Source organism: Planococcus circulans (assembly GCF_020023385.1).
Lineage (GTDB): Bacteria > Bacillota > Bacilli > Bacillales_A > Planococcaceae > Planococcus.
In genome coordinates, this window is the sequence record NZ_JAIQCL010000012.1 from 1 (window position 1) to 57,671 (window position 57,671).

Annotated in this window: 57 protein-coding genes and 1 riboswitch (1 of these 58 running past the window's edge); of the genes, 19 read left to right on the plus strand and 38 right to left on the minus strand. The window is 46.1% G+C overall.

Annotated elements, in window-relative coordinates:
* Positions 1-446: 446 nt before the first annotated feature.
* A complete protein-coding gene (locus K8U60_RS16525) occupies positions 447-1,313 on the minus strand; it encodes a nucleotidyltransferase-like protein (RefSeq protein ID WP_223642721.1) in 867 nt (288 codons plus the stop codon).
* A 267-nt stretch (positions 1,314-1,580) separates the two neighbouring features.
* On the opposite strand from K8U60_RS16525, the gene K8U60_RS16530 reads away from it, so the two are divergent.
* Positions 1,581-1,934 carry a YgzB family protein gene (locus K8U60_RS16530; protein WP_223642723.1) on the plus strand — a complete coding sequence of 118 codons (354 nt, stop codon included), beginning with the start codon at positions 1,581-1,583 and terminating at the stop codon, positions 1,932-1,934.
* Positions 1,935-2,032: 98 nt separating this feature from the next.
* Here K8U60_RS16530 and perR read toward each other — a convergent pair whose 3' ends face one another.
* From perR to bcp, 4 genes are all read right to left on the minus strand, one after another.
* Entirely contained in the window at positions 2,033-2,476 is a 444-nt protein-coding gene (gene perR, locus K8U60_RS16535) for a peroxide-responsive transcriptional repressor PerR (protein ID WP_146559369.1), read from the minus strand.
* A gap of 122 nt (positions 2,477-2,598) precedes the next feature.
* Positions 2,599-3,150: a cob(I)yrinic acid a,c-diamide adenosyltransferase gene (locus K8U60_RS16540; protein ID WP_223642725.1), complete on the minus strand. Its 552-nt coding sequence runs from the start codon at positions 3,148-3,150 to the stop codon at positions 2,599-2,601.
* A gap of 2 nt (positions 3,151-3,152) precedes the next feature.
* A complete protein-coding gene (locus K8U60_RS16545; protein WP_223642727.1) occupies positions 3,153-4,094 on the minus strand; it encodes a D-2-hydroxyacid dehydrogenase in 942 nt (313 codons plus the stop codon).
* Positions 4,095-4,108: 14 nt separating this feature from the next.
* The gene (gene bcp, locus K8U60_RS16550; protein ID WP_223642729.1) at positions 4,109-4,585 is read right to left on the minus strand and encodes a thioredoxin-dependent thiol peroxidase; all 477 of its coding nucleotides are present in this window, start codon (positions 4,583-4,585) and stop codon (positions 4,109-4,111) included.
* Between the two features lie 124 nt (positions 4,586-4,709).
* Between bcp and K8U60_RS16555 the strand changes: the two genes are divergently transcribed.
* Positions 4,710-5,996: a glutamate-1-semialdehyde 2,1-aminomutase gene (locus K8U60_RS16555; RefSeq protein WP_223642738.1), complete on the plus strand. Its 1,287-nt coding sequence runs from the start codon at positions 4,710-4,712 to the stop codon at positions 5,994-5,996.
* A 41-nt stretch (positions 5,997-6,037) separates the two neighbouring features.
* On the plus strand, positions 6,038-7,123 hold the full coding sequence (locus K8U60_RS16560; RefSeq protein WP_223642748.1) for an FUSC family protein: 1,086 nt from the start codon (positions 6,038-6,040) through the stop codon (positions 7,121-7,123).
* 104 nt (positions 7,124-7,227) lie between these two features.
* Here K8U60_RS16560 and nikC read toward each other — a convergent pair whose 3' ends face one another.
* The 9 genes from nikC to mutY form a co-directional block, all read right to left on the minus strand.
* A complete protein-coding gene (gene nikC, locus K8U60_RS16565; protein WP_223642938.1) occupies positions 7,228-8,079 on the minus strand; it encodes a nickel transporter permease in 852 nt (283 codons plus the stop codon).
* Between the two features lie 53 nt (positions 8,080-8,132).
* Positions 8,133-9,137 carry an ABC transporter permease gene (locus K8U60_RS16570; protein WP_223642939.1) on the minus strand — a complete coding sequence of 335 codons (1,005 nt, stop codon included), beginning with the start codon at positions 9,135-9,137 and terminating at the stop codon, positions 8,133-8,135.
* 85 nt (positions 9,138-9,222) lie between these two features.
* The gene (locus K8U60_RS16575; protein ID WP_223642750.1) at positions 9,223-10,845 is read right to left on the minus strand and encodes an ABC transporter substrate-binding protein; all 1,623 of its coding nucleotides are present in this window, start codon (positions 10,843-10,845) and stop codon (positions 9,223-9,225) included.
* Between the two features lie 29 nt (positions 10,846-10,874).
* Positions 10,875-11,858 carry an ABC transporter ATP-binding protein gene (locus K8U60_RS16580; protein WP_223642752.1) on the minus strand — a complete coding sequence of 328 codons (984 nt, stop codon included), beginning with the start codon at positions 11,856-11,858 and terminating at the stop codon, positions 10,875-10,877.
* A complete protein-coding gene (locus K8U60_RS16585) occupies positions 11,833-12,852 on the minus strand; it encodes an ABC transporter ATP-binding protein (RefSeq protein ID WP_223642755.1) in 1,020 nt (339 codons plus the stop codon). The genes K8U60_RS16580 and K8U60_RS16585 overlap by 26 nt, the downstream gene beginning before the upstream one ends.
* A gap of 155 nt (positions 12,853-13,007) precedes the next feature.
* Entirely contained in the window at positions 13,008-14,753 is a 1,746-nt protein-coding gene (locus tag K8U60_RS16590; RefSeq protein WP_317851935.1) for an ABC transporter ATP-binding protein, read from the minus strand.
* A gap of 59 nt (positions 14,754-14,812) precedes the next feature.
* Positions 14,813-15,358 carry a nucleoside tri-diphosphate phosphatase gene (gene ntdP / locus K8U60_RS16595; protein ID WP_191716769.1) on the minus strand — a complete coding sequence of 182 codons (546 nt, stop codon included), beginning with the start codon at positions 15,356-15,358 and terminating at the stop codon, positions 14,813-14,815.
* A 103-nt stretch (positions 15,359-15,461) separates the two neighbouring features.
* Positions 15,462-16,208 (minus strand): enoyl-[acyl-carrier-protein] reductase FabL, encoded by a 747-nt coding sequence (fabL, locus tag K8U60_RS16600; protein WP_223642757.1) that lies wholly within the window; start codon positions 16,206-16,208, stop codon positions 15,462-15,464.
* Positions 16,209-16,210: 2 nt separating this feature from the next.
* Positions 16,211-17,260: an A/G-specific adenine glycosylase gene (mutY, locus tag K8U60_RS16605; protein WP_223642759.1), complete on the minus strand. Its 1,050-nt coding sequence runs from the start codon at positions 17,258-17,260 to the stop codon at positions 16,211-16,213.
* A gap of 149 nt (positions 17,261-17,409) precedes the next feature.
* Here mutY and K8U60_RS16610 point away from each other — a divergent pair, with 149 nt between their 5' ends.
* Positions 17,410-18,390, plus strand: coding sequence for a metal-dependent hydrolase (locus K8U60_RS16610; protein ID WP_223642768.1), 981 nt, complete (start codon positions 17,410-17,412; stop codon positions 18,388-18,390).
* A 329-nt stretch (positions 18,391-18,719) separates the two neighbouring features.
* Here K8U60_RS16610 and K8U60_RS16615 read toward each other — a convergent pair whose 3' ends face one another.
* From K8U60_RS16615 to recX, 3 genes are read right to left on the minus strand one after another with little or no spacing between them, the layout of a single operon-like run.
* Positions 18,720-18,971, minus strand: coding sequence for a YfhJ family protein (locus tag K8U60_RS16615; protein WP_223642770.1), 252 nt, complete (start codon positions 18,969-18,971; stop codon positions 18,720-18,722).
* Between the two features lie 4 nt (positions 18,972-18,975).
* Positions 18,976-19,308, minus strand: coding sequence for a YfhH family protein (locus K8U60_RS16620; protein WP_223642773.1), 333 nt, complete (start codon positions 19,306-19,308; stop codon positions 18,976-18,978).
* On the minus strand, positions 19,301-20,107 hold the full coding sequence (recX, locus tag K8U60_RS16625) for a recombination regulator RecX (protein WP_223642775.1): 807 nt from the start codon (positions 20,105-20,107) through the stop codon (positions 19,301-19,303). The genes K8U60_RS16620 and recX overlap by 8 nt, the downstream gene beginning before the upstream one ends.
* A 103-nt stretch (positions 20,108-20,210) precedes the next feature.
* On the opposite strand from recX, the gene K8U60_RS16630 reads away from it, so the two are divergent.
* Entirely contained in the window at positions 20,211-21,110 is a 900-nt protein-coding gene (locus tag K8U60_RS16630; protein WP_223642777.1) for a TIGR01777 family oxidoreductase, read from the plus strand.
* A 41-nt stretch (positions 21,111-21,151) separates the two neighbouring features.
* Positions 21,152-22,516, plus strand: coding sequence for a 23S rRNA (uracil(1939)-C(5))-methyltransferase RlmD (gene rlmD / locus K8U60_RS16635; RefSeq protein WP_223642785.1), 1,365 nt, complete (start codon positions 21,152-21,154; stop codon positions 22,514-22,516).
* Positions 22,517-22,850: 334 nt separating this feature from the next.
* On the opposite strand, the gene K8U60_RS16640 is transcribed toward rlmD (K8U60_RS16635), so the two are convergent.
* Positions 22,851-24,029: an MFS transporter gene (locus tag K8U60_RS16640; protein ID WP_223642787.1), complete on the minus strand. Its 1,179-nt coding sequence runs from the start codon at positions 24,027-24,029 to the stop codon at positions 22,851-22,853.
* Positions 24,030-24,107: 78 nt separating this feature from the next.
* Here K8U60_RS16640 and K8U60_RS16645 point away from each other — a divergent pair, with 78 nt between their 5' ends.
* The 3 genes from K8U60_RS16645 (at position 24,108) to K8U60_RS16655 (ending at position 27,086) form a co-directional block, all read left to right on the plus strand.
* Complete coding sequence (locus K8U60_RS16645) at positions 24,108-24,488, plus strand: OsmC family protein (protein WP_223642789.1); 381 nt, start codon at positions 24,108-24,110, stop codon at positions 24,486-24,488.
* 334 nt (positions 24,489-24,822) lie between these two features.
* Positions 24,823-25,017, plus strand: coding sequence for an SE1561 family protein (locus tag K8U60_RS16650; RefSeq protein WP_223642791.1), 195 nt, complete (start codon positions 24,823-24,825; stop codon positions 25,015-25,017).
* A 200-nt stretch (positions 25,018-25,217) separates the two neighbouring features.
* On the plus strand, positions 25,218-27,086 hold the full coding sequence (locus tag K8U60_RS16655; protein WP_223642793.1) for a heavy metal translocating P-type ATPase: 1,869 nt from the start codon (positions 25,218-25,220) through the stop codon (positions 27,084-27,086).
* Between the two features lie 89 nt (positions 27,087-27,175).
* Here K8U60_RS16655 and K8U60_RS16660 read toward each other — a convergent pair whose 3' ends face one another.
* Positions 27,176-28,075, minus strand: a complete 900-nt coding sequence (locus tag K8U60_RS16660; RefSeq protein ID WP_223642943.1) for a YihY/virulence factor BrkB family protein — start codon at positions 28,073-28,075, stop codon at positions 27,176-27,178.
* Between the two features lie 13 nt (positions 28,076-28,088).
* Complete coding sequence (locus K8U60_RS16665; protein ID WP_223642795.1) at positions 28,089-28,616, minus strand: YtxH domain-containing protein; 528 nt, start codon at positions 28,614-28,616, stop codon at positions 28,089-28,091.
* A 188-nt stretch (positions 28,617-28,804) separates the two neighbouring features.
* Between K8U60_RS16665 and K8U60_RS16670 the strand changes: the two genes are divergently transcribed.
* Together K8U60_RS16670 and K8U60_RS16675 are read left to right on the plus strand one after the other, a co-directional pair.
* On the plus strand, positions 28,805-30,166 hold the full coding sequence (locus tag K8U60_RS16670) for an alanine/glycine:cation symporter family protein (protein WP_223642797.1): 1,362 nt from the start codon (positions 28,805-28,807) through the stop codon (positions 30,164-30,166).
* Between the two features lie 58 nt (positions 30,167-30,224).
* Positions 30,225-30,446, plus strand: a complete 222-nt coding sequence (locus tag K8U60_RS16675) for a DUF1128 domain-containing protein (protein WP_223642805.1) — start codon at positions 30,225-30,227, stop codon at positions 30,444-30,446.
* Between the two features lie 354 nt (positions 30,447-30,800).
* On the opposite strand, the gene K8U60_RS16680 is transcribed toward K8U60_RS16675, so the two are convergent.
* From K8U60_RS16680 to K8U60_RS16695, 4 genes are all read right to left on the minus strand, one after another.
* Positions 30,801-31,787, minus strand: coding sequence for a class I SAM-dependent methyltransferase (locus K8U60_RS16680; RefSeq protein WP_223642807.1), 987 nt, complete (start codon positions 31,785-31,787; stop codon positions 30,801-30,803).
* Positions 31,784-33,091 carry an FAD-dependent oxidoreductase gene (locus K8U60_RS16685; RefSeq protein ID WP_223642945.1) on the minus strand — a complete coding sequence of 436 codons (1,308 nt, stop codon included), beginning with the start codon at positions 33,089-33,091 and terminating at the stop codon, positions 31,784-31,786. Before K8U60_RS16685 ends, K8U60_RS16680 begins: the two co-directional genes overlap by 4 nt.
* 111 nt (positions 33,092-33,202) lie before the next feature.
* A complete protein-coding gene (locus K8U60_RS16690) occupies positions 33,203-34,114 on the minus strand; it encodes a pseudouridine-5'-phosphate glycosidase (protein ID WP_223642809.1) in 912 nt (303 codons plus the stop codon).
* Positions 34,111-35,205, minus strand: a complete 1,095-nt coding sequence (locus K8U60_RS16695; RefSeq protein WP_223642811.1) for a carbohydrate kinase — start codon at positions 35,203-35,205, stop codon at positions 34,111-34,113. Before K8U60_RS16695 ends, K8U60_RS16690 begins: the two co-directional genes overlap by 4 nt.
* A 149-nt stretch (positions 35,206-35,354) precedes the next feature.
* On the opposite strand from K8U60_RS16695, the gene K8U60_RS16700 reads away from it, so the two are divergent.
* The 4 genes from K8U60_RS16700 to K8U60_RS16715 all read left to right on the plus strand — a co-directional run bounded on the left by K8U60_RS16700 (position 35,355) and on the right by K8U60_RS16715 (position 39,279).
* Entirely contained in the window at positions 35,355-36,587 is a 1,233-nt protein-coding gene (locus K8U60_RS16700) for an aminopeptidase (RefSeq protein WP_223642813.1), read from the plus strand.
* A gap of 85 nt (positions 36,588-36,672) precedes the next feature.
* Entirely contained in the window at positions 36,673-36,813 is a 141-nt protein-coding gene (locus K8U60_RS16705) for a hypothetical protein (RefSeq protein ID WP_223642815.1), read from the plus strand.
* Between the two features lie 177 nt (positions 36,814-36,990).
* Positions 36,991-37,998, plus strand: coding sequence for a rod-share determining protein MreBH (mreBH, locus tag K8U60_RS16710; RefSeq protein ID WP_223642817.1), 1,008 nt, complete (start codon positions 36,991-36,993; stop codon positions 37,996-37,998).
* A gap of 714 nt (positions 37,999-38,712) precedes the next feature.
* Complete coding sequence (locus K8U60_RS16715) at positions 38,713-39,279, plus strand: beta-class carbonic anhydrase (RefSeq protein WP_223642819.1); 567 nt, start codon at positions 38,713-38,715, stop codon at positions 39,277-39,279.
* Positions 39,280-39,286: 7 nt separating this feature from the next.
* Here the strand turns inward: K8U60_RS16715 and K8U60_RS16720 are convergent, their stop codons facing one another.
* The 3 genes from K8U60_RS16720 to K8U60_RS16730 all read right to left on the minus strand — a co-directional run bounded on the left by K8U60_RS16720 (position 39,287) and on the right by K8U60_RS16730 (position 42,206).
* Entirely contained in the window at positions 39,287-39,769 is a 483-nt protein-coding gene (locus K8U60_RS16720; RefSeq protein ID WP_223642821.1) for a DinB family protein, read from the minus strand.
* Between the two features lie 87 nt (positions 39,770-39,856).
* Positions 39,857-40,405 carry a GNAT family N-acetyltransferase gene (locus K8U60_RS16725; protein WP_223642823.1) on the minus strand — a complete coding sequence of 183 codons (549 nt, stop codon included), beginning with the start codon at positions 40,403-40,405 and terminating at the stop codon, positions 39,857-39,859.
* A 1-nt stretch (position 40,406) separates the two neighbouring features.
* On the minus strand, positions 40,407-42,206 hold the full coding sequence (locus tag K8U60_RS16730) for a M3 family oligoendopeptidase (protein WP_223642825.1): 1,800 nt from the start codon (positions 42,204-42,206) through the stop codon (positions 40,407-40,409).
* Positions 42,207-42,399: 193 nt separating this feature from the next.
* Between K8U60_RS16730 and K8U60_RS16735 the strand changes: the two genes are divergently transcribed.
* A complete protein-coding gene (locus K8U60_RS16735; RefSeq protein WP_223642827.1) occupies positions 42,400-43,134 on the plus strand; it encodes a tryptophan-rich sensory protein in 735 nt (244 codons plus the stop codon).
* A gap of 121 nt (positions 43,135-43,255) precedes the next feature.
* On the opposite strand, the gene map is transcribed toward K8U60_RS16735, so the two are convergent.
* Positions 43,256-44,008, minus strand: a complete 753-nt coding sequence (map, locus tag K8U60_RS16740) for a type I methionyl aminopeptidase (protein ID WP_223642829.1) — start codon at positions 44,006-44,008, stop codon at positions 43,256-43,258.
* A gap of 134 nt (positions 44,009-44,142) precedes the next feature.
* Positions 44,143-44,718 (minus strand): energy-coupled thiamine transporter ThiT, encoded by a 576-nt coding sequence (gene thiT / locus K8U60_RS16745; protein WP_223642839.1) that lies wholly within the window; start codon positions 44,716-44,718, stop codon positions 44,143-44,145.
* Between the two features lie 98 nt (positions 44,719-44,816).
* A riboswitch (TPP riboswitch) is annotated at positions 44,817-44,914 on the minus strand.
* A gap of 147 nt (positions 44,915-45,061) precedes the next feature.
* On the opposite strand from thiT, the gene K8U60_RS16750 reads away from it, so the two are divergent.
* Together K8U60_RS16750 and K8U60_RS16755 are read left to right on the plus strand one after the other, a co-directional pair.
* Positions 45,062-46,135, plus strand: a complete 1,074-nt coding sequence (locus K8U60_RS16750; protein WP_223642947.1) for a M20 family metallopeptidase — start codon at positions 45,062-45,064, stop codon at positions 46,133-46,135.
* A 66-nt stretch (positions 46,136-46,201) separates the two neighbouring features.
* Positions 46,202-46,348, plus strand: a complete 147-nt coding sequence (locus K8U60_RS16755) for a hypothetical protein (RefSeq protein ID WP_223642856.1) — start codon at positions 46,202-46,204, stop codon at positions 46,346-46,348.
* Between the two features lie 722 nt (positions 46,349-47,070).
* Here K8U60_RS16755 and K8U60_RS16760 read toward each other — a convergent pair.
* The 4 genes from K8U60_RS16760 to K8U60_RS16775 form a co-directional block, all read right to left on the minus strand.
* Complete coding sequence (locus K8U60_RS16760; protein ID WP_223642858.1) at positions 47,071-47,988, minus strand: SGNH/GDSL hydrolase family protein; 918 nt, start codon at positions 47,986-47,988, stop codon at positions 47,071-47,073.
* 12 nt (positions 47,989-48,000) lie between these two features.
* A complete protein-coding gene (locus K8U60_RS16765) occupies positions 48,001-49,230 on the minus strand; it encodes an aminopeptidase (RefSeq protein WP_223642860.1) in 1,230 nt (409 codons plus the stop codon).
* Positions 49,227-50,387: a DEAD/DEAH box helicase gene (locus tag K8U60_RS16770; protein WP_223642862.1), complete on the minus strand. Its 1,161-nt coding sequence runs from the start codon at positions 50,385-50,387 to the stop codon at positions 49,227-49,229. Before K8U60_RS16770 ends, K8U60_RS16765 begins: the two co-directional genes overlap by 4 nt.
* Positions 50,388-51,237: 850 nt before the next feature.
* Positions 51,238-52,707, minus strand: a complete 1,470-nt coding sequence (locus K8U60_RS16775) for an MDR family MFS transporter (RefSeq protein WP_223642864.1) — start codon at positions 52,705-52,707, stop codon at positions 51,238-51,240.
* A gap of 174 nt (positions 52,708-52,881) precedes the next feature.
* Between K8U60_RS16775 and K8U60_RS16780 the strand changes: the two genes are divergently transcribed.
* Complete coding sequence (locus K8U60_RS16780; protein WP_223642867.1) at positions 52,882-53,742, plus strand: TetR/AcrR family transcriptional regulator; 861 nt, start codon at positions 52,882-52,884, stop codon at positions 53,740-53,742.
* A 34-nt stretch (positions 53,743-53,776) separates the two neighbouring features.
* On the opposite strand, the gene K8U60_RS16785 is transcribed toward K8U60_RS16780, so the two are convergent.
* From K8U60_RS16785 to K8U60_RS16800, 5 genes are all read right to left on the minus strand, one after another.
* Positions 53,777-55,225, minus strand: a complete 1,449-nt coding sequence (locus K8U60_RS16785) for an amidase family protein (protein ID WP_223642869.1) — start codon at positions 55,223-55,225, stop codon at positions 53,777-53,779.
* 44 nt (positions 55,226-55,269) lie between these two features.
* Positions 55,270-55,428: a Fur-regulated basic protein FbpA gene (fbpA, locus tag K8U60_RS16790; RefSeq protein WP_223642871.1), complete on the minus strand. Its 159-nt coding sequence runs from the start codon at positions 55,426-55,428 to the stop codon at positions 55,270-55,272.
* A 148-nt stretch (positions 55,429-55,576) separates the two neighbouring features.
* Positions 55,577-56,941: a 23S rRNA (uracil(1939)-C(5))-methyltransferase RlmD gene (gene rlmD, locus K8U60_RS16795; protein WP_223642873.1), complete on the minus strand. Its 1,365-nt coding sequence runs from the start codon at positions 56,939-56,941 to the stop codon at positions 55,577-55,579.
* Between the two features lie 73 nt (positions 56,942-57,014).
* Positions 57,015-57,125 (minus strand): cytochrome bd oxidase small subunit CydS, encoded by a 111-nt coding sequence (gene cydS / locus K8U60_RS19190; RefSeq protein WP_394122031.1) that lies wholly within the window; start codon positions 57,123-57,125, stop codon positions 57,015-57,017.
* Between the two features lie 14 nt (positions 57,126-57,139).
* Positions 57,140-57,671 carry the 3' portion of a cytochrome d ubiquinol oxidase subunit II gene (locus tag K8U60_RS16800; RefSeq protein WP_223642875.1) on the minus strand. 497 nt of this gene lie beyond the right edge of the window, so only the last 532 of its 1,029 coding nucleotides appear in the window; its start codon lies off the right edge, out of view; it ends in the stop codon at positions 57,140-57,142.

Here is a 57,671-nt window from a genome sequence, read left to right on the forward strand (position 1 = left end):
GACGTTTTGCTGTTCAGTTTTCAAGGTTCAAGTTTGTTTCGCCCTGTAAAAGCAACTTCTCTAATTTAACATCGTTCGTTGGAAGAGTCAAGCTTTTTTATTATTGTAAAAAACTTAATTTCCCTTAGCGACGTGTATTATCATAATACATTCCATTCAAGTATGTCAATGATTAAAGAGAAAAAAGTTAATAAAACTTTAATTCATTGAGTAACTTACTCTTAAATCATTATTCATCCCTTACTTTCTGAACGAATTCCCTAAAAGAAAAGCAGTCACCGAAACTCCGGAGAACCGGATTCCCGATGACCATCCCTAGTTTACGGTAGACTAAGAACTTCCTACTGCAAGACAAGCTTTCTTCATGCTTGAAAGCTAACTACTAATCCCCTCATCAGCGAAGCATGTTTTCCTTACAGAAACAACATGCTACATCCTATACCAAATCAGTTCTTTACATAATAGTATCTGTGGAAGATTCCTTCGCTCTTCGTCGTAACTCCGTTGATAAAAATCAGTTCCTTATCCACGAGGTATTCGATGAACACTTCGAGGTTGGAAGAGTAATTTTTTAATTCTTCCTGCTCATGCAATTCCTGAATCGTCCAGCTTCTTTGTTTCTCCATAACCTCTGTTATATGAAGAGCTCCGTCTTGTGTTCGTGAATGAATGTAGAATTCACTGGCCAGAAACAACAATTCCAACCGTTTGTCGATCGGCTCATCGCTGGAAATCAATTCTTCATATAGCTTATAGATAGCCGGCTCCATTTGTTTCACCTGTGACCAGACAGTGACCTCAGGCGGCAGCCCATTCTCAAGCACTGCAAGTCGTGCCAAATGATGCAACGATTCCACCATATGGTGATACGCATCCATGTAGTTCTTTTCTTCAAAGAATACCTTCCCTTCCATATAACGGCGAATCAGTTTGGCAAACTCCATACCCATTTTGATTTTGCGGCCATAGAATGGATAATCTTTCAGTTCTGTTTTTAACTTCTCCATGAATTCATTGCGATCATAGATCACACGGCCATAGAAGAGCCAATCAACGATCTTCCGGTTTGTGCCAAGCAGGAGCCATTTATGTAATTGCTTTTCGGTAACGATATGCATCGCAGCCTTTTTATCCAAATAGGTGTAATGCTTCGTAAACACCGGAGTCTCGTTTTCCTTGGTGACAATCAATAGAATCGAATCAAAGGTGTCTGTAATTTGGCTGACCTTTTCTCTTTTTTCCACTAGAATCACTCCCAGCGTACTTTCCTGGCTGGCGCGTTCCTGATAAATAGGTCGTAGGATTTGTTCCATCAACTTTCACTCCTTGCTGTCTCTAACCTATTCCATTCTGAAGTTGAACAGAGTTGGCTAGTAATGAACTGCAGCGTTTTTTACATTGTCCCTATGGTCTTATCGGGTCTTCCCGTTCTCTCTGTCTCGTACGTAGCATCCAAACTCATTTGCTTCTGCTTTTCTTTATTTCGACATATTTATTGCGGATTCCTTCATTTGAAAATCGATATCACTTTTTAAGGGCATTTATGATATAGTATGATGGATGCAAGGAGGAAATAAATCATGAAACCTTATAAAAATAAAATCAATCGCATTCGGACGTTTGCGTTAGCGTTGATCTTCATCGGAATCGTCATTATGTACGTCGGCATTTATTTCAGAAATCATCCTGTTGTAATGGTGATTTTCATGCTGCTGGGCGTCGTGGCGATTATTGGTAGTACAGCTGTCTACGCCTGGATCGGATTGCTTTCCATGAAAACCGTTCCGGTCGAATGTCCTAATTGCGGAAAACATACAAAAATGTTGGGCCGTGTTGATATCTGCATGCACTGCAACGAGCCATTGACAATGGACCCTTCTCTTGAAGGAAAAGAGTTTAATCAGGACTACAATAAGAAAAGCTCACAACAATAAAAACATCCAGCGAATGAGAATTTCGCTGGATGTTTTTTTATGCTGTGAAAAAAAGAAGCCTACCGTTTTGCGCAGTAGGCTTCTTCCGTCTTGAACCTTTACTGGGCTTTTGCCGTTTTGCCTGAGCATACTTGGCATGTTCCATAAATTTCAAGGCGATGATAATCCACTTGGAAGCCAGTGACGTGGGAAGCTAAGTGTTCTACTTCATCAAGTCCTGGATAATGGAAATCAACGATTTTTCCACAGTCGTTACAGATAATATGGTAATGGTCATGTGTGACAAAATCGAATCGGCTTGAAGAATCTCCGTAAGTCAATTCTTTTACCAGCCCCGCTTTTCTGAACACCCGTAAATTATTATAAACAGTTGCAACACTCATATTAGGAAACGTTTTTTCAAGCGCGCGATAAATGTCATCCGCTGTTGGGTGCGTTGTTGAATGAATCATATACTCCAAAATCGCGTGGCGCTGGGGTGTGATTCTTACACCTGTTGACTTCAAAGCATCAAGCGCGTCTTTTAGTTGTACTTCAGACATCGCCGTGCACCTCACTTCATAGATATTCTTACATTGTAATCGTTATAAACAGTGTACCTAATCAGAGTGGGGAATGTCAAGAAATCACTATATTACCGCCGTTTGCCACGCGCAATCCATTTTCATTTCTCGTGCAGCCCTTTCTCTCTCCGTCCAAGGCGCTGATTGACTAAACGCGCTGCGACGAATAAAAAGTCTGACAAGCGATTCAAATAAGCCAAAACATTCGGCGGCACGTCTTCACCGATCGACAACGTTGTCCGCTCAGCTCGTCTGACAACGGTACGGGCCACGTGTAGAGCCGCTCCCGAAGGGTGCCCTCCTGGCAAAATGAAGTTTTTGAGTGGCGGGACTTCAACATCGTACTGATCGATCCATTGCTCCAGCTTAAAGACATCTTCTTCCGTCAATTTCCATTTTACTTCTTTGCCTTTCGGAGTAGCCAGTTCAGCTCCTACGTGGAACAAAGTCGTCTGAATTTCGTGGAACGCTTCACAAAGGGCATCTTTTTCTTCAAAAAACTCCGCATTCATATGTCCCACTGCCAGACCGATCAATGAATTCGCTTCGTCGCATGTTCCATAAGCTTCAACCACTGCATCGTTTTTGGCGACCCGCGTCCCGTAGACAAGTGAAGTAGTGCCTTTATCGCCTGTTTTCGTGTAAATCTTCATGCTTAATACCCCTTTTCCATATTAACCAGATTTGCCGGGACAGTTTGATCAGCCAGCCATTTCTTAAGATTGGGAATAAAGACATCTAACGCGCGCTCCACATACTTCCCAGAATGGCTGGATACATGAGGTGACACAATAACATTATTCATTGACCAGTAAGGATGGTCCTTTGGAAGCGGTTCCTCTTCAAAAACATCCAGAACAGCAAAAGCAATTTCTTCGTTTTGCAATGCTTCAAGCAGCACCTCATCCGAAACGAGGTCCCCTCTCCCAAGGTTCATAAAAATCGCGGTCTTTTTCATTGCCTGAAAATGCGCTCTCTTCAATAGATAGTTGGTTTCTTGTGTACTTGGCAAAATTGAAATGACGTAATCTGCATCTGGAAGTTTTTCAAGAATGTTTTCGAAAGAGACCATTTCCTCCATGTAGAGAGCCTGTGTTCCAGAGCGGTTGCAGCCGATTGTTTTGACACCGAAAGCCTGCAGCAATCGGCCGATCTCTGAACCGATGGCGCCTGGTCCCAAAATCAGCGCGGTAGAGTTATGCAGCTCTGATGACCGGGTCCTTCTATTCCACTCCTGATTGCGCTGGTTTTCATAAATTAACGGAAGTGAGCGCTTTAACGATAAAAGATGGGCCAAAGCCGATTCTGCCATCGGTATCTTATGGATGCCTTTAACATTGGATACAGTAATGCCCCGCTCTGCGATGGCTTGATGCGGAAGCTTTTCGATGCCGGCACTGGCAACCATGATCCACTGCACATTTTGAGCAGCTGCAATATCTTCCGCCATGAGATCTTCTCCATATGTGACAATGATGTCAGCAGACGGCAAACGTGTCTTGTCTTTATAAAGGAAATGGAAATCGACTTCCGGGAACTCGGTACTTAACCTCTGCTGTTGATCTTCTTTTGGAATGAATGTAAACAGGATTTCCATGAATGTCTCCTTTCTTACTGATTGCTGATTGTCTTCAAGGTTTCCAGAACGTCCTGGATGTGGTTTGGAACTTTCACTTTGCGCCATTCTTTTACGACTGTCCCAGTTGGATCGATCAGATACGTTGCGCGTTCAATGCCCATGGATTTTTTGCCGTATACATTCTTCTCCACCCAGACACCATAGTCTTCGGATACCTGATGGTTTTCGTCCACCAAAAGCGAAAACGGCAAGCCATGTTTTTCGATGAATTTATTGTGCTGGTCTTCCGAATCAGCGCTGACACCCAAAATCACTGCGTTGAGTGCAGAGAAGTCAGCTTCGGCATCGCGGAAATCACAGGCTTGAGTCGTGCAGCCCGGAGTCATGTCTTTCGGATAGAAATAAAGGACCACATATTTACTGCCGGCAAAATCTTTCAAGGAAACCGTTTCCCCCGCTTCGTTCTTCAATGAAAATTCAGGTGCTTGTGTACCTTCCAATGCAGCCATCTCCATCACTCCTTTTCTTCTCTCTATCGTACCGAACCACAGCTTCAGTTTCAATTTCTTTGGCGTTCAACGGTAAATTTGTCTACAATAAGGAATAGATTAATCAATAGGAGGCATTCATTCAATGGATCATTCAACTTCAGAAAAGCTTCACCAAGAAGCGTTAGAACATATTGTGGGCGGCGTCAACAGTCCATCCAGATCTTTTAAAGCGGTAGGCGGAGGATCTCCAATCGCCATGGAGCGTGGCCAAGGCGCTTACTTTTGGGACGTCGACGGCAATAAATACATAGACTATCTCGCTGCATACGGCCCCATCATCACTGGCCATGCACACCCACACATCACGCAGGCGATTACGCACGCAGCGGAAACCGGCCTTCTTTACGGGACTCCGACCCGCCACGAAATCACATTCGCCAAAATGTTGAAGGAAGCGATGCCGAACATGGACAGAGTCCGTTTCGTCAATAGTGGGACAGAAGCGGTCATGACGACGATCCGTGTTTCGCGCGCTTATACCGGACGTACTAAAATCATGAAGTTTGCGGGTTGCTATCATGGCCATTCCGATTTGGTTCTGGTTGCTGCGGGTTCCGGCCCTGCAACACTCGGTACCCCCGATTCAGCAGGCGTGCCAAAATCCATCGCCGAAGAAGTGATCACCATCCCATTTAATGATCCGCAGGCATTTGCAGAAGCGATGGATCGTTGGGGCGAAGAAATTGCCTGCATCCTGGTCGAACCAATCGTCGGCAATTTTGGAATCGTCGAACCACATGAAGGTTACCTACAGGAAGTTCATCGCATCGCCCGCGAAAAAGGTGCTTTGATTGTCTATGACGAAGTAATTACCGCATTCCGTTTCCATTACGGCGGCGCACAGGATATGCTTGGATTAGTGCCGGACCTTACAGCGCTTGGAAAGATTATCGGCGGAGGATTGCCGATTGGTGCATATGGCGGAAAAAAAGAGATTATGGAAACTGTGGCTCCTTTAGGGCCAGCCTATCAAGCTGGCACGATGGCTGGAAACCCAGCTTCTATACAAGCTGGAATCGCTTGTCTGGAAGTGCTTCGTGAAGATGGTGTTTACGAGAAAATGGATAAATTAGGTGCACAACTTGAAAAAGGGATTTTAGCTGCCGCCAAAGAATTTGGCGTGACCATCACTGTCAATCGCTTAAAAGGTGCTTTAACCATCTATTTTACCGATGTAAAAGTCGAAAACTACGAACAGGCTGAAGCAACTGACGGTGAAATTTTCGGCCGTTTCTTTAAACTGATGCTGGAACAGGGCATTAATCTTGCCCCTTCAAAATATGAAGCATGGTTTTTAACAACTGAGCATACTGAAGAAGATGTGGAAGTTTCTATTCAAGCCGTACGCCAAGCATTTAAACAGTTATAATTAGTATAAAACTATATGTATGGGAAGGAGTCCTTAAGTAAATGAAGTTAGGTGCACGTATATTAAAAACTGGCGTGGCCATTTCTATGGCCTTGTTCCTGGCCAACTTACTGGAATTGCCTTCCCCTGTATTTGCAGGTGTCGCAGCGATTTTCGCTATCCAGCCGTCTATTTATCGATCCTATCTGACCTTGCTTGATCAGATATACGGAAACCTGATTGGTGCAGCCATTGCCATTATTTTTGTTTTGACACTTGGAAGCAACTATTTAACGATCGGTACAGCAGCCATTTTGGCCATTGTGGTGATGCTGAAACTAAAGCTGGAAAATACTGTCCCGTTGACTTTGGTCACCATTATCATCATCATGGATTCCCATTCCGCTGACTTCCTGACCTTTGCTTCCTTGAGAATCAGTACAGTCATGCTTGGGATTTTATCAGCGTTTGCTGTAAACATGATTTTCCTTCCACCCAAATACGAAACGCGTCTGTTCACTTCAATCCATGAGGTCAGCGAAGAAGTGATTCGCTGGATCCGCGTCTCTATTCGTCATGCGTCCGATCATGCATCGGTCAAAGAAGACATCGATAAATTGACGGAAAAGCTGATAAAAGTGGATCAATGGTACTCATTTTACAAAGAAGAGCGCAGCTACACTAAAAAACAACAGTATGTAAAAGCGCGGAAATTGGTGCTATACCGCCAGATGATCGCGACTTCCAAGAAAAGCCTTGAAGTTTTGAAGCGACTGAACCGATTTGAAAACGAGTTGATGGAACTACCGGAACATTTCCACATGATGGTCCAGGAGCGATTGGAAAGTTTGGCCAGCTACCACGAGCAGTTGTATATGAAGTATGTCGGCAAAATGCGGCCGGAACATAGTGAAGGTTCTGGAGCAGATGCCATCATGAAACGCAATGAAGTAATGACAATTTTTGTAAAAGAAATAAATTTAGCTCATGAAGAGAATGAGGATGAATTTTCGGTCTATCATTTAATGCATGTGCTTTCGGCAATCCTTGATTATGAAGAACAACTGGAACATTTGGATTTACTCATCATCGCTTACTTGAATTACCACTCAGAAGAAGTAGACAATGATCTGGAGAATGCCATATAAAAAAACGTGCGGGGCAAATTGCCCTGCACGTTTTTTGACCTTAAGAATTTATAAGTTTTCACCTTTTTATTTAATGTCCAGATTTCAAGGCGTTTTCGCTTTTCCTACGACTTCATCCGCGGATCCAAGGCATCGCGCAAACCATCGCCCATCAGGTTAAACCCGAGAACTGTCAGCATGATGGCAACGCCTGGGAAAATCATGGTCCAAGGTGCATTCGTCAAATACGAACGCGAGTCTGCCAGCATCTTGCCCCATTCCGGAGACGGAGCTTGAGCTCCTAAGCCAAGGAATCCGAGAGCTGCAGCTTCGATGATGGCCGTCGCAATAGCAAGTGTTCCTTGAACAATGACCGGCGCCATGGAATTCGGCAAAATATGCGATACCAGAATCCGGTTATCCTTCATGCCGATTGCTTTAGCCGACATGATATATTCGTCTTCTTTAATGCTTAACACTTTCGAACGGATCAAACGCCCAAAGTTCGGAACGTTGATGATCGCAATGGCAATGAGCGCATTACGTAATGATGGCCCAAGAACCGATACAACCGCAATCGCCAGTAAAATACTCGGGAATGCCAGCATGATATCAAAGATACGCGAGATGATGGTATCCACCCAGCGACCGTAATATCCGGCTAAAATCCCTAAAATACTACCGACTACCACTGATCCGATAACTGCTAAAAAGCCGACCCATAACGAAATGCGGGCACCGTATACAACCCGCGACAGGATATCCCGGCCAAAATCGTCCGTTCCCATCCAATGTGAGGAAGAAGGAGGCATAAGCCGTTGAGACAGATTTTGTTCATTGATGCCCTGCGGTGTAATGAGTGGACCGAAAATCGCCAGCAGAACAAAGAAAATGACGATTCCCATTCCGACTACCGCTACTTTGCTTTTTCGGAAACCGCGCCAAGCCTCTTTCCAGGGACCGGCGACTTTCTGCATTTCCGCTTGATCTTGTTTGATTGCTGTTTCAGCCAATGTACGTCTCCTCCTTCCTAGTCATATTTGATGCGTGGATCGACCAAGCCGTAGAGCAGATCGACAAACAGATTGATCATGACAAAAATAAACGCGACAATCAGAATTCCGGATTGAATGACCGGATAATCACGGAAACCAATCGCTTCATAGATATAACGTCCAATTCCAGGCCAACCGAAAATGGTTTCTGTCAAAATAGCGCCGCCAAGAAGCAGCCCCATCTGGAGACCGATAATCGTCAATACTGGAATGATCGCGTTTTTAAGGGCGTGTTTGTAAACCACCCAAAACATCGACAAGCCTTTAGATCGAGCTGTTCTGACATAATCCGAACGCATGACTTCCAGCATGCTTGAACGTGTCATTCTGGCAATAATCGCCATCGGTATGGTCGCTAGAGCTGTCCCCGGCAGTACCAAGTGCCTCAGAACTGTCGACAGTTGGTTGAAATCGCCTGCAACCAATGTATCGATGACATAGAATCCGGTAATGACATCGACCGGATCCCGGACATTTTCACGTCCGGTTGTCGGGAGGATCCCCAATTCAATCGAGAAAATCCATTGGTTCATTAAGCCCAACCAGAAGATCGGCATTGATACCCCAATCAATGCGATGATCATAGCCAAGTAATCAAACCATGAATTTTGGAACCAGGCTGAAATGATGCCGGCGTTGATTCCGATGACTACTGCAATAATGATTGCAAATAAAGAAAGTTCGATTGTTGCAGCCAGATATGGCCATACTTCATCCACTACTGGAGTTCTCGTACGAAGGGACTCTCCCAGATCTCCTGTCACCAGCCCTTTCAAATAATCAAAGTACTGGATGTACCAGGGATTATCCAACCCCAGATTTGTTCGTAATGCTTTTATCGCTTCTTCGGATGCTTGTTGACCAAGGATGACTTGTGCAGGATCACCGGGAATCGCGCGGATGATCATAAATACGATAAATGTCATACCGAGTAAAACCGGGATTAACTGTAGAAGCCGCCTTCCGATATAGTGAAGCATCTTCTTCACCTCTCCATCTCTTGCAATATGTATAACTGGAAGAAAAAAAGGGAGGAAATCATCCGACTTCCTCCCCATGAATTGCCTACTCTAAATCTACTGAAGCCAATTTGTCAGAACCTGTTGGATGTGCTTTGAAATTGATTACATTATTTCCACCAGCCAAAAGCGGTGTAGAGTGTGCAAGCGGTACCCAAGGAGCATCTTCATGGATGATTTCCTGAGCCTGCATGTACAAGTCGTTTCTTACTTCTTCTTCAACTTCTGATTGTGCTTGGATCAGGATATCGTGCAATTCCTGATTTTCGTAATACGTGTAGTTATTTGTCCCAACATTGTCCTGATCAAGCAAAGCATAAAGGAAGTTATCGGCATCGCCGTTATCGCCTGTCCATCCAAGTAGGAATGCATCGGCTTCTCCGTTTGCAGCTTTTTCAAGATAAGTTGCCCATTCAAATGACACGATTTCAGCAGTTACGCCGACATCAGCCAAGTTCTTTTGAATGGCTTCTGCTACTTTTTGGCCGTCCGGCATATACGGACGTGGAACCGGCATTGCATAAAGTTCCATTTCAAAGCCGTCTTCAAGACCAGCTTCAGCTAGCAACTCTTTCGCACGTTCTGGGTTATAATCATACCCCTCGATGCTGTCGTTATATCCACTGATTACCGGCGGAATCGGGTTTTTCGCTACTTCAGCACGCCCTTCGAAAAACGCATCTACAAGCGCCTGTTTATCAATAGCGTGGTTTACTGCCTGACGTACTTTTGGATCGTCAAATGGTTCACGGGTAACTGTCATACCAAGGTAGCCGACGTTCATAGACGGACGTTCAAACAATTGAAGATTTTCATCTGCTTCGATTGTCGCACCGTCAGAAGGCGTGATGCCGTCTGCCAAGTCAATTTCACCTGATAACAAAGCGTTCAAACGAGCTGAGTTATCTGGAATCGCGCGGAATACCACTTGATCCAATTTTGGCTCGTCTTCCACCCAATAATCATCGAACTTCTCAATTGTAATCGTATCGTTGCGTTTCCATTCAACAAATTTAAATGGTCCTGTTCCAACCGGGTTGTCGCCAAAAGCGTCGCCAGCAGATTCAAATGCAGTTGGTGAGGCAATTGCAAATGGGCTCATAGCCAGGTTTTTAAGGAATGGAGCCTGCGGACGCTTCAATGTGAAGACCACTTCGTAATCGCCTGTCGCTTCAACAGATTCGATAACATGTCCTTCTTCATCGCCATATCCACCGAACATAGAACCATAATAAGGGAATTGCTCTCCGTCACCGGCTGCCCAACGTTCAAAGTTCTTAACGACTGCTTCTGCATTAAAATCAGTATCATCATGGAACTTGACGCCTTCTTCCAATGTGAAGGTATACGTCAAGCCATCTTCAGAAGCTGTCCATTCGGTAGCTAATGCTGATTCAATTTCTGTATCCTGTTCACCAAAGTTTACTAACGTATCAAAAATGTTTTTCGTTACTTTAAAAGATTCACCATCCGTGACTGTAATTGGATCAAGAGAAACCGAGTCGCCTCCGCGCCCAAAGATCAATGTTTTCTCTTCAGTGGATTCCCCTTCGTTTCCACCTTCGCCTTCGCCGCCTTCTGACGCATTATCAGAACTACAGCCATAAAGAGCTGTCGACACTAATAAAAGCAGCAGAAATGCCCACGTTAAAAACTTTTTCTTTCCCAAATTAACCCCTCCGTTTTTTCTATTTATTATCATTGCGGCCTGGACTCTTCGTAAAGATGGCAGGCAACAGAATGACCTTTCTCAACCTCCGCAAAAATCGGTACGGCTTTCGAACATATGTCCATTTTGAAAGGACAGCGTGTATGGAACCTGCAGCCGCTCGGAGGATTCGCCGGGCTTGGAACATCTCCAGTAATAGTGACTTCTTCCCGTACAAATTCCGGGTCCGGCACCGGGACAGCAGCCAATAATGCCTGCGTATACGGATGCAGCGGTTTTTCATACAAATCTTCAGTGTCGGCAAGTTCCGCCATTTGTCCGAGATACATAACTCCCACGCGGTCGCTGATATGGCGAACCACCCCTAAATCATGGGCAATGAAAATATAAGTCAGCTTCAGCTCTTTTTGAAGATCCTGCATCAGATTCAATACCTGTGCCTGAATCGAAACATCAAGCGCTGAGACGGGTTCATCTGCGATAATCAATTTCGGGTTTGTCATCAATGCACGTGCAATGCCGATGCGTTGCCTTTGGCCGCCGCTGAATTGATGTGGATAGCGCTTCGCATGGTAACTGCTCAATCCGACAATCTCCAGAAACTCATGCACTTTCTTTTTACGCTCTTTCGGATCGCCTATATCATGGACATTAAGCGGTTCCATTAAAATCTTTTCGATCGTGTGGCGTGGATTCAATGACGCATATGGATCCTGAAAGACCATCTGAATATCACGGCGCGCTTTTCGCATATCGTTACTCGACAGACTGGTCAATTCCTGGCCGTCAAATGTGACGGTGCCTTCCGTCGGTTCCAGAAGGCGCATCAACATGCGCCCTGTCGTGGATTTTCCACAGCCCGATTCGCCGACGATCCCTAAAGTCTCGCCTTCTTGGACAGTAAACGATACGTCATCCACCGCCTTGACATGATTGCTGACTCTGCCCAAAATTCCGGACTTAATGGGGAAATACTTTTTCAGCCCTTCAACTTTTAATAACGGTTCTGTCATGAGACTGTACCTCCTTCGGATCAAATAGGAAACAGCGGGTTTGATGATTGTCCGCAGTTTGGTACAGTTCCGGGTTTTCCTCTATGCAGCGGCCGAAAGCAAATTCACAACGCTCTGCAAATTTACAGCCGGTTTTGATCGTCCCCGGTTTTGGAACGTTTCCGGGAATCGAGTACAGACGCTCTTTTTTAAAGCGCATATCCGGAACCGATTCCAGCAGCCCCCTTGTATAAGGATGCTGCGGATCATTGAAAATCGTATGGACCGGCCCTTCTTCGACCACTTTTCCTGCATACATGACAACTACACGTTCGCAGGTTTCAGCTACCACACCTAAATCGTGGGTGATCAGCAGAACGGCTGTATTCAAACGCTCGTTAAGATTTTTAATCAGCTTTAAAATCTGGGCCTGGATGGTTACATCCAAGGCTGTCGTAGGTTCGTCGGCAATCAATACTTTGGGATCGCACAACAGTGCCATGGCAATCATGACGCGTTGGCGCATTCCGCCTGACAGTTGATGCGGATACTCCTTCATGAGACCCTCTGGACGTGGTAAGCCCACCAGTTTCATCATTTCGATGGCGCGTTCCTGAATCTGTTTTTTCGACCAATCCCGTTTGTGTATCTTAATTGCTTCGCGAAGCTGATCGCCGATTGTAAAAAGTGGATTCAACGAAGTCATCGGTTCCTGGAAGATCATCGCAATATCGTTGCCTCTGATTCCTCTCATTTCTTTTTCGGATAGCTTGGTTAAATCTTTATCCTGAAATAAAATTTCGCCTCCGGTAATTTTCCCTGGAGGGCTGGGAACCAATCCCATTATAGATAGGGAAGTGACACTTTTACCGCATCCGGATTCACCGACGATGCCCAGTACTTCACCTTCCCGTATGTGAAAATTTACATTATCTACTGCTGGTATCTCTCCATCATCTGTGAAAAAGGATGTTTTCAAACCTTTAACGTCTAAGATGGTTTTGCGTTCATTCATGATGCTCCCCCTTTTGCACAAAAAAATGATTCAGACTATTCTCCTTCTTTTAATTATACGTAATATTATTATTAATGCAATATCTCTTTTTGAATTTGCTGGAAGTTCTGTAACCATAAAAAGAGCCTCCAAAATTTTGGAGGCCCTTACTATAATCAGTTAAAATGTTGTACTTGGAACAAGTTATAATACACACCTTGTTGCTCCATCAATTCATTGTGTGTTCCACTTTCAGCGAGTTTGCCGTGGTCAATGACAAGAATCTGGTCTGCGTGGGTGATGGTGGAAAGGCGATGCGCCACAATGAGAGTCGTGCGATCATGGGCCAGACGTTCCAGTGAATCCTGGATCAGTGCTTCGCTTTCAAGATCAAGAGCAGAAGTCGCTTCGTCCAATATAAGAATCGGCGGATTCTTCAAGAACACCCGCGCAATCGCTACACGCTGTTTTTGTCCTCCCGATAATTTCACTCCGCGTTCCCCGACTTTCGTATCATAGCCTTCCGGTAGTTGAGTAATGAATTCATCAGCATTTGCAGCTTTGGCAGCCGCAATCACTTCCTCATCTGTTGCATCCGGTTTCCCCATCAGGATATTCGCTTTTACAGAATCACTGAAGAGAATCGAATCCTGCAGCACCAAGCCGATCTGGTCACGCAACGTATGGGTCGTCACATCACGCAGGTCGTGATCGTCCATGTAGATGCCACCGCTGGTAACGTCATAAAAACGAGGAATCAGCGAGATGATGGTCGATTTCCCGCCACCGCTCATCCCGACAAAAGCGACAGTCTCTCCAGGTTTCACTGTGAAGTTCAGATCCGTCAACACTTCCGTTCCGCCATCATTGTAATGGAAACCGACATCGCGGAATTCCAGTTTGCCGTCGACAACTTTCAAGTCATGCGCTTTTTCTTTGTCCGTGACATCGTAATCCTCATCAATCAACTCGAACACCCGGTCCATGGATGCCAGTGACTGCACCAAGGTCGTCGAAGAATTGACCAATCGGCGCAGTGGATTGTAAAGGCGTTCGATATAGGCGATAAACGCCACCATCGTACCAAGCGTCAAGTTCCCCTGGATGACCTGGTAACCGGCATACCCGATCACCAGCAGCGGTGCGACATCCGTGATGGTGTTCACTACCGCAAACGCTTTGGCGTTCCATTTGGTATGGTCGATCGCCTTTTCCAGAAATTGATCATTGGTATCGTTGAAAATTTTCTGTTCATGTTTTTCCAACGCAAAACTTTTGATGATGCTCATCCCCTGCACCCGCTCGTGCAGGTAACTCTGGACATTGGCCAAAGCTTGTGAGCGTTCACGCGTCAGGTCGCGCAACCTGCCAAAGAAGTATTTGACGCTGAAGGCGTAGAACGGGAATGCCAGCAACGCGACAATGGTCAATGAAACATCCATTGTCAGCATGATGATGATGGCGATGACTATCGTCGCCAAATCGAGCCAAACGTTCATCAAGCCGATCATCACAAAGTTTTTGGTCTGCTCAACGTCATTAATGATTCGCGAGATGATTTCACCCGCACGTGTATTAGCGTAATAGCGCAAACTTAAACGCTGGAGATGGCCATATAGAAAACCACGGATATCATAAAGGATTTTATTGCTGACATACTGTGCGTAATACTGGCGGTAATATTCAATCGGTGGGCGCAGTAAGAAAAATACGATCGCCGTTCCTCCAAGCCATAAGTACAGCTGCTCCAGCTTTTCTGCATTCGACAATGCATCCGCCCCGATAATATCATCAATGACGATTTTGATCAGCAACGGGATAAAAAGCGGAATCGCGAATTTGAATATCCCGATGACAATCGTCAACGCAATCTGCCAATAATACGGTTTGACAAACTGCATATAGCGTTTCATACTGCTCAAAACTTTCACTCCATTCTATTCAAAACGAAAAACCTGTTGGCTGGCAACAGGTTTTCATTTTAATCACGAATCCGGTTTAGTCTATGAAATTCATAGCGGTTCGTCCATACTTCGATAAAGTCCTGGGCAAACGGTCCTCGGCGCTGTTTAATCCAGCTGATCAATTTTTCCACATTCCGGTGAAGAATCTGATCAATCACTTCCGGATAACCCATTTGCCGCTTATGGTCTTCATATTCGTCTTCATCCAACAGCGTGTAAGACATGTCTGGAAACACTTTTACATCCAAGTCATAATCGATGTATTTCAACGAGCCATTATTATAGACGAATGGAGAACTGACATTGCAATAATAATAAACACCGTCGTCTCGGAGCATACAGATGATGTTGAACCAATGCTCTGCGTGAAAATAACAGATTGACGGTTCGCGCGTCAACCAGGTTCGGCCATCGGATTCTGTCACCAGCGTCCGTTCGTTTGCACCAATTACAATATTATTCGTACCTTTCAGTACAGTTGTTTCCTGCCAGACACGGTGGATTCGGCCGTTGTGTTTATAACTGTGGATTTGGATAGTTTCACCCTCCGCAGGAATCGCCATGTAGCATCCCACCTTCTTGTCTAAGCCTTTGTTTATCTGCTATTTCAGTATTATATCAATCAATTCTGAAAACATACAGCAATAAGGCGGAAGGACCAAAGGATTACATCACGACCGAACGGCCGCCGTCCACGATAATCGTCTGTCCGCGGATCATATCCGAGTCGGAGGAAATCAGGAATAATGCCGCTTTGACCATATCCTCGATTTCAACCATACGACCCGCCGGCGTATTCACACGGGCATCATTCAATAGATCTTCACGATTCGGGAAATGCTTCAACGCCTCCGTATCCAGTGCTCCACCGGATACTGTATTGACGGCAATTCCAAGCGGTGCCAGCTCTACAGCTAGGTAGCGTGTAATCGACTCTACCGCCGCTTTTGAAACTCCTATCGTCGTATAATTTTCTAAATAACGAATCGATCCGAGTGAGCTGATGCCGACGATTTTGCCGCCTTTATCCATCAATTTCGCCGCTTCCTGAGCGCCGAACAACATCGCTTTTGCATTGATGTTCATTGTCCAGTCCCAATGCGATTCTTCCAGTTCCATGATTGGGCGCAGAACGCCGGAAGCTGCGTTGGATACGAAAACATCCAGGCGTCCAAACTCTTCTTTGATGGTCTCAAACATGCCGCGAAGCTTCTCGACATCTCCTACATTTGCACGGACCAATAAGGCTTTTTGCCCTCTTGCTTCAATTTCCTTAACGGTATCGAGTGCAGCGGTTTTGCTGCGCGCGTAATTGACGACGATATCGTATCCTTGATCTGCAAGGGCGATCGCCATCGCTTTTCCGAGGCCTCTGCTGCTGCCTGTCACCAGCGCTACTTTTTGTTCTGCCATGGTTAAACATCTCCTCTTTGCTGTAATGCTGTTTTCATTTTTTGGACCGGTCCTGCGATCGGCAATAAATCCAGCTCTTCTGCCGTCACCCATTTCATATGGGCCGGGGCATCTATATTTTCACTGTCGGCAATAAAGCCATCCACGTTCCATGTTAAATGAGAAAAGACATGTTTGAAAGAAGTAATTTTTTCAACTTTGTCCACAACGCCTTTCAAACTCTCCGACAGCCGCTCTTCTATTTCAAGCGGCAGAATATCCGCTGTAGTTTCCAGCATCGGAAACTGCCACATGTTCGCCAGCAGACCCGTGGCTGGACGCTGTTCCATCAACAGTTTATCTTGATGGCGAAGAGCTATCATTGCATATTGCAGCGATTTCGATTTTTTTGCTTTGGATTTAATTGGCAAATCATGCTGTTTACCTTCATGGAATGCGGCACAATGCTCACGAACTGGGCACAGCAGGCATTTCGGTGAGGTCGGTGTACAAATCAAGGCTCCCAACTCCATCAAGCCCTGATTGAACGAAGAAGGATCTTCATGGCTGATGATTTCAGTCACTGCTTCTTCAAAGATTTTCCGCGTTTTAGGTTTAGCAATGTCTTCTTCAATTAACAGGATCCGTGACAATACACGCATGACATTGCCATCCACTGCATGCTCCGGAACCCCGTAGGCAATACTTAGGATAGCCCCAGCTGTATAAGGGCCAACACCTTTCAATGATGAGATTTCCTTGCGGTTACTCGGGACGATGCCTCCGTAATTTTCAGCCACTTCTTTGACGCCCGCCTGCAGGTTGCGTGCACGGGAGTAATACCCCAATCCTTCCCATTGTTTAAGCAGAATTTGTTCATCGGCTTGTGCCAGGTCATCCAAAGTGGGAAATTTCTCGATAAAGCGTTTATAATAAGGAATGACAGTATCCACACGTGTTTGCTGCAGCATGATTTCTGAAATCCAGATTTGATAAGGGTCTGCTGTCCGTCTCCAGGGCAAATCTCTTTTCTCCGCCGCAAACCAATTGATCAGGTCATTTTGAAAGTGCAATTTCTCTAGTTTAATGGATTTAGCCTCCGTTCAGCTTGATTATTCCAGCCTTTTTTCGGGTATATGAGAAAGTAAGGAATAAGTTTATCTTAACAAAACTTTTTTGTTCCCCATACCAATCAACATTTTTATAGAAAGGGGATGAGGCAATGGATACAGGAACACATATTGTCATGGGCATTGCCCTTGGCGGCCTCGCAATGGCCGATCCGGCTGTCGTCAGCCACCCCGCAACCATGACCGCTGTAGTATCTGGTGTCATTATTGGATCCTTGGCACCGGACGTCGATACTGTTTTGAAGCTTCGTGACAACGCCGTCTATATTCGGCATCACCGGGGCGCTACCCACTCCATTCCTGCAGTGTTGCTTTGGCCTCTATTGATAGCAGGTGCATTATCTCTCATTTTTCCTGAAGCTAATCTGCTCCATTTATGGCTCTGGTCATTCCTGGCCGTTTTTATGCACGTTTTTGTTGATATCTTTAACTCATATGGCACACAAGCGCTCAGGCCGATTTCAAACCGGTGGGTAGCTCTTGGCGTTATCAACACTTTTGACCCCATCATTTTCGGTGCGCATGTGTTGGCCCTGATGCTTTGGGCATTTGGTGCTGATCCCGTTTTGACGATCGGCATCCTCTATATTGCCATGTTTTTCTACTATCTCGCAAGATTTGCAGTGCAGTCGGCTATTAAAAAGGCTGTCCGAAATACAATCCCAGGAGCCACTGAGGTTTTTGTGGCACCAACCATGCGCTTTTTCCACTGGCGCGTAGCTGCTGATACAGATCGACACCATTACGTCGGACGTGCATATGGCCGCACCATTAATATCTATGATAAATTCATGAAAAAAGAGATGCCTGAAAACAATTTGATCCAGGCGGCTATGAAAGATAAAAATATTGCCGCCTTCATTTCCTTCTCTCCACTGTATCGTTGGGAAATCAACGAATACGGAGATGTCTTCGAAGTTCGATTGATCGACTTGCGCTACCGCAGCAATGACTATTACCCATTCGTTGCAGTTGCCCATCTGGATAAGGAGTGCAAAATCATCAACTCTTATACCGGATGGATTTTCAGCGAAGACAAGTTAAGGAAAAAATTAGACTTCAGCCATAACTAGAAAACGCACACCTATGGGTGCGCGTTTTTTTATTGGAGTTAAAGAGAGTGTATGGGCTAAACGGCTGCTTCCGCTTTTCTTCACTGTCTAGACTCCAGCAGCCAGATTCTAGAGTCATAAGCCAACTCAGCTGTCTAGTTCAGTGCCTAGCTCTTCGGGATGTAAGCCGATCTGGCTGTGCGGCTGACGAAATGCCACTTCGCCAGCTCATCTTACACCTGTCAGAGCTGAACAGGCACTTCTACTTTTCATTCTGTGCGGCTGAAAGATGCCGCTTCGCCAGCGCGGCTTATGCCCGTCGAATCTACACGGCTACTTCCGCTTTTCTATTAATCCTTCAGCAAATGTGCATATTTCGGATTGGTGCTGGCAAACTCATGGATCTTGTCGCCATAGCTGTCAATCCATTGGCGCATCACTTTCTCGACTACCGCCGTTCCTTGGTAATCGTATCCCGCTTTTGCATAGGAGGATTCAAAATCAGAAGCCAGCAATTCGATCCACGTACGTGCTTTTTCTTCCGACAGATTTGGATTTTTTTCCAATAGCTCGATTGTCAGTTGCTCAATAATCTCTTTCATCCGTTTACTTCCCTTCCTTCAACGGGCGCAGCATGGAAATCGGCAACGCTTCCGTATGTTTTTCGCCGCCCATCCGGTACCCCCAGGCAAATCGGCCTTTTAAATAATCGATTTGAAAATAGACGTTCGGATCTCCTTCGATGCGGTACACTTCGCCTTTTTTGAAATCGGCGGGATCCAATAGATAAGCTGCAGCCATCATGGCTTTCCGTTCCAGCACCGCAAATTCATTGACGATGCCCAGTTGCTCAGCTTTTCTGGCTTTTTCTTTTAAACGCGCGATTTCTCCGCGAAGCTCATGTTCAGTCATGTCGCTGTAACGTTTTTCTTCAGTCATCTTCAAACTCCTTCTTTTCCAAGTATTCACTGATTACTTCATTTGGAAAACCTTTTTGGTATAGCCCTTGTTTAACTTTTGACTTTAGATCGTAGCCTGTCAGTTTTGAGCTATGTTTACGCCACAATTTATCGCCTTGCTCCGTGATCATCTCTAACCATTGATCGTCATCTTTTTCAAGATCCAGCTCTGCAATCGCCAATTTGATCAGTGAATAATTATAGCCTTTTCTCATCAAAGTATCACTGATCTTCTGATGGATTTGGCTAGGCGTCTTCATCTTCTCCTTATCGGCAATTTTCTCTGCAAGGCCTTTGGCAACTTCAAGTTGTTCTTCTTCAGAATAGGAATCCAAAACATCTTTTTGCATCTGTTTGTCAATTCCTCTCTTTTGCATATCCTGCTGGATTGCACGAGGCCCTTTTTTGCCCGAGTTGATTTGTGTCCGCATCAGCGCCTCTGAAAATTGCTGATCATCCAGAAATTTGTGGGTATACAATTTCTTAATAGCTTCATCTATTACAGCATCGCCGTATTCTTTTTCTTTCAGTTTCTGGCGTACTTCGCCTTCACTTCTCATCCGAAATCCAAGGTAATAAAGAGCTTTGTTATAGGCTTTTCGGACTTCGTCCTCGAAGTTGATTTCTTCGATCGTCCATTGGTCGAGCTCTTTCCCTTTGGTGAGCTGATACCTGATAAGCACCGCTTCATCCACGCTAAAAGCATATTTATCTTCAAAAAAGATATTATACCTTTCAGGGTTTTTCTTCCCCTGTGTGATTTTCGAAATAATCGGCATTTACTGGCACCCCTCTTCTTCTCATATTATACACCTTTCATGCTGACATTGGCATAGCCAGACGCCAAAAAGGGTATGCTAAGAAGAAATGGAGGCGATGAAAATGAAAATTGCAATTACTGGTGGAACTGGATTTGTCGGTGAAGAATTGACGCGTCTTTTGCTCGATAGAGGCGATGAAGTATATATTTTGACGAGAAAACAGAAAAATGCTGCCGATAAGATTACATATGTAAAATGGCTGTCAAAAGATGCCGTTCCTGAAAGGCAGCTGGAAAGCATCGATGCTTTCGTCAATTTAGCTGGAGCTTCCATAAACGATGGACGCTGGAGTGAAGAACAGAAAAAACTGATTTACACAAGCCGTATGGATGCCACCAATGAATTATTGCGGATCATCCACAAACTCGAGAAAAAACCGAAAGTGCTTGTGAACGCCAGCGCGATTGGAATTTACCCGCCATCGGAAACTGTTACTTATACAGAAGCTTCCGCCGATCAAGCCTCTGATTTTCTTGCACAAACGCTACGGGATTGGGAAATCTTAGCCAGCCGCGCCGAAGAAGATGGGTTACGCGTAGCATGTGGCCGTTTCGGAATTGTTCTCGGGAAAGACGAAGGAGCATTGCCGCTGATGGCGTTGCCTTATAAATTGTTTGCCGGAGGCACCGTGGGTTCCGGCAAGCAATGGTTGTCTTGGATCCATGTGAAGGACGTGGCGCGGGCCATCGCTTTTGCACTGGATAACGACCAGTTGAGCGGAACATTTAATGTCACAGCCCCTAATCCTAAGCAGATGAAGGATTTCGGCAAAGAAATTGCACATGCACTCAAGCGTCCTCATTGGATTCCGGTTCCTTCCTTCGCATTGAAGACGGCTTTGGGTGATAAAAGCCAATTGGTTCTTGAAGGTCAGCGAGTCCTTCCGACTGTTCTCGAACAGCATGGATTTCAATTCAAGTATCCCAATTTACGATCGGCACTGGCTGATATCTATAAATAAGGCTATAATGAAGGGATGATTAATTGAAGGACGTGATATCCATGAACGAACAACCCATTATTGAAGAAGGCCAAATGTTTCCATTGACCATTAAGCGGCTCGGCATCAACGGCGAAGGCATTGGCTATTTCAAACGCAATGTGGTATTTGTACCGGGAGCTTTGCCAGGTGAAGAAATCACCGCGCAAGTAACTGTAGTCAAGCGGAATTTTGCCCAGGCCCGCATCGTTAAAATGCGCACAGCTTCTCCACACCGCCAGACGCCGCCCTGCCCGATCTATGAAGCATGCGGCGGCTGCCAATTGCAGCACATGAGCTATGACCAGCAATTGGTCGAAAAGCGTGATCTTGTCGTACAGGCATTGGAACGGTATTTGAAAGGCACCAAAGTCCATGTGGAGAATACCATTGGCATGGAAGACCCTTGGCATTACCGGAACAAGAGCCAGTTTCAGACACGCCTGAAAGGCACAAAAGTCATTGCAGGATTATTTGCGGAAGGTTCCCATCAATTATTGGATATCGAGCAATGCATCGTCCAGCATCCCGACACGACAGTCATCACCAATGCCGTCAAACGGATTCTGGAAGAATTGAAAATGCCGATTTATGATGGCAAGACGATGAAAGGCATTATCCGTACCATCGTTGTCCGCACCGGTGTAAAAACAGGTGAAATTCAATTGGTGCTGGTCACGACACGTTCTAAGATTCCACAAAAGGAATTATTGCTGGAACGTTTGAAAAAAATTGATACTAACCTGGTATCAATCGTCCAGAACATCAACAAAGAAAAAACCTCCCTTATTTTTGGGGATGAAACGGTTACTCTATTCGGCAAAGACACCATCCATGAAGAGCTCGGTGAATTGGCATTCGATTTATCGGCTCGCGCCTTTTTCCAGCTCAACCCGACTCAAACTGTCAAACTATACAATGAAATCAAACGCGCAGCTGAATTGACCGGCCAGGAAAAAGTCGTTGATGCCTATTGCGGCGTCGGCACAATCGGATTGTGGCTGGCGGACGGTGCGAAAGAAATACGTGGCATGGACGTCATCCACGAAAGTGTCGTCAATGCCAAAGCCAACGCTAAAAAACAAGGCATCACTGCAAAATACGTTACGGGTACAGCCGAAAAATGGCTGGAGCTGTGGAGCAACGAGGACTTTGTACCTGATGTACTAACGGTCGATCCACCGCGTACCGGTTTAGACGACTCATTGTTGAAAACCATTTTGAAAGTAAAGCCGAAACGATTCATCTACACATCCTGCAACCCTTCCACCTTGGCAAAGGATTTGCAGCAACTAACGAAAATCTACCGCATCGAATACATTCAACCGGTCGATATGTTTCCGCAAACCGCGCAAGTCGAGTCAGTAACGAAATTGGTATTGAAATAAGAAAAGCGAAAGTGCCCGTGTAGCTCTGCCGGGCATAAGACAGACCGGCGAAGCGGCATATTTTCAGCCGCACAGAATGAAAAGTAGAAGTGCCTGTTCAGCTCTGACAGGTGTAAGATGAGCTGGCGAAGTGGCATCTCGTCAGCCGCACAGCCAGATCGGCTTACATCCCGAAGAGCTAGGCACTGAACTAGACAGCTGGGCTGGCTTATGACCCGAAGAGCTGGCTGCTGGAGTCTGGACAATAAAGAAAAGCGAAAGCAATCCAACAACTTATGCTGAACAATAAAAAACTGGACCAGAGAAATTCTCTGGTCCAGTTTTTTAGATTAAATTATATAGTACGCACCTTTTTTGCATTGCCATTCAAAGCAATGAGCGCTGCAATCAGCATCAAAATCCCTGCGATTAACAACAGGAAGCTGAGGCCACCGGAGTATTCGATAAACAGTCCACCCATGGAAGGCCCTGCAAGGCTTCCGATACTGAAGGCGATACCGCATAGGAGATTGCCGGTTGGCAAAAGATCTTTCGGCATCAAATCGGCCATATAGGAAATGCCCAGCGAAAATGTAGAACCGACAAACATACCGGCCAGCGCAAAAAATCCGACGGTCAGCCAAGCATTGGATTCATAAAAGCTGGCAGCCGCAAACACAGCCGCTCCCCCGATCAATGCCAGCAGCAGAACTTTCCTTCTGCCAATCCGGTCGCTCAGATTCCCCAAAGGCAGTTGTGTCGCAATGGCTCCTACTGAAAATGCTGCCAACATAATCGACACCATGCCCACTTCTATCGACTGTCGCAAAGCATAGACCGGATAGATGGCATTGAGAGAGGCTTCCAAAAAACCGTAGCCGAGGGGCGGCAAAAATGCCACCCACGCAATAATTAGAGCCGCTTTGAAACGTCCGGCTGTTCCTTTCGTTGTGATGGAACTTCCGGATACTTCAGGAAAATCATTCTTCAGCGAGAAAACCAATGACCAGGCCAATAGACAAAGGAGTCCCGATACGATGAATGGCAAAGCTTCAAATATTTCCACCATAGGAACAAAAAGGGGTCCCGCGCCGAAGCCCACACTGAAAGACATGCCGTAAATGGCAATATTGCGCCCCAACCTGTGCTGAGGAGAGGTACTGGTGATCCAGGTTTGCGTCGAAAAATGCAAAGCCTGGTCGCCGACACCGATCAGAATGCGCAGCACAAACCAGAACAGGACCGATTTCCAAAGAGGAAACAGCAGCAAAGACAGAATGACCAGTCCCCCACCCACCAAAATCAAGGGCTTATAGCCGAATTTCCGCAGTTGTGGTTCCATAAATGGTGCAATCAAAAGAGTTCCCACATACAAACCTGTGGCACTCAGGCCATTTAAAGCAGAGGAGACACCATCCTGTTCAAAAATAACTGCAATCAATGGCAGCAGCATGCCTTGTGAAAATCCAGAAATCGAGACGATGGCCACGAGAATCCAAAATCGGCCACGCTCACTTTTTAAAAAACCTTTCATGATGCCTCCCCGAACAAGCACGTTCTTTTGTATTTATTAGGAATTCAGATACAATTCTAACATAGGAGGCGTTTACAGATGAATTATTCAATGAATAAAAATGGCTTCACGGGGCATATGCCTTTTGGAGAGCTTCAAATCTCGAGCAACGAGGAATACGGCTTCCGGCCATATCAATTATTGGTTTCTTCACTTGCAGTCTGCAGTGGAGGCGTCATGAGAAAAGTGCTTGATAAGATGCGGATGCCTGCTGAAGACATTCAGATCGAGGTTAAAGAGCTTGTGCGCAATGAAGAAGAGGCGGACCGGGTTGATAAAGTCCACCTGCACTTTATAGTCACCGGGGATATCAACGAAGAAAAAATGCCTCGAGTTATGGAATTGACCCGTAAAAACTGTTCGATGGTGCAGTCGGTCAAGGATTCCATTGAAATCATCGAAAGCTTCGAAATACGATAAGCATCACAAAAGGCTCATTCCGTATCTGATTTCAGATTGCGGATGAGCCTTTTATGGTTTATATACAGTTAAATTATTTATCATAATCTCATTCTCGTCTCAGATGCCGACGAAATGTGCGAACCCCCTCCTTCGATATTCCTGATGTTGTGGTCTGGTTTCGCTGATTCCCTTCGGCCTCCCCTCTCGTTTAATTAAACTTAATTTAACACAAACTTATCATTAAGTAAATATTCAAAATACATAAAAGAGCAAAATAATTAGTTCTACCTATACATTATTGAAATCTGCGTCAGTTTCCGTTACGATTAACATGCGAAATGAGGTGTATCAATTGGGGAAATCCATTACAAACAAAGAACAGCAAGTTTCTTACATGAAACAGCGCTTGAGCATGTTTTTGGAAGTATTAGATGCTATTGAACCGGAAAACACGGAACTTGAAGATATTGATCGCTTGATTGCGATGGTCGATGATTTAGATGACAAGATGAAACAATTCCAAGGCCGTCCAACTGAAGAACAGTAAACAGTAATCCGTTGCCCCATGTGGCAGCGGATTTTCCTTTTGTCTTCTACTGATAATTGTGCACTCTTTTGCCGGCATAGAATGTGATACTATAAAGAATAATCGGATTTTAAATATTCTATTCTCTTACATTGACTTCATGAAAAGCTTTTATTCACCGCGTCCAGTAAATTTGCTTTCAGGAGAAAGAGGGTACCATCATGGCATTTTTTAAAACTCATATCGAATTGATCGCATCGATTCTTTCAGGAATTTTAATCATCATCGCCTTTACATTTGAACTCCAGAATTACATCACGTACTCAGTCATCACCTATTTGCTGGCCTTCGGGATTGGCGGTTATGCCAAAGCCAAGTACGGTATACTGAAAACCTTGGAGGACGGGCAGCTGAATGTTGAAATTTTAATGATTTTGGCAGCTGTTGGTTCTTCCATCATCGGCTATTGGACAGAAGGAGCCATTCTGATTTTCATCTTTTCCTTAAGCGGAGCGCTGGAAACCTATACCATGAACAAAAGCCGAAAAGAAATCACATCCCTGATGGAAATTCAGCCAGAAGCCGCTTGGTTGATGAAGGAAGGGCAAACGGTCCGTGTCCCTTTGAAAGAACTGGCTCTTGGAGACTTTATTGTTGTCAAACCAGGTGAACGGATACCAGTTGATGGCATTTTGCAGACTGGCCAAACAGCTGTCGATGAATCAGCGATCAGCGGCGAAGCATACCCTGTCTCTAAGTATGAAGAGGACGAGCTGTTCGCTGGAACCGTCAACTTGTCTGGTGCCATCACGATGGAAATGACCAAGCCGAGTTCTGAAACCATGTTTCAGAAAATCATCGACCTGGTTCAATCTGCACAAAGCGAAAAGTCCCCTTCCCAGCAGTTTATCGAACGCTTTGAAGGCCGTTATGTAAAAGTTGTGCTTTTACTATTTGTACTCATGCTGTTCTTGCCGCATTATATTTTCGGCTGGGATTGGAACACGACCTTTTATCGAGCCATGGTCTTGCTGGTTGTGGCTTCACCTTGCGCGCTTGTCGCTTCCATTATGCCCGCCACTCTCGCAGCGATTTCCAATGGTGCTAAAAGCGGCATCATTTTCAAAGGCGGGATGCACCTCGAAAATTTGAGTGTGGTCAGGGCCATCGCTTTTGACAAAACCGGCACCTTGACTCGCGGTCAACCCGAAGTCACAGACTTTGTCATTCGACAAGGAGCGGACCCCCAGATTGTCATGGCCAATATTGCAGGAATCGAATCCCAATCCAATCACCCGCTGGCGAAAGCCATCAGTGATTACGTAATGTCAAAAGGAATCGATCCGCTATCGAATCTGGCAATCGAAGATGTCCCAGGAAATGGCTTGAAAGCAACTATCGGCAATGAAGACTATCTCGTCGGCAAGCCGAAGTTTGTCGGTGAAGAGCTGGCAGAAGCTTTTGAAGATGGCTTATTGGAAAAACTGGCCAATCAGGGGAAAACGGTCACTTTTGTCCGAGACAAAGAAGGTATCCTTGCCGCTATGGCTTTGAAAGACACAGTGAGGGACATCACCAAATCAACGATTGAAGAATTGAAAAAAGCAGGCATCTACTGCATCATGCTGACGGGAGATAACCGGAAAACAGCAGCAGTCATCGCCAAAGAAACCGGAGTCGACGATTACATTGCAGAATGCTTACCGTCCGATAAAGTAGAAGAATTGAAAGTACTGCTGAAAAAGTACAAGTATGTAGCGATGACAGGTGATGGCATAAATGATGCCCCTGCTTTGGCAACGGCAACGACTGGAATTGCGATGGGCGCCGGAACTGATATTGCTTTGGAAACTGCTGATGTCATTTTGATGAAAAATGATTTATCGCGGATTGCCTACTCCATCCGTCTTTCCCGAAAAATGCAGCGCATTGTCAAACAGAATATCTTCTTTTCAGTTTCTGTCATCATCCTGCTGATCATCTCAAACTTTTTTCAGACCATCACTTTGCCGATCGGCGTTATTGGACATGAAGGCAGCACCATTCTGGTCATCTTAAATGGCTTGCGGATGCTCAACCGCAATGTATGAGTGTGGGCCAGGCAGCCGGGAGGAACAAGAAAGTGAAAGATCGTTTAGTAGTTGATTTCAAAACAAAAAAAGGCAGCCTGAGATGCATCTCAAGCTGTCCTTTTCTTAAGTAAATGCCGCCGTTCTTTCATCACTGCGTTGATTTGCCCGCCCACGATCAATAACATGGCTGAGATATAAAGCCACAGCATCAAAATGATAACTCCACCGATACTGCCGTAGGTAGCTGAAAAATTTCCAAAATTGCTGACATAAAGTGAAAACAAGTAAGAAGTCAGCAGCCAGCCGCTTGCTGCAAAGGCGGCGCCTCCCAAAACACTCAGTATACTCATCTTCACATTAGGAGCCAGCCAATAGATGATGGCACAGGCTACAAAAGTGATGATCCCCGGAATGGTAAAACGGATGGAGTTCCATAATGCCAGAAACCCTTCTTCCAATCCAAGAAATGAGAAAATAAGCAAGCCCAGCTGCTCTCCAAAGATGGGCAACGCCAATGCCACGATTAGTATAAAAATCAGCAGCACCGTCATGATAATCGACATTCCCCTCGCTAAAAGAATTGGGCGATCTTCCGCAACTTTATAGGAGAGGTTCAGCGATTTAATCAAAGCATTCATTCCGAGGCTTGCCGACCAGATGGTTGCCAAAATACCAAAAGACAGCAAACCTGTATTTTGATTAGTTAAGATTTCCACAAGTGTGCTTTCAATCAGTGTATATACTTCTGCCGGAACTACTTCTTCCAAGAAACTATAAATTTCATCTTCAGAGATAGCCAAATACGGCAACAAAGTTACCAGGAAAATCAGCAAAGGAAAAATTGATAAGAGGAAAAAAAACGCCAGCTGCGCTCCAAGTCCTGGCACATCGACGTCTTTAATCCTCTGAAGCAATTCTTTTAGAAACCCAGACCCAGTGGTCACATCGAAAGTTACCGAGTGAACCGGAGCCTGATTTGCATCCTCTTGCTGTCCTGCAGTTTTCATGTCGCTAATCGGATTATGACCGATTCCCAAAATTTGAATTGTTTCCGGACTGGTTGCCTGATGTTGATTTAGTATCGGATTGGGGCGACTTGTTATCAGATCCTGATGATTTATTGCTAGATCCTGAAGAAGAATTTGTATCATCCGTCAAAGAAGAAGTCGGAGATGGATTGTCTTCTTTAACTGCCGAAATTACATCGTCTTTTGTTTCTACAACTGCATTTTTCGTATCCATAAACGCTTCTTTTGTTTCAAGCGCCATTTCTTTCACTTGCGGAGACATTTCTTTCAATTCATTTACCTTGCTTCCCACGTAAGAAGCATCTTCCGAAATGCGTGAATACAGATTTTGCGCTCTTTCAGCCTGTTGCTGGAAAGCCTGCACCAATTCATCTCTATTGGAAGCATAGTATTTTGCACTGCTGCTAGCTTTTTTCGATTTGTTCACAACATCGTTTCTCGTATTTTTATCAAGTAGTGAGACAATAATCCCCACTGCTGCTCCTACTAATAAACCTGTCATCAATTTGTTTTGGCTCATCCTAAATTCCTCCCAATATAAATATGTTTTTTCACATCTGTTAGGAATTTTCCCTAATCTTTGAAAACTTAAACACTTATACTGAAACTATTTTTTAAAAATAACTTGACTATATTGAAAAACTTTCGGAATATTATGTTTACAGGAGGTTTTCAGATAGAAATAGAATTTTAAAAGGGGGAGAAATAATGGCACAGTTTGAAGAACTATTGGGCACGATCAGCGGGTTTGTATGGGGACCGCCTTTATTGATTTTATTAGTAGGAACAGGAATTTTCTTAACGGTCCGTCTCGGCGTGCTGCAGCTCCGCTTATTGCCTTACGCTTTAAAATTGGTTTTCACTAAGAACACGGATACGACCTCTAAAGGAGATATCAGCCATTTCCAGGCATTGTCGACCGCCATGGCTGCAACGGTGGGTACCGGTAATATCGTCGGTGTCGCAACAGCTGTCATTTTGGGTGGACCGGGTGCTGTTTTCTGGATGTGGTTTTCTGCCTTTTTCGGTATGGCCACCAAATACGGCGAAGCTGTCCTGGCAGTCAAATACCGTGTAGTCGATGCTAAAGGCCAAATGGCTGGCGGACCCATGTATTATCTTGAGCACGGATTAAAACAAAAATGGCTGGCCGTCTTATTTGCTATCTTCGGCGCTATTGCCGCTTTCGGAATCGGAAACGGTACACAATCGAACTCAGTAGCTTCTGTTGTTCGCGATACATTTAGTGTTCCCACATGGATTACAGGAATCATTCTAACTATCTTTACAGCCTTGGTTCTGCTTGGCGGAATCAAGAGCATAGGGCGCGTGACTTCATTCTTCGTTCCTTTTATGGCATTATTCTACATAATTGCAGGAATAATTATCATGATTTTCAATATGGAACTCATACCCGCTGCTTTTGGTACAATTTTCAGCGCTGCCTTCACGGGTGAAGCGGCAGCCGGTGGTGCAATCGGCGCCGCTATCCGCTATGGTGTAGCTCGAGGCGTCTTCTCCAACGAAGCAGGGCTTGGTTCTGCTCCGATTGCTGCAGCTGCAGCCATCACAGACCTTCCTGGGCGCCAGGCACTGGTTTCCATGACACAGGTGTTTTTCGATACGATCATCATCTGTTCAATTACAGGTGTCACAATTGTTATGTCCGGCCTTTACACCGACAAATCACTCGAAGGTGCTGCATTGACGACTGCTGCCTTTGAACAGTTTCTGGGTGGTGCTGGTCCGATCATCGTCGCGATCGGTTTGATTTTCTTTGCTTCTTCTACGATTATCGGCTGGTCTTATTACGGCGAGAAATGTTTCCAATACCTATTCAAGAATCCGGCATTGCTGGTCGTTTACCGCATCGCTTTCGTGTTGATGGTTTTCGTCGGCGCAACTGTGTCACTTGACGTCGTCTGGACTTTCTCCGATGTCATGAACGGTTTGATGGCATTCCCGAACTTAATCGGACTTCTTGGCTTGTCCGGAGTCATTGTCTACGAAACAAAACGCATCATCGCCAAAATCAAAGAAGAAAAAGAAGCGGAACGAGCTGGCAATTGACATTACATTTGAATAATGAAATGATTAAGCATATCCACCTGAAAGGCAGGAACTTATCATGGACTTATCAAACCCATCTCCAGAAAACGTCAGCTTTATGATCGAAGAAATAAAATCGAAATTGCGCATGGTCAATGTAGATGCAATGAAAGCCGAACATTTCAACGCTTCGCAATACGAAGATTTGCGTGAACTGTACGAAATGGTCGCAACTCGCGACAAGTTCAGTACAAGTGAAATGCAGGCCATTGCTACAGAGCTTGGTTCTTTGCGAAAATAAGAGATTTTAAAATCCCCTGAAGGATCTTCTCCTTCAGGGGATTTTTGTTTTGATGAAAATTCATGCGTTGCTTTGAAAGGTTAATGTCTGTCGGAGCAAAACGGTCGCTTCAGCTTTTCTTTGTCCAGCTTCGGCGACCTGCTCCTCGGATCATAAGCTGCCCTTCCTGTGCGGCAAAAAAACGCCGCTTCGGAAGTTCATCTTATGTCTGTCGGAGCAAAACGGTCGCCTCAACTTTTCTCATTGTCCAGCTTCGGAAGCCAGGTTCTCGGGTCATAAGCCAACCCGGCTATGCGGCTGAAAACATGCCGCTTCGCCGGTCTGTCTTATGCCTGTCGAACCTTAACGGCTTCCTCAGCTTTTCTTTTCATACTGCACAATATACCAGCCGCCTTCTTTTATGACGGTTTGGATGCTGAGCAATTCGAGTCCTGCCTGTTCCCCCCATTGGGCCAATTCTTCGCGTGTCGGCAATCGGTAGAGGTTATCGAACGATGAGAAGAAGCTGTTGAAGACATTGGCGAATGGCGGACTGTCGCTGCCACCGGCAATTGGGGTCACTACTGACAGAAATCCTTCTTTTTTGATCCAGCTGGCCAGTTCGGTGAATAGCTCCTGGCGTTTTTCGAGGTCGATATAGTGGATGACATTGTTCATCATGACCATTCCTTGTTTTTCGGAAGGCTTATATTGCCACAGGTCGGCATTTTCAATTGTAATATTTTCATTTTCTTTAGTGAGGGTTTTTGCAACTTCCGTGACAGAGGGGCTTATTTCAATTCCTGTGAAATGCGTCCTTGGAAAGCGTTCAGCTAATTGTTTGATGTAGCCGCCTTCTCCACAGCCGATATCCAATACGGTTTCAATATCAGTTCCTTTTAGGCGTCTGGACATTTTCGGCAGAGCGAGGACTTCGAGCAATCGGCTCGTTTCAGCTACTGTAGGCGCATGTTTTTCTTCATCAAAGTGAAGGCGTTCCTGCTTGCGCATCATCTCTGGATAATTCAACAATGTCGGAATATGCAATTCCATCATTTCCTTCAACAGGACACCCGAGGAATTATTGCCTTTGGGTTTTGGCAGTTTCCAGGCGTTCCAGGTTTTATAACGGTTTCTTCCCGCTTCTTTCAGATGGCCGATCGATACCCCAACACTCACCCATTGATTCAGCAGGTCTTCATCCAATTGCAGGGCATCCGCCACATCAAATTTTGTGACCGGGCGTTCGAAAGCTTTGAACAAATCCAGTTCATAGCCGACATAGGCATGCCAGCTGTAGAGAAAAGGTTCATTGCGTTTCATGTACATTCTGGCTTTAAACATCTTCATGACATCAATCATTGGAGTCCCTCCGCTTTCCATGGATAATCTTCTTCCGGTGTATAATACTTCAATTCTTTGGTGCCTTTTGTTAAATCTTTCATGCGAACAGGCATGATGCCTCCTTGAATAAATCGGTCGCGGAAGTTTTCTTTCCACATCCCAAGCCCGGAAACGTTCAGCATCTGTTTAAAGTGGAGAATCGGGTCTTCCTCCATGCGCTCGAATGTCCGCTGGCGGATATAACTTACCGGTTTGAACGGAAATGAATAAGCGAGTGCTGCCAGATGGCTGAGCTGGATCACATGGTCTGCCCGTTTGTAGCGGACAGCTTCATACCATTTCAAGTTATCGTTGTCCTTTTTTTCCTGCTCGAACATATCTGCTGTCAGCTCACCCAGGATATCGGCATCCTGGATTGCCATATTCATCCCTTCCCCCGCCATCGGATGAACAGCGTGGCTGGCATCTCCAATGATGGCTTTATTGCCTTTTACATAGGAATCGGCATGGTACATGACTGGAATCATCAATTGAATCTTTTTCCAATCCGTCAACTTCTGCACATAGCCGTCCACTGCAGGAGCCAAATCCGTATATAATTTATGGAAATGGCTGATTGGTTTTTCTTTTAATTGCTTATAGTCTCCTGGAGGAATCAAATAAACACTTCGGACCTGATCGTCCGGCAGCGGGAACAGGCCGAGGAAACGATTGTACGTGGAGATGATTTTGCCGTCCGTGAAATCCTCAGCACGCGGAAACGTGACTGTCAGAAAATGATGGTTATAGGTGGTTTGCTTTACCTGGATTTCCATCGCTTTTCGCGTAACAGAGGAACGTCCTTCTGCGCCGAAGAAAAAAGCTGCTTCCACTTCAAGTTTCTCTGTTCCTTTCTGAAGCAAAGCCGTTTTTTCTCCATAGCCTTTGCAGGCAGTCCCTTTCAAGTAATGGAAATTTTCATATTCGCAAGCTGCTTTTAGAATGACGGACTTCAGTTCTTCGTGGTGCATCATATAAGCCGCATTGTATTTGCCCGGCAGTACGCTGTAATCCATGAACGATTGGTCTTTCACTTGCAGCGAGCTCGAAAGTTCAAGCATATCCAAAACTTTAATTTCATTTGAGCGATCACATACTTTTTTATATAGGCCAAGACCATCAAATATCTGCATACTTTTTGGCTGCAGGAGTTCACCCTTATAGGTAGGTGCTTTGACAGCCATCCGTTCGGCGAGGACCACATCGATTCCACGCTGTACCAATTTCAACGCCAGCGTCAATCCACCGATTCCACCCCCGCCGATGAATACATCAGTTTTCATCTGCTTCATCCCCTTGTTTCTCCTTACCCTACCTTTAGGAGACTGAAAACCCATTAAACCTCCCCAACAAAAAAAAGAAGCCCACGAATGGACTTCTTTCACAATTTATCCTTAAAGTTTGTTATAAGCTGCAGCGAGCTCGGCTCCTATTTTCGCGTTGTGCTTAACGAGTTCGATATTGGCGACCAAGCTTTTTCCTTCTGTCAACTCTTTAACTTTTCCTAATAGGAAAGGAGTAACTTCTTTGCCGGAAATGTCGTTTTCCTTTGCTTCAGCCATCGCCTGTGCAATGATGCCGTTGATGAATGATTCTTCCAGTGCATGCTCTTCAGGAATTGGATTGGCGATGACTGCCCCGCCTTTGATCCCTAAATCCCATTTCGCTTTCAGAACTTGAGCCAGTTCATCTGCCCCGTCGCTGCGGAACGTCAGGTCAAAACCGCTTGAGCGGGTATAGAATGCAGGCATTACATCTGTTTGGTAGCCAATGACCGGAACACCTTTGGTCTCTAGATACTCCAATGTCAGGCCGATATCCAGAATCGACTTTGCCCCAGCGCAAACGACAGCGACTCCAGTGTTCGACAGTTCTTCCAAATCTGCCGAAATGTCCATCGTCGTCTCAGCGCCTCTGTGCACCCCGCCGATGCCGCCTGTAGCGAAAACGCGGATGCCTGCAAGTTCCGCACAGATCATCGTTGCTGCGACGGTTGTCGCGCCGATTTTTTTGGTTGCGATCAATTGGCCGATATCTCTTCTTGATACTTTGGAAACCCCTGGAGTATTGCCGAGCATTTCCAATTCTTCCTCGGACAAGCCGATTTTGATCTTGCCATCCATAATTGCGATGGTTGCAGGAACTGCTCCATTATCGCGAATAATCTGCTCTACCACACGGGCTGTCTCAACATTCTGTGGATATGGCATGCCATGGGAGATAATTGTGGATTCGAGTGCCACAATCGGTTTTTTGTCCTCTAGTGCTTGTTGTACTTCAGTTGAATAGGAAATCATTGATGTCATTGTAATTCCTCCAGTTCTTTTTGTAATAGTATGGCTGTCAGTTCATGGCGGACAGTGGCATTGCTTTCCAGGGTCTTTGCTGCATTGACCATGCCTGAATGGATGACGGATTCAAATTCCTTGCCATCCATGACGCTGTGGACGATGGCACTGGAAAATGCATCTCCTGCTCCTGTCACATCGGCAACATGATCGACTTGCATGGCATGGTAATGGCGGATGCCCTCAGAATTGCCGGCTATCGCTCCATCTTTTCCTCCTGTGATGACCACAGCTTCCGCTCCTTGATCCAAAAGCTGCTGCGCTGCCTTATGCCAGTCATCCATTGATTCGATAGGTATTTGTAGAAACTTGCTTGCTTCGTCGCGGTTCAAGATCAGCCAGCTGATGCCTGCCAAATCTTTGCCCAGCCGATCCATTTTTGGAGCGGATACCGGGATGACAGCGAGCGGAATTTTATTGGCCAGTGCCAACTGCCGAACATATTCCACTGTTTCAAGTGGACAGTTCAAATCGATGACAAGAAAAGCAGCTGACAATAACGTGCTGTCATTTTTAGAGATATGGTCCGGTGTCAGGGAATCGTAGATTTTCATATCAGCCATCGCCAGCAGCATCTCACCATCCGGTTCCAAAATCGCTGTATAGGTTCCTGTCGAAAGCCCGTCCATGGCTTTTGTCAATTCAGTCGACATGAAAGGGCTCGAAGCCGCTTCAATCAAATTCCACTCAGGATCATTGCCGACAATCGACAGCAGCTTGACGGAATGGCCGAGGCGTCCCAAGTTTTCTGCAACGTTCCTTGCAACTCCACCGACACTTCCGGAAACGGAAGCTGGATTTGAGGTCCCCATCTGCGCCGGCCGATCCATGAGAAACTTTCTGTCGACATTGGCACCTCCGATGCTAATAACCGTTTTTTCTTCCGGCAATACGTAAGCCCGCCCCAAAATTTTTCCTTGCCGCATGAGATTCGAGATGAAATTGGCCAATGAAGGCCTGGACATATTCAAGCGTTCCGCCATTTCCTGCTGGGACAAATACGGATTGCGGCGGATCAATTCCAACACTTCCACTTCTTTCTGGTTCATTTCAACACCTCCGTCCAAACATTTGTTTAAATCATAAACTTTTATAATAAAAAATGCAAGTGAAAATATTATTTCGAATATCGTTATAAATGATTGCAGGGTGTGATTGAAAATTGCTACTATAAGAAGTGATGAGAGGAGAGATTTATTTGACATCTTTTAATGAGAAATTAGCCCGCTATGCGGAATTGGCTGTAAAAGTGGGAGTAAATATTCAACCCGGCCAGCAACTTTATATCGCTGCTGCCATTGAGGCGGCACCTTTGGTTCGTTTAATTACGCAAAAGGCTTATGAATCAGGGGCCAAACAAGTCTATGTCGACTGGAATGACGACGCTGTTTCGCGCCTGCGTTTTGAATTAGCTCCGGAAGATTCGTTTTCTGATTATCCTGCATGGAAAGTACAGGAACGTGAACAATTGGCTGAACAAGGCGCCGCTTTCATCAGTGTTGTGTCCCAAAGCCCGGATCTATTGTCGGGAATCGACTCGAAACGCATCGCTGCTTCACAAAAAGCGACGGGACAGGCATTGAGCAAATATCGCCAATACGTCCAATCAGATAAAATCAGCTGGACTGTCATTGCCGCGCCTTCTGAGAAATGGGCAGCTAAAGTCTTTCCGGATGTACCGGCAGACCAACAGATCGATACCTTATGGGATGCTATTTTTAAAGCAGTCCGCGCAGATCTTGATCAGCCGATTGAAGCATGGACGGAGCATGACCGTTTGCTTCACACGAAAGTCGATTACCTGAACGGCAAAAAGTATGCGAAACTGCATTACACGTCACCAAAGACTGACTTGGAAGTCGCTCTTCCTGATGGCCACTTATGGTGTGGAGCCGGATCCATCAATGAAAAAGGCGATCCTTTCATGGCCAATATGCCGACAGAAGAAGTTTTCACTGTCCCACATAAAACGGGTGTCAACGGCTATGTTTCCAGTACAAAACCACTGAGCTATGGCGGAAACATCATCGACGATTTTAAAGTGACATTCGAGAACGGGAAAATCGTTGAAGTGACAGCTGCTCAAGGTGAAGAAGTCCTAAAGCAACTTGTTGCAACAGATGAAGGTTCACATTTCCTGGGCGAAGTGGCATTGGTGCCTCATCAGTCGCCGATTTCCGATTCAAACATTTTATTCTACAATACGCTGTTCGATGAAAATGCTTCAAACCATTTCGCTATCGGAAGCGCTTACGCCTTTTGTATCGAAGGCGGAAAAACCATGTCTCAGGATGAGCTATTGAAAAACGGCTTGAACCAAAGCATCACGCATGTCGACTTCATGGTAGGGTCTTCCGAAATGGACATCGACGGCGTCTTGGAAGACGGCACCCGTGAACCGATTTTCCGCGGCGGCAACTGGGCATTCTAAGTATCGATAATTCGACACTTATTTTTTCCGGCAGAATCATGTATACTAAATATTGATAATTACAGTTTAGAGAGGAGTTATCATTATGTTTTATGGTGTTACTGTCGTACTCGGCTTCATGGCCGTAATTTTCATGTTTTTCTTCACGCTTCTTCATTTCCTTGGAAAAGAGCTTCACACGCACGATGCAGAGCATGTAGATCCAATGCCTGAAAAAAAATACTGAGCGATAAAAAACGGCTTCTTCACTGAAGCCGTTTTTTTCAGCTCCATAAGCCATACCATAATTAATTTTTTTATCCATTTCCCTTGTACTTTAGGTCCCTTCGGCTCTTTCGCTTGACCTTCTATAATGTTAGAATCCAAACTAGTCAGCGTCTTTATTCATAGGAGGAATTCACGTATGTTTTCTGCAATAGATATTGGTATCGATTTAGGAACTGCAAATATATTGGTTTACACGAAATCAAAAGGCATCATTATAAACGAGCCCTCGGTGGTTGCCCTGGATGCGAAAACACGGGCTGTTCTGGCCATCGGCGACGAGGCAAAAGCGATGCTCGGCAAAGCTCCCGATTCCATCCTCGTCATCCGCCCCTTGAAAGATGGCGTCATTGCAGATTTCGATGTTACACGGGACCTGTTGAAAATCATTATGCAAAGAGCCGCAAAACAGCTCGGAAGTGCTTTTCGCAAGCCCAATGTCATGGTTTGTACGCCTTCTGGAGCGACTACGGTTGAACGCCGCGCTATTCACGATGCCGTGAAGCAAAGCGGAGCCAAAACCGTCCACTTGATTGAAGAAACAGTGGCTGCCGCAATTGGAGCCGAACTGCCGATCAGTGAACCGGTCGCAAGCGTTATCGTGGATATCGGCGGCGGCACAACGGAAGTCGGCATCATCTCTTTTGGTGGAGTCGTTTCATCCAACACTGTCAAAGTTGCAGGTGACCGCATGGATGAAGACATTATTCATTACGTCCGGAAACAGTATAATGTCCTGATCGGTGAACGCACCGCTGAAAATATTAAAAAGGAAATTGGCTATGCACCCGTTCCCCACGAAGCCGAAAACATGGAAATCCGGGGCCGCGACATCATGACGGGCTTGCCGAAAACCATCAACTTGAGCTCGCTTGAAACGCAGGAAGCACTGAAAGAATCCTTATCCGCTATTTTGGAATGCATCCGCGCGACTTTGGAAAATTGCCCGGCAGAACTATCCGGCGATATGGTCGACCAGGGTGTCGTCATTTCAGGAGGAGGCGCCTTACTGAAAGGCATGCAGGAATGGCTGTCGAAAGAAATCTCAGTTCCCGTCCACATCGCACCTCAGCCGCTCGAGTCTGTCGCTATCGGAACAGGATTGTCCCTCGGCATGATCAAACAGCTGGAGAAAATGTCGAGGTGATAAGAAAAGCGGAAGCGCCCGTGTAGATTCGACGGGCATAAGACAGACCAGCAGTGAGGCGCTTTTTGCCACGCGGCTGGGTTGGCTTATGACCCGAGAATCTGCGCGCTGGAGCTGGACAACACCGAAAAGAGGAAGCGCCCGTGTAGATTCGACGGGCATAAGACAGACCAGCAGTGTGGCGCTTTTTGCCACGCGGCTGGGTTGGCTTATGACCCTAGAATCTGCGCGCTGGAGCTGGACAATAAGAAAAGCGCAAGCAACCGTTAAGCCCCGACAAGCGCTGGAAGCCTGACCGGTAATGGCGTTCGTTGCCATTGCCGGTTAGGCTGAAGCGACTCGAGGGGCTGGCTGCTGGAGCTGGACAATAAGAAAAGCGCAAGCACCCGTTAAGCCCCGACATGCGCTGTAAGCCTGACCGGTAATGGCGTTCGTTGCCTTGGCCGGTTAGGCTGAAGCGACTCGAGGGGCTGGCTGCTGGAGCTGGACAACACCGAAAAGTGGAAGCGCCCAACCACACAAGAACTGAAATTCCACCAAAGCATCTGGGTCACCATGCCCACCCCTTGTTCTATAAAAGACAAGCGCTTATTATCTAGGAAACGATGTGGGATGACTTTTTTCCTTATTTTCTTTATATGGCCTATTTCAATTCGTATTTTTCAGAAATTTGGATTAAACTTAAAAGGTACTAGTCGATAAGGAGGAAACAACATGGCTTTATTGGATGAAATTTTGGAGTATAACGAAGAGTTTGTGAAAGAAAAGCGGTACGAGGAATTTATGACCACCAAATTCCCTGACAAAAAAGTCGTTATTTTGACATGCATGGATACGCGTCTTTTTGAGATGCTGCCAAAAGCGATGAATTTTAAAAATGGTGATATAAAAATAGTCAAAAGTGCAGGAGCTGTCATCAACCACCCGTTTGGCGGCATTATGCGGAGTTTACTTGTCGCTGTATATGAGTTGAATGCAGACGAAATCTACATTATCGGACACCATGATTGTGGGATGTCCTCCATTAAACCTCATGAAATGCTTGAGAAGATGAAAAAACGCGGTGTAGAAGAGAAGACCATTGAGATGATGGAGTATTCCGGAGTTGATCTCGAAGGCTGGCTACGCGGTTTCGATAATGTTTCGGAAAGCGTTGCACACAGTGTCAATATGGTGCGACACCACCCATTGCTAGACCCTACAGTTCCAGTCCACGGACTGGTGATCGACCCAACTACAGGTAAGCTTGATGTTGTCGTCAATGGAAACGAAAACCGCTGAGAAACTCTCAGCGGTTTTGTTTTTGATAATAGATATAATCGAGCGGTATTCCCTCTTTGCCGAACTGGCGGAGGAAAGATGTGATTTGTCCTCGATGGTAGCTTGCGTGATTGATGACGGTGAACAGCATCTCTTCACGGGACGTTGAAAAATCATCGCCCCGCATGTTCTGATAATGGAGAACCTCCTGCCATTGCTGCTCTGATAAAGAAGCAAAATACAATTCCATTTCAGCATGCAGCAACATAAAAGCTTCAATCGCTAGTTCAGTTATCGCTACATCAAAATGTTCAAACACTGGCTTCTTTACACCATTCATCCGAAGAAGCCACAGCTTTTCCACTCCAATGACATGCGCAATCGTCGCTTCGATGGAAGCAAATGAATTTGCGCCTTCTTTTTGGTAGATTTCTTCGCCAATCGTTTGAACATGCTCCAAGCAGGCCAGTGTCGCCCATTTATGATAAGAGAACAACTTGTCTTTATTCATATTCTACGCACCTTCCTCCGCTTTTATTCATGTTTCAAACCAGCGCTGCATTTCTTTCCACCATTTTTTATAGGTGGCCTTGCCCTTTCAAAATTCGTCTTCAACCATGGCATAGTAATAATGATCTTTCCATTCGCCATTGATGTAAAGAAACTCTTTCAGCAAACCTTCCTGACGAAAGCCGGTCTTCTCCAATACCCGGATGGATCCAACATTCTCCGGAGAGACGTAAGCCTCGATCCGATGGAGCCGAAGCTGTTCAAATCCGAATGTAATCATCAACCTTACCGCTTCTGTGGCAATACCTTTGCCGACATAGGCCTCATCGATCGAGTAACCGACTAAAGCGCTTAAAAACGGCATGCGTTTGACGCTATAGATGGAAATGTGGCCAATCAGCTTATTGGTATCATGCTCGAAGATTCCAACACTGTATTCGCGATTTTCTCTTGCCTGGTAAATCGATTCCCGAATTTTTTCACGCTGAACGGCTGCTGAAAAATAACTGTCCCGGTGACGCGGTTCGTACACAGACCAATAATCCCGGTTTCGCAGTAGCAACTGCACCATTTCTTCTGCATCTTCAATCGTCAAACTGCGCAGGTAACAGGTCTGTCCCTCGAAAAGCAAGTTCATATCAGGCCTCAGCAGATGTCAGCGAAATGAATTCCTTGGCATCTTGGACACATAAAGCGATTCCTTTTTCCCAGAACGCCTGTTGTGTAATGTCTTCACCCAAATGCTTCATTGCCAAGTCTTCTGCTGACATCACTGCTGTATCGCGAAGCAAAGCCATGTATTTCTCTTCAAAGCCGGTTCCTTCTTCCAACGCTTTTGCATAAACGCTCAAGGAGAACAGATAGCCAAACGTATACGGAAAATTATAGAACGGCACATACGTAATATAGAAATGCAGTTTGGATGCCCAGAAATGCGGATGCGTTGAAGCCAGCCCGCCTGCAAATCCTTCTGTTTGCGCCTGTTCCATTAATTCATTTAATCGGCTTGCCGGAACGACCCCTTTTTTGCGTTCTTCATAGAAACGGGTTTCAAAAAGGAAACGGGAATGGATATTCATAAAGAACGCGACGCTGCGCTGGACTTTATCTTCCAATAAAGCAATTTTCTCGTCTTTGGACTGCGCATTTTTCACCGCTGCATCCGCCACAATCATTTCGGCGAATGTAGATGCTGTTTCCGCTACATTCATCGCATAGGAACGGTTCAATGAATGGACTGGACGAAGGGCATAGGTATGAAAGGCGTGCCCGAGTTCGTGTGCCAGCGTCGCCACATTGGACATCGATCCGCTGTAAGTCATGAAAATACGCGACTCCTCACTTAACGGCAAGCCGGTGCAAAATCCTCCTGGGCGTTTATTCGGACGGTCTTCTGCTTCAATCCAGCCTTTTTCGAATGCCTGCTGGGCGAATTGCTCTAATTCCGGACCGAATTTACCGAATTGCTGGAGGATGAATTCAGCTCCTTCCTGATAGGAAAACTGCTGCGTGCTCTCTGTCACCGGTGCATCGACGTCATACCAATCCAATCCGTCTTTCCCGAGCAGCTTGCCTTTTTGGTTTAAATAGTCGACGAAAGGCTGCTTATTTTTGCTGATTGCCCCCCACATGGCGTCCAATGTTTCCTGCTTCATCCGGTTGATATGCAGCGGTTCCTGCAGCGGGCTATCCCAACCGCGTTTTTTATAGGTTTCCAGACGGAATCCAGCTATAGAGTTCAAGGTTTTCGCAAAGAACTCTTCTTTATCTGCCCATGCCTCTTCCAACTTTTCATAGGATTCCTTCCGTACTGCAGCATCTTTATGGGAGCTTAAGTTATTCGCTTGTCCAACCGACAGCACTTTCGACTCGCCGTCTACAGTGACCGTCACGCTGATTTCTCCCACCAGCATATCGTACAATTGGCTCCAGCTATGATAACCATCGATGCTTAACGCAGTGATCAGGTTTTCCTCTTTTTCAGAAAGCAGCATCTTTGCTTCTTCACGCCATTCATTCAAGACAAATGTAAATTCGCGCAAAGCCTCTTCGTTCAGCAGCTCTGCCCAAACTCCCTCTTCAGTCTTCGATAGATCCTGCTGGATTTTCTGAAAAGAGTTTTGGAAACGTGCAGAGAGTGAAGAAGCTTCGCTTTCCAAAACACCAGCTTTTTTATCCTGAGTGTTCTGGGCCATCAGACAGCCGATGAATGCACCAGACTGGCTTAAATGCCGCATCACATGACTCATCTGTTCAAGCACCTCAGCCATTTTTGGAGCATCCTCTTTTGCAGCCGGCACTTCGAACTTCTGGACAAACTCTTCAAATCCAGAAAGCTTCGTTCCCGCTTCGTTCATATGCAGCCGCAATTCCTTTGATTCGCTGCCCCCTGGAAATAGCGTATCCAAATCCCATACTTCCGGATAGTTAACTGTCATGATATGGCCCCCTGGTAAACTTAATTTTCTAAAAACACTTATAAGTATATCATTTTTCCTTCCTGAACCGGAACAATATTCCACATATGCCCCCTGCACTTCACCTAATCGCCATTTTTAGGGAATTTTTTGGAAAAGGATAATTGTTGATTGAAACGGCGACAGGTATACTGAAAAGAAGGAGGGATTTCGCATGATTCGTATTTTGCTTATGACAATTGCTTTCATCGCTGTAATTGTCATGAATACTTTAGCAAACACCTTGCCGCTGAATGATCAGACCACCGGAGAAATATCTAATCGGCTTCTGGTCTTGTTTACGCCAGCCGGTTACGTATTTTCAATTTGGTCCATCATCTATCTTTTATTGGCTGTTTGGATCATCGCTTTCTGGGTGCGGTTAAGAAAGGGAGAAACTCCCTCATCCAAGATTGCCTTATTTTTCATCTTAAGCTGCATTTTCAATATCACCTGGCTGCTTTTGTGGCATTATGAATTCTTCGCCTGGTCAATCATTGCAATGCTCGGCTACTTGGTGGCATTGATCGCCCTTTATCTGCAATACAGCAATTCAGAAAGAAAGATTACTGAACGGCTGCCGATTTCAATCAACATGGGTTGGATCAGTGTCGCAACCATCGCCAATATCAGTTTTGTCCTGACGTACTATAATTGGAGTGGCTGGGGACTCAGTGACCAGCTATGGACGGTGATCATGCTGACGGTCGCCACGGCACTTGCTTTGCACATCCGTTTCCATCATGCGGATATCCCCTTTGCTTTGGTCTTCATTTGGGCGTTCATCGGAATTGCCGTAAAGCATGGGACAGATGAAATGCTGGTGACAACGGCCGCCCTTTTCCTGAGCGGCGTCATTTTGACCGGTATTCTGCTAATAAAAAAAAGAACTGCCCCAGCAGTTCAGTAAAACTGTGGGCAACCCGATTCTAAAGGGTGTCCACAGTTTTTCGTTTCCAGACTTTGATAATAAATCGAAAAACAAAAGGGATCCGGCATTTGCTCCGGATCCCTTGATTTTTTTACAATTCTTATTTATCCAGTTTGGTCAGCAGGATCGGCTCGCCTTTTGTAACGAGCACAGTATGCTCGATTTGCGCCACCAATGACTGATCCGGTGTGATGAATGTCCAGCCATCGCCTGATTCCACAATGTGCTCGGCCTTTTGCGAGATAAACGGCTCTACAGCCAGCACCATGCCTTCTTTCAGGATGGTCGTCTCCCACGCATCGTAATAATTCAGGATGTGCTGTGGAGCTTCATGCAGCGATTTGCCGATGCCATGGCCGGTCAAATTCTTGATAACGAACAAGCCCTGCTCTTTCGCCTCACGTTCCACTGCTTTACCAATTTGGTTAAGCTTTGCACCGGCTTTGACTTTTGTCATCGCGCGATCGAAAGCTGAAGCTGCAGCTTCACAGATTTTTTCCTTGTCCGCATGCCCTTCGCCTACAACAAAGGAAATGCCGGTATCGGAGAAGAATCCTTCGTATGAGCCAGAAACGTCGATATTGACGATATCGCCGTCTTGGATCACGCGGTCACCCGGAATTCCGTGTGCCACTTCTTCGTTGACACTGATGCAGGTGAATCCAGGAAAATCATACTCTGATTTAGGTCCGGAAACGCCGCCCAGCTCTTCGAACAATTTGCCGCCCAATTCGTCAATTTCCTTCGTAGTGACTCCAGCTTTAGTAGCCGCCTTCATCGCTTCACGAATTTCAGCCACCATTTGGCCGGCTTTTTTCAACATTTCAATATCTTTTTCATTAGTTGCTATCATCAATGACCCTTCTTTCAAGCTTTTCTATTCAAGAATTATACCACAAAATTAAATCAGAGGCTCCTGACCCGTTTCAATAAATCCGGGAAAATCGACATAAAAAAGAAGGCTGTCCGAGGACAGCCTTCCATATTTCAAGCTTCAGCATCCACCAGTCTCGGAGCTGCTGCAAAAAGCGCAGCACAGACAAAGGCGGCAAGCAAAAATACCGGGATCATATACGTTGCATTATAAATCACCGAGTAAATGACCACATTGCCTTCAGCAAACATGCCGAAGAACAGGATGCCGGTAATGACATGGACGAGGTAGCGCAGCGCAGAAGCAAGTAACACACCGGCAACAACAGCCGTCAGCATCTTCCCTGTTTGCTTGGCATGTGCATGCTGCAGATACTTCCCACGCATGACACCCGCCAGCCCCACGACTCCGTAGGCGAGAAGATAATCCAATATGACCTGCATGACGACGAATCCGAAAGACAAGGGCGCCACAGAGATAAACCCTGAGACAATCTGCAGCAGCCCGACCAGGAATCCTGTCAGCACTCCGGCACCGACGCCTCTTCTGAAAGCGATCAATACAATTGGAATCATCACCAGGCTGACTGAACCCCCCTGTGGCATCCGGAAAGAAACGAAATCCAACACAAATCCAAGAGCTGCGAAAATGGCAATTTCCATCATCAACAATACTTTTTTATTTCTCATGACTTCCTCCTTTAATGTGTTATGCACATCACCAGAAGGGCCGTGAATAAAACCATATTAAAAACGGCGACAGGACAGAGCCTGTCGCCGTTGTAAGGGCCGGTTTCCATCCACATCCCTGCGCAAGTGTTAACTTACAGGTTCAAAGGGTAAGAACAAATGTTCACTCTCAGCAAAAGCTCCCCTTGTGGTGTATACAGATATTTAGCATTCACCTGTATTGTACACAAGGGTTTCATTTTGTGCAAGGCTGTTTTAAGATAGCCTGATAGGGTAAAGAATTACATGATGAAGATAGTTGAAAGGTGGTGAAGGCAGCCGGGATTCTGGGCTTGCCGAAAATATGATTGAATTGTTGAAGGAACTGATTAAAATTCAAAGCGATACTAAAGATGGAGCCAATGAAGCTCTTCTTTTTTGTGCAGATTGGCTGAAATCCAAAGGAGAAACCGTTACTGTCCATGACAATAAAGGTTATCTGATGCTGACTGCCGCTAAAGGGCAAGGCACCGAGACCATCGTTTGGAATGGCCACGTCGACGTCGTTCCTGGCCATAAAGAACAGTTTGTCCCAGTCGAAGAGCAGGACCGCATCTATGGCCGCGGCGCCGCTGACATGAAAGCCGGAGTTGCCGCGATGATGCAGGCCTTTATCGAGCTGGACAGTTCCGGCCTAGAGCGCACGGTGCAGCTGCATATTGTAACGGACGAAGAGATTGGCGGCCGAAACACTTCCAAGTGGCTGGTCGAACAAGGCTTCCATGGTGACTTCGTCATTTGCGGTGAACCTACGGGATTGAAAGTTGGCCTGCAATCCAAAGGTATCCTGCGGATGGATATGACGTTCAAAGGCAAACCGGCCCACGGGAGCCGTCCTTGGGAAGGCATCAACGCCATTGAATCTGCGATGAAATTCCACATGGCTATCTCTGAGCTTCCTTTCAGAAAAGAATCAACGGAATATTACGAGCAGCCTTCCGTCAATTTGCCGATCATCAAAGCAGGAGACCGTTACAATGTGGTTCCTGAAACGTGCGAAATGTCCTATGATATCCGCTTCATGCCCGGACAGGACAAAGACGAGATCGTTCGCCAATTGGCAGACTTGGCTGAAACCTTGGATCTCGATATGGACTACAAAGCGTCAGGATCTACCCCAGCCCTGACAACAACAAAAGAAAATCCCTATATCCAGAGCCTGCAAAAGGCGATTCTGGATACTACAGATCAGGAACCTGTTTTATTCGGCCAGCATGGCGCTGCAGATACGCGTTATTATGCAGCGGTGACCGGCGGCGAAGGGGCAATAGAATTCGGTCCAAGCGGCGATGATTGGCATGGCAATGCTGAATACGTAACGATTTCAAGCGTCCATGCGTACAAGGATATCCTCTTGGCTCATGCCCAATCTGCTTAAATAGGTTTGCATTCTGCAAAATTCGGGAAAATAACAATAACTAACCCCATGAATGGAGAGATTTAAATGGCAATTGGAAGACTAGTGAAATCTGCGATAAAATACGGTCCCATCGCTTACCCGATCATCCGTAAAGTATTAAATAAAAGAAAACAAGGAAAAGCTGGACAACCAGCTTCCAAACAATCTACATCGCGTGATAAAAAACGCTAAACCAAAAAACGTTCCGGCATAAAATATGCCGGAACGTTTTTTTAGTTTTATAGAGAATCGGAAGTCAGCAGGTTGCGGAACATAACGGGCGCTTCCGCTTTTCTTCATTGTCCAGCTCCAGCGCCCAGAACCTCGGGGTCTTAAGTCCGCTAGCCTAAGCCGCTGAAAACACGCCGCTTCAGCCAACTGCCATAAGCCTGTCGGTTCTAGATGGGCGCGTCCGCTTTTCTTCAGTGTCCAGCTCCAGCGCCCAGAACCTCGGGGTCTTAAGTCCGCTTGCCTATGCGGCTGAAAACACGCCGCTTCAGCAAACTGCCTTAAGCCTGTCGGTTCTAGATGGGCGCTTCCGCTTTTCTTCATTGTCCCGCTCCAGCGCCCAGAACCTCGGGGTCTTAAGTCCGCTTGCCTAGGCGGCTGAAAACACGCCGCTTCAGCAAACTGCCTGTAGCCTGTCGGTTCTAGATGGGCGCTTCCGCTTTTCTTTATCCAGCTCCAGCAGCCAACTCCTCGGGTCATAAGTCAACCCAGCTATGTGGCAAAGAACGCCACTCTGCTGGGCTGGCTTATGCCCGGCAGAGCTAAACGGGCGCTTACGCTTTTCTTTGTCCAGCTCCAGCAGCCAGCCCCTCGAGTCGCTTCAGCCTTTCCAGCAATGGCTGAAGAACGCCATTACCGGCAAGGCTTCCAGCGCTTGTCGGGGCTTGACGGCTGCTTACGCTTTTCTAGATATAAGGCATTGCTTCGCGCAATGCAAAGTAGCCGGTTGGGCTGCTTTCAGATGGGCGCTGTGCTGTTTCTTCCGAATCATTAGCCTCTTGGTCTTGGCCATCTTGCTCTTCTTGATCCTGTGCTTCCATTATCTGCTCGAAAGACAATGGGTTCGGCGGTGGCAATTCCAAGTCCTCGACTGTCCAAGCTGCCTGGTATTCATCGAAGAACGCATTGGCCATCGTCTGGTAGCCGACTGCGTTCGGATGGACGTCGGCTGCATTCGGAACTTTATCTACGCCATTTTCACCAAATGGCTTGTCTACTGATACAAAAACGGCTCCCGCTTTTTCAGCAGATTCCTGAAGAATTTTATTGAGACGGTCAAGCTGCTTGGCCGTTCCGCTCTTTTGGCTGTCACGCACATGCGGATAGGCAAAATAATAACCCATTACATAAACCGCTGCGTCCGGAGATTGCTCCGTAAGCTCAGCCAAAATCAGCTCCATGTTCTTGCGTGCATCATTGAGTGCAAAATCCGCCTGCACCTGCTGGAACGTCAGCGATCCCTGTACAGGATCATTCTGTACGAGACGCAGCAGATCATTCGCCCCTGCTGATACGGTAATCAGATTGGCGGATGCCAGTACTTCCTTTGCTTCATCCGTTTGGATGCTGTCTAACACATCAGCCGTTGTAAAACCGGGAAATGCCAGGTTTTTCGAATAGAATGCGACAGGTTGGTTTCGTGATAGCTCTTGGGCAATCAAATCTGCATAGCCCGCATCAATTTGGCGCTCAGGGGTCTGCCCAGCTGCCAACGAATCACCGATGGCTACATAAGCTGCTGGTAGTTTAATCTCTGCCTGCGCATTAGCCGATCCGCTGAACAGGAAAAGTCCGGCCATGGCCGCAATCCAAAATTTTTTCATTTCACTCACCTCTTAGAATGCCCAGTTTCCATTTCGGAAGATAGGCTCTTTTGAACCATCTGCTGTGATGCCATCAATATCCATTCCGTCACTGCCAATCATAAAATCTTCATGGACAATCGATGTATTCAAGCCAATGGCAGCCAATTGATTACGCTCCAGGTCACGTGCCCCTTCATAACAGGTCGGATAAGAATCGCCGATCGCTAAATGGTTCGAAGCATTTTCATCAAACAAGGTATTGTAGAACAAGATGTTCGAGTCGGAAATCGGTGAATGGTACGGCACCAATGCCACTTCTCCCAAATAAGCCGCACCTTCATCTGCATTGATCATTTCGTCGAGAAGTTCTTGCCCTACTTCCGCTTTGGCAGAAACAATTTTGCCTTTTTTAAAAGTTAGTGTGAAACCGTCGATGACATTGCCCTGATAAACCAGTGGCTTTGTATTGCGGACCGTTCCATCCACTCCATGCTTTAAGGGAACGGTATAAACTTCCTCTGTCGGCATATTAGCAATGAACGGATTGCCTTGAGGCGTTTTTGACGCTCCGGACATCCAGATATGTTTGTCGGGAAGTTCGATTGTCAGTTCTGTACCAGGTGCGCTGTATTGCAGTTTCACGTATCGTTTATCGTTCAACTGGGAAGCGCGCTGTTCCAGTAAAGCGATGTGGTTTTTCCATGCTTCCACGGCATCACCTTCACCGATGCGAACCGTTTTGAAGATGGCCTGCCATAAGGCATCCACTTGTTTTTCAGCCGGTAGGTCAGGAAATACTTTTTGCGCCCATTTTGGTGACGGCATCGCGACGATCGACCAAGCCACTTTGTCTGTTCCGACCGCCTGTCGATAACGCTCCAGTGCTTTTCCGGCAGATTTTTGCGAATCAGCCAGACGTTTCGCGGGAATTCCCGTCAAAAGATCCGGATCTTCTGCATCAATCCACAAAAAAGAACCGCCTGTATTGATCACTTCATCACGCTGGACGACGGACCATTCAGGATATTCCGCAAAAGCTTCATCAGGTGCCAGTTCAAAATGCGTCCGCGTCAACACGGGATCCTCATAATTGACCTGCACCCGCTTAGCGCCTGCTTCGTAAGCTTTTTTAACAACAATTCGTGTGAATTCAAGTGTATCAATTGTCGTATTGATAACAATAAACTGTCCTTTTTGAACATTTAAGCCTACATGGACCGTCAAATCGGCATATTGTTCGAGCTTCTGCTGAAAATTCATCGTTTATTCCCCTTTGCAGCGATGGTTTTACTGGAACCTTCAATCAGTTTCCCGCCATGGATCACTTTTTGGACAGGTTTAGACGGCAATTCCTTAGTGAATTTCTTATAATGCCGTTCATCGGAATAGGCCAACAAGGTCAACACTTCACCATCCGCTCCAGCTCTTCCGGTTCTTCCTGAACGATGCAGGTACTGCTCAACCGTTTGGGGAACATCCACATGGATCACATGCGTCACTAAGTCGATATCCAGTCCGCGTGCTGCCACTTCTGTCGCTATCAATATGGCGACTTCCCCTTTTCGAAAAGCATCCAAAGCTTTTTTGCGTTCATCTTTCTTCATTTCGGAATGCAGGGTCACGATTTTCGCATCACGGAACTTCAGTTTATTTTCCTTCATCAGCAATTGATCCAGGTTATTGACGAACGCCAACCCTTTCATGCCTGGAATATGCGAAAGGCTGCGCAACATTTCGGTCTTGTCCCGCTCATCCACTTTAATGAATGAGTGCGTCACTTTCCCGAACATCGGCAGATCTTCTGCGGTTACTTGCAGACGTGTCGGGTGCTGCATCAAACGTTCTGCTACCAGCTCTATTTCTTCAGTGATGGTTGCAGATACCAGCACCAATTGGCGTTCATGCTGGGTTTTTTCAATCAAATCCTTCATGATGCCGCGGTGTTCGCGCGCCATCAGCTGGTCGCCTTCATCCAACACCAAAATCCGGATTTCATGCATTTTCAGCTTTTTGGTTTTCACCAACTCATTTAGACGTCCTGGCGTCCCCACCACAATCGTCGGCTTTTTCTTCAATTTCTCCAATTGGCGCTGGATATTTGCCCCGCCAATCAATTGAGTGACTGTTACGTCTGTTCCTTCTGTCCACTCACGCAGTACATTGACGATCTGCATCGACAATTCCTGCGATGGAGCGACGATCATTGCCTGGATTGCTTGTTTCTCAGGGTTGACCCGTTCTAATATCGGAAGTACATAAGCCAAAGTCTTACCGGAACCTGTTGGAGATTCTGCAACGATATCATTGCCGGCCAACATCTCCGGAATCATCTGCTCCTGGATCGGCATTGCCGTTTCAAACCCAGCCTTTTCCCATTTTTCCTGCCATATCGGACTCAATTCATTTATAAAAGTCATTTGCGATTCCACCTTCTTTTCAATGCTATAAGTGTATCATATTTGGTGTTTTAACGCCTTGCTGAAACAAGAAAAGCGCAAGCAGCCGTTAAGCCCCGACAAGCGCTGGAAGCCTTGCCGGTAATGGCGTTCGCTGCAAAGGCTGAAGCGACTCGAGGGGCTGGCTGCGGGAGTCTGGACATGAAGAAAAGCGCAAGCCGCCGTTAAGCCCCGACCAGCGCTGGAAGCCTTGCCGGTAATGGCGTTCGCTGGAAAGGCTGAAGCGACTCGAGGGGCTGGCTGCGGGAGTCTGGACATGAAGAAAAGCGCAAGCGCCCGTGTAGCTCTGCCGGGCATAAGACAGACCGGCGAAGCGGCATATTTTCAGCCGCACAAAATGAAAAGTAGAAGTGCCTGTTCAGCTCTGACAGGTGTAAGATGAGCTGGCGAAGTGGCATCTCGTCAGCCGCACAGCCAGATCGGCTTACATCCCGAAGAGCTAGGCACTGAACTAGACAGCCGGGCTGGCTTATGACCCAAAGAGCTGGGCGCTGGAGTCTGGACACAGAAAAACGGAAGCGCCCATCTAGAACCGACAGGCTTAAGGCAGTTTGCCGAAGCGGCGTGTTTTCAGCTGCATAGGCAAGCGGACTTAAGACCCCGAGGTTCTGGGCGCTGGAGCTGGACAATAAAAAAAAGCCCAAGCCCCGATGCTTACAAAAACCAAAAAACCAGACCCATAAATGGGCCTGGCTTCACGAATCATTCAGTTACTTCTTTTTGTTTATAGACAATCTCNAAAAAAAAGCCCAAGCCCCGATGCTTACAAAAACCAAAAAACCAGACCCATAAATGGGCCTGGCTTCACGAATCATTCAGTTACTTCTTTTTGTTTATAGACAATCTCTTTTTCCGCTTCAGTGACCGGACGCACAGGTTTTTTAATGAAGAACGCCAGAATCAGCGACACTAGGGCGATAAAAGTCGATACGAAAAACGAAAAGTTGATGCCATCAAGCATTGCCAAATTCATGATGCTCTCAGGATTAGTCCCACTTGCCGCCAGTTCTTTCGCTGTAGACTCAGTGCGCGTATTCATGATGGTGATCAGGAAAGCAGAGCCGACAGCACCCGCTACTTGCTGCAACGTATTATTGATGGCTGTTCCGTGCGGATAAGATTTCACCGGCAAGGTGTTAAGGCCGTTCGTCATAACCGGCATCATCACCATTGAAATGCCAAGCATCCGCAAAGTATAGATCAACATGATATTGATATAGCTGGAATCCAAGCTTAATTGGCTGAATAGATACGTGGTGAAAACGACGATTGCCAATCCAGGGATCGCCAGCACTTTTGCACCGAATCGGTCGAAAAGCCGGCCGGTAACCGGCGACATGAAGCCCATCACTAAAGCACCCGGCAACATCAACAAACCGGAGTCGATCGGTGAAATGCCTTTGATGGTCTGGATGTAGATCGGCATCAGGATCATCGCTGAAAACATGGACATGGATAGAGCGATTGAAATAGCGGATGACAAAGCGAACATCGGATATTTATAGATTCTGATTTCAAGCAAGGGTTCATCCAATTTCAATTGGCGCAAACCGAAGGCAATCAGCGAAACGATGCCGATCGCAATCGTCACCATAACAATCGGATCGCTCCAGCCCATCGTTCCTGCTGAACTGAACCCGTATAAAACACCTCCGAAACCTAAACTTGAAAGGGCCAACGAAGCCTTATCAAGCGAAATTTCTCGGTTCTGGAAGGTCAAGTTCTTCAATTTGAATATCCCTAAAGCCAGTGGAATCAAAGCCACCGGCAGGACGATCCAGAAAAGTACGCGCCATGAGTAATTCTCGACGATAAATCCGGAAAGTGTCGGTCCGATTGCAGGTGCAACGACCATGACGAGTCCAAACACCCCCATTGCCGATCCACGTTTTTCAACAGGAAATGCTGCAAGCATCACATTCATCAGCAATGGCATCATCAAAGCTGCACCGGAAGCTTGAATCATTCTTCCGATCAATAAAACACTGAATACTGGTGCCATTGCAGCAAGCAATGTACCAAGGGCAAATAACGACATGGCCACAATGAAAATCGACCGGTTTGAATAGCGCTGGATGAAATAAGCACTGGCCGGGATCAAAATTCCGTTGACGAGCATATATCCAGTGACCAGCCATTGTGCTGTGGAAGCCGCGATATCGAGGTCGATCATTATTTCAGGTAAAGCTATATTCAATAAAGTCTGGTTAAAAATTGCTACGAATGCACCCGTAAAGAGAATGGCGATTATGCCATAAGGCGTTTTTTTCTGTTCTTTCATCTTTTTCTTTCCTCCGTACTTACTGCTCTGTATTTTTTTCTGTTTCTCCATTGCATCATTCTATACCGACTGTATATTTTTTTCAAGTATTTTGCCATTCATTTATTAAAACATTGATTCAAAAGCGTTTTCAGGTTATTATAAAAATAGACTAACGGTATAAAGGTGAGGTAAATGAACCCTAAAAAACAACAGATCCTAAATGCGGCCTATGAACTTTTCATCAACAAAGGCTATAATTCCTCTTCGATACAGGACATCCTGGATGAAGCCAGTGTATCCAAAGGGACTTTCTATAACTATTTTGGATCCAAAGCAGAATGCCTTATGGCCATCATGGAATCCATCGGCAGCGAAATCCGCCAACGGCGAATGGCAGCGGCAGTCGGCATGCCCCCCCATAATCCAGAAGTTCTGGCAGAACAATTGTATATTCGAATTAAGCTGAACCTTGAAAAGAACTTGTTTTCTCTTTATGAAAGCATTTTCTACTCACAGGAGCCAGAATTGAAAGCATTCTCCATCAAACAATATTCTTCGGAAATGGAATGGATTTCTTCACGGATTGTGGATGTTTTCGGCAAAGAAGCAGCACCATATGCTCTGGAAAATGCGGCTTTTGTACATGGCTATGTTCAGCAGCTGATTCACTTATGGCGCCTTCTTTCCACCGAGGAAGTGCCGGCAGAAAAACTATCTTCTTTCGTGATTCGACGCTTGCAGGCGACCATCGCTCTTCAGATAGCGGCAAAAGATACCTTTATCGGTAATTTGAAATTGCCATTCGCCACCCCCACTGATGAATTCAGCCTGGCAGAACTTTCAACATTGCTCGAAACTTATGCAAAGAAATTAAAAAACCACAAAAATACGCAGCAACTGGTGCATTTTCTTTCAACAGAACTGGCCGCAGAAAGTCCGAGAAAAGCCTTAGTTGAAAGTGTCCTCACCTCACTAGCACATGACGATTTGATCGAATCTGAACTGTCGATCCTGATTGAGCATGTGTGGAAGCATTTAAGTGACATCACATAAAAAAGAGCGAAGCCTGTAGTGGCTTCGCTCTTTTTTATGGTTTGCGCCGCCCATTTACGGCTTGTTCAAACGCATAAGCATATTCAATCAAAGCCGGCTCACTGAATGCTTGGCCGGCGAACGTGATGCCGAATGGTTCTTTTGATTCGCTATAGCCAAAAGGTACCGTAATCGAAGGGAATCCAGCGGCCGCACCGATATTGCAGCCGAAATCCTGGGGTAGCACCAACGCATCCACGTCGATATTTTCCAGCACTTCTTTCATGCCGCGTTCTGCTGCCAAAAAGCGGTTGCGCTCCAACGCTTCCACGTACTCCCGCTCTGTTAGCATGCCCGTCATTCCATTGGCTTGTTCGAGCAGATTTTGTCCGAACTTCAGCATCTTCTCAGGGTGCTCGTTATTAAACGCGATGACATCGTCCAATGAACGAATCGGTTGATCGGGATTTGATTTTGCCAGGTAAGCATTGAGATTCGCTTTAAACTCATGCAACAGCACCGCAAATCCCAAATCCTCCTGATGGACGCCTAAATCGACGTCATCGATGAGTTCGGCACCACAAGCTCGAAGTGCATCCAGCGCTTTTTCGAAAAGAGCTGCCTGCTCGTCCCTGATTTCCTTGAACAGCCCTCTGGCTATACCAAGCTTGACACCTTGAAGGCCATCCGTCTTGAAGTGGCTGCTCCAATCATAGTTCTCAAATGGCGCTGCAAAAGCGGTACTGACGTCTTTCGGGTCGACGCCGATGATGGCTTGAAGAAGTGCCACAGCATCAGCAACCGTCCGCGCCAAAGGCCCTGGAACATCCTGTGTATGCGACAGCGGAATAATACCGGTCCGGCTTGCCAGGCCGACCGTGGGCTTAATGCCGACTAAACTGTTTTGGGCAGCCGGATTGATGATGGATCCCGATGTCTCTGTCCCAATCGCTCCCGCTGCCAGATTCGAGGCGATGGCTGCAGCAGAACCTGAACTTGAGCCGCCGACATCAAAAGCGCCATATGGATTTTTCACTTGCCCACCTCTTGAGCTGTAGCCGTTGGTCATTTTATCCGACATGAAGTTGGCCCATTCCGTCATATTGGTCTTCCCTAGAATCACAACACCCGCCTGTCGCAGCTTTTCCACCACTTTGGCATCCTGCAGTGCATAATGATCTTTCAGCGCGAAAGATCCGGCACTGGTATGCATCTTGTCGCCCGTTTCCATATTGTCTTTGACCAGGATCGGAATGCCATGCAGCACAGAACGCGGACCAGTTTGACGGCGTTCAAAATCAAGCGACTGTGCTGTCAATAAGGCATCCGGATTCATTTCAAGAACTGCTTGTGTATTTTTATCGCGCAAAGAAATGTTTTCTTTGTACATCAAAACCAGTTCTTCAGAAGTCAGCCGGCCTTCAGCCATCTCTTCCTGCATTTCAGCAATCGTCAATTCATCCAGCCGTTCCCGTCGGTACTCTTCTAAATGATGATTGTGCATTGATTTTCCTCCTATTCCATATAAACCATTGAAAAAAGCCGGAATCAGCCGGCTTGGTTAGTTTCTGTATAGGTTTTCATCAACTCATAAAGTGAAGTTTCATATAATTGCCGTCCATTTATCTTAAAGACATTTTGTTCAACTAATCCTTGAATGATGATTTCACGTTTGTCAGTGAATTTCGACTCGGGTATCTGTTCCATTTTCCTCGTTCTCTCCTTCTGGAAGTATTCCCTTATCTTTACCCTTCAGCCTATCCCTTTAAAACCTGTCTATGTTTAAAATATCTTATTCTAATTGGAAATAAAAATAGAACCCGATCAGCATAAATGCTGATCGGGTTCTTGCGGGTTACTCCGCCAATTCCAGCCAAGCCACTGCTTCACAATGGGTGGACTGCGGGAACATATCAACAGGCTGCACTTCTTTCGTGCGATACCCTCCATCTTCCAGTATGCGCAGGTCACGCGCCAATGTTGCCGGATTGCAGGACACATAGACTACACGCCTCGGACGCTGCTTAAGGATGGTCCGCAGCAATTGCTCATCACAGCCTTTGCGCGGCGGGTCAACGACCAATACATCCGCTTTTTTGCCTTCTTTATACCAGCGAGGAATGACTTGTTCAGCCGGTCCCGCTTCAAATAGCGTATTGGATAAGCCATTCAGTTCCGCATTGCGTTTTGCATCTTCGATTGCTTGGGGCACGATTTCGACACCCATCACAAATTCAGCGCGCTGCGCAAGGAACAAGGAGATTGTTCCGATGCCGCAGTATGCATCGATTACGGTTTCCTTTCCGGTCAATTGCGCATACTCGAGCGCCTGACCGTATAGAACTTCTGTCTGCTCGGGATTGATTTGGTAAAAAGACCGGGCGGAAATTTCAAAACGGACATCGCCGATCTGATCTTCGATTACGTCTTTGCCCCAAAGCGTCAAGGTTTCATCACCAAAAATGACATTGGTCTTTTCGCTGTTGATGTTTTGGACAATCGAAGTAACTTCCGGTACAGTCGCTTGGATCAGTTCAATGGCGCGTACTGCCTGAGGAAATTTCTTTTTCTTGGTCACCAGCACCACCATGATTTCGCCTGTCGCCCGCGCTTTCCGAACGACTACATGGCGGAGCATGCCGCGATGCGTCGCTTCTTCATAAGGCTCGATGCCTATTTCAGCCAGGTTCTTTTTCAAAGCCACCATGATGGCATCCGCTTCAGGCGTCTGGATCAAGCAAATATCCGTATCTGCAATGTCATGCGAACGCGTCTGATAAAATCCGGCGACGACTTTTCCGTCTTGTGTACCGAACGGGATTTGGGATTTATTGCGATAGCGCCATGGATGTTCCATGCCTTTTACCGGATGTACCGGGACGTCGGGCAATTTGCCGATCCGGGTGATGGCATCGCGCACCAATTTCTGTTTGAAGGTCATCTGGCCTTCATAGGACAAGTGCTGAATCTGGCAGCCTCCGCACGTATCGAACACCGGACACGGCGCGGTTACACGGAACGGGGACGCCTGTTTTATTTCAATAAGCTTCGCAAAGCCATAAGATTTCAAGGTCTTCAAAACATGGACAACTACATCTTCCCCCGGCAAAGCGCCTGGGATGAACAACGGGTAGCCTTCCACTTTCGCTACACCTGCACCGTCATGGGTCAAGTCTTCTACGTGGACCGTTATCCGGTCATTTTTATTTACTGGTTTCAAAAATATTCACTCCGTTTCACATCTAACTATCATACAACAAAAAAACGCGGCAGGCAAAAGCCTGCACGCGTGCCTAATCCCGATCTTTCGTAGCGGGACCATCTTTCAGCGAAAACCAGAAGCCGAAAATGATGGCTCCGAACAACACCAGAAATGGTGCATAAAATATCATGAAATCCTGCATGGATACTGCCTCCTCTATGCGTGGTAATCCGATTTGCCTTCGATGTAATCTTTATCGAACAGGAACAGACGGAACAACAAGTAAAGCGACGGCAACAACAGGCAGAGGCCTGCGATAAACGCGATGATCAAGGCGATGGCCATGGCTTCATTCGTAAAGCTGTCGTAGATCGTCAAATACGGATACAGCAGATACGGGTAATGCGATGCACCGTATGCAAAGAACGCCGTAAAGAATTGCCCCATCAATAAAATGAAAGCCCAACCGTAATGGCGTTTTTTCCATATCAGGTAAACCGTTCCGGCAAAAAGCAGGAACGATACAGCGAATACCCACCACAAGTCCAGAATGCGCGCATAATGTTCCGGATTATGGCCGCGCAATTCGTAAATGATGCCAGTTGCCGTAATGATGGCTGGACCTGCCCAAATTAATGCGTATTTGCGCATCAGATCGGTTGCCTTGGCATCCCCAGCTTTAGCGGAATACCAGGTCAGGAATACCGCGGAAATGTAAAGGACTGCTGTTAAGCTCAGGACCACGATG

Excerpts from the sequence above, each read along its gene's own strand:
- K8U60_RS16525 (WP_223642721.1), bottom strand. The coding sequence starts at position 1,313 with ATGGAACAAATCCTACGACCTATTTATCAGGAACGCGCCAGCCAGGAA.
- K8U60_RS16530 (WP_223642723.1), top strand. The coding sequence starts at position 1,581 with ATGAAACCTTATAAAAATAAAATCAATCGCATTCGGACGTTTGCGTTA.
- perR (WP_146559369.1), bottom strand. The coding sequence starts at position 2,476 with ATGTCTGAAGTACAACTAAAAGACGCGCTTGATGCTTTGAAGTCAACA.
- K8U60_RS16540 (WP_223642725.1), bottom strand. The coding sequence starts at position 3,150 with ATGAAGATTTACACGAAAACAGGCGATAAAGGCACTACTTCACTTGTC.
- K8U60_RS16545 (WP_223642727.1), bottom strand. The coding sequence starts at position 4,094 with ATGGAAATCCTGTTTACATTCATTCCAAAAGAAGATCAACAGCAGAGG.
- bcp (WP_223642729.1), bottom strand. The coding sequence starts at position 4,585 with ATGGCTGCATTGGAAGGTACACAAGCACCTGAATTTTCATTGAAGAAC.
- K8U60_RS16555 (WP_223642738.1), top strand. The coding sequence starts at position 4,710 with ATGGATCATTCAACTTCAGAAAAGCTTCACCAAGAAGCGTTAGAACAT.
- K8U60_RS16560 (WP_223642748.1), top strand. The coding sequence starts at position 6,038 with ATGAAGTTAGGTGCACGTATATTAAAAACTGGCGTGGCCATTTCTATG.
- nikC (WP_223642938.1), bottom strand. The coding sequence starts at position 8,079 with ATGCAGAAAGTCGCCGGTCCCTGGAAAGAGGCTTGGCGCGGTTTCCGA.
- K8U60_RS16570 (WP_223642939.1), bottom strand. The coding sequence starts at position 9,137 with ATGCTTCACTATATCGGAAGGCGGCTTCTACAGTTAATCCCGGTTTTA.
- K8U60_RS16580 (WP_223642752.1), bottom strand. The coding sequence starts at position 11,858 with ATGACAGAACCGTTATTAAAAGTTGAAGGGCTGAAAAAGTATTTCCCC.
- K8U60_RS16585 (WP_223642755.1), bottom strand. The coding sequence starts at position 12,852 with ATGAATGAACGCAAAACCATCTTAGACGTTAAAGGTTTGAAAACATCC.
- ntdP (WP_191716769.1), bottom strand. The coding sequence starts at position 15,358 with ATGGCGATTCCTGCGGAGGGTGAAACTATCCAAATCCACAGTTATAAA.
- fabL (WP_223642757.1), bottom strand. The coding sequence starts at position 16,208 with ATGGCAGAACAAAAAGTAGCGCTGGTGACAGGCAGCAGCAGAGGCCTC.
- K8U60_RS16610 (WP_223642768.1), top strand. The coding sequence starts at position 17,410 with ATGGATACAGGAACACATATTGTCATGGGCATTGCCCTTGGCGGCCTC.
- K8U60_RS16615 (WP_223642770.1), bottom strand. The coding sequence starts at position 18,971 with ATGAAAGAGATTATTGAGCAACTGACAATCGAGCTATTGGAAAAAAAT.
- K8U60_RS16620 (WP_223642773.1), bottom strand. The coding sequence starts at position 19,308 with ATGACTGAAGAAAAACGTTACAGCGACATGACTGAACATGAGCTTCGC.
- recX (WP_223642775.1), bottom strand. The coding sequence starts at position 20,107 with ATGCCGATTATTTCGAAAATCACACAGGGGAAGAAAAACCCTGAAAGG.
- K8U60_RS16630 (WP_223642777.1), top strand. The coding sequence starts at position 20,211 with ATGAAAATTGCAATTACTGGTGGAACTGGATTTGTCGGTGAAGAATTG.
- rlmD (WP_223642785.1), top strand. The coding sequence starts at position 21,152 with ATGAACGAACAACCCATTATTGAAGAAGGCCAAATGTTTCCATTGACC.
- K8U60_RS16640 (WP_223642787.1), bottom strand. The coding sequence starts at position 24,029 with ATGAAAGGTTTTTTAAAAAGTGAGCGTGGCCGATTTTGGATTCTCGTG.
- K8U60_RS16645 (WP_223642789.1), top strand. The coding sequence starts at position 24,108 with ATGAATTATTCAATGAATAAAAATGGCTTCACGGGGCATATGCCTTTT.
- K8U60_RS16655 (WP_223642793.1), top strand. The coding sequence starts at position 25,218 with ATGGCATTTTTTAAAACTCATATCGAATTGATCGCATCGATTCTTTCA.
- K8U60_RS16660 (WP_223642943.1), bottom strand. The coding sequence starts at position 28,075 with ATGAAAACTGCAGGACAGCAAGAGGATGCAAATCAGGCTCCGGTTCAC.
- K8U60_RS16665 (WP_223642795.1), bottom strand. The coding sequence starts at position 28,616 with ATGAGCCAAAACAAATTGATGACAGGTTTATTAGTAGGAGCAGCAGTG.
- K8U60_RS16670 (WP_223642797.1), top strand. The coding sequence starts at position 28,805 with ATGGCACAGTTTGAAGAACTATTGGGCACGATCAGCGGGTTTGTATGG.
- K8U60_RS16675 (WP_223642805.1), top strand. The coding sequence starts at position 30,225 with ATGGACTTATCAAACCCATCTCCAGAAAACGTCAGCTTTATGATCGAA.
- K8U60_RS16680 (WP_223642807.1), bottom strand. The coding sequence starts at position 31,787 with ATGATTGATGTCATGAAGATGTTTAAAGCCAGAATGTACATGAAACGC.
- K8U60_RS16685 (WP_223642945.1), bottom strand. The coding sequence starts at position 33,091 with ATGAAAACTGATGTATTCATCGGCGGGGGTGGAATCGGTGGATTGACG.
- K8U60_RS16690 (WP_223642809.1), bottom strand. The coding sequence starts at position 34,114 with ATGACATCAATGATTTCCTATTCAACTGAAGTACAACAAGCACTAGAG.
- K8U60_RS16695 (WP_223642811.1), bottom strand. The coding sequence starts at position 35,205 with ATGAACCAGAAAGAAGTGGAAGTGTTGGAATTGATCCGCCGCAATCCG.
- K8U60_RS16705 (WP_223642815.1), top strand. The coding sequence starts at position 36,673 with ATGTTTTATGGTGTTACTGTCGTACTCGGCTTCATGGCCGTAATTTTC.
- mreBH (WP_223642817.1), top strand. The coding sequence starts at position 36,991 with ATGTTTTCTGCAATAGATATTGGTATCGATTTAGGAACTGCAAATATA.
- K8U60_RS16715 (WP_223642819.1), top strand. The coding sequence starts at position 38,713 with ATGGCTTTATTGGATGAAATTTTGGAGTATAACGAAGAGTTTGTGAAA.
- K8U60_RS16720 (WP_223642821.1), bottom strand. The coding sequence starts at position 39,769 with ATGAATAAAGACAAGTTGTTCTCTTATCATAAATGGGCGACACTGGCC.
- K8U60_RS16725 (WP_223642823.1), bottom strand. The coding sequence starts at position 40,405 with ATGAACTTGCTTTTCGAGGGACAGACCTGTTACCTGCGCAGTTTGACG.
- K8U60_RS16730 (WP_223642825.1), bottom strand. The coding sequence starts at position 42,206 with ATGACAGTTAACTATCCGGAAGTATGGGATTTGGATACGCTATTTCCA.
- K8U60_RS16735 (WP_223642827.1), top strand. The coding sequence starts at position 42,400 with ATGATTCGTATTTTGCTTATGACAATTGCTTTCATCGCTGTAATTGTC.
- map (WP_223642829.1), bottom strand. The coding sequence starts at position 44,008 with ATGATAGCAACTAATGAAAAAGATATTGAAATGTTGAAAAAAGCCGGC.
- thiT (WP_223642839.1), bottom strand. The coding sequence starts at position 44,718 with ATGAGAAATAAAAAAGTATTGTTGATGATGGAAATTGCCATTTTCGCA.
- K8U60_RS16750 (WP_223642947.1), top strand. The coding sequence starts at position 45,062 with ATGATTGAATTGTTGAAGGAACTGATTAAAATTCAAAGCGATACTAAA.
- K8U60_RS16755 (WP_223642856.1), top strand. The coding sequence starts at position 46,202 with ATGGCAATTGGAAGACTAGTGAAATCTGCGATAAAATACGGTCCCATC.
- K8U60_RS16760 (WP_223642858.1), bottom strand. The coding sequence starts at position 47,988 with ATGAAAAAATTTTGGATTGCGGCCATGGCCGGACTTTTCCTGTTCAGC.
- K8U60_RS16765 (WP_223642860.1), bottom strand. The coding sequence starts at position 49,230 with ATGAATTTTCAGCAGAAGCTCGAACAATATGCCGATTTGACGGTCCAT.
- K8U60_RS16770 (WP_223642862.1), bottom strand. The coding sequence starts at position 50,387 with ATGACTTTTATAAATGAATTGAGTCCGATATGGCAGGAAAAATGGGAA.
- K8U60_RS16775 (WP_223642864.1), bottom strand. The coding sequence starts at position 52,707 with ATGAAAGAACAGAAAAAAACGCCTTATGGCATAATCGCCATTCTCTTT.
- K8U60_RS16780 (WP_223642867.1), top strand. The coding sequence starts at position 52,882 with ATGAACCCTAAAAAACAACAGATCCTAAATGCGGCCTATGAACTTTTC.
- K8U60_RS16785 (WP_223642869.1), bottom strand. The coding sequence starts at position 55,225 with ATGCACAATCATCATTTAGAAGAGTACCGACGGGAACGGCTGGATGAA.
- fbpA (WP_223642871.1), bottom strand. The coding sequence starts at position 55,428 with ATGGAACAGATACCCGAGTCGAAATTCACTGACAAACGTGAAATCATC.
- cydS (WP_394122031.1), bottom strand. The coding sequence starts at position 57,125 with ATGCAGGATTTCATGATATTTTATGCACCATTTCTGGTGTTGTTCGGA.